The organism is Massilia frigida, assembly GCF_011682175.1.
GTDB classification, from domain to species: domain Bacteria; phylum Pseudomonadota; class Gammaproteobacteria; order Burkholderiales; family Burkholderiaceae_D; genus Telluria_A; species Telluria_A frigida.
Map to the genome: position 1 here is coordinate 1 of NZ_WHJG01000031.1, position 57,671 is coordinate 57,671.

48 protein-coding genes and 1 pseudogene (1 of these 49 running past the window's edge) are annotated in these 57,671 nt (G+C 63.8%); 33 read left to right on the forward strand and 16 right to left on the reverse strand.

The features are described from left to right. From tssJ to F2P44_RS24380, 25 genes and pseudogenes are all read left to right on the forward strand, one after another. A partial coding sequence (gene tssJ, locus F2P44_RS24260) for a type VI secretion system lipoprotein TssJ (protein WP_187363417.1) occupies positions 1-565 on the forward strand: 565 nt, incomplete at its 5' end. Next, positions 562-1,950: a type VI secretion system baseplate subunit TssK gene (gene tssK / locus F2P44_RS24265; RefSeq protein WP_167090151.1), complete on the forward strand. Its 1,389-nt coding sequence runs from the start codon at positions 562-564 to the stop codon at positions 1,948-1,950. The genes tssJ and tssK, both read left to right, overlap by 4 nt. Then, entirely contained in the window at positions 1,947-3,281 is a 1,335-nt protein-coding gene (locus tag F2P44_RS24270) for a DotU family type VI secretion system protein (protein WP_167090153.1), read from the forward strand. Before tssK ends, F2P44_RS24270 begins: the two co-directional genes overlap by 4 nt. Next, the gene (gene tssM, locus F2P44_RS24275) at positions 3,278-6,904 is read left to right on the forward strand and encodes a type VI secretion system membrane subunit TssM (protein WP_167090155.1); all 3,627 of its coding nucleotides are present in this window, start codon (positions 3,278-3,280) and stop codon (positions 6,902-6,904) included. Before F2P44_RS24270 ends, tssM begins: the two co-directional genes overlap by 4 nt. Continuing rightward, the gene (tagF, locus tag F2P44_RS24280; RefSeq protein WP_167090157.1) at positions 6,904-7,608 is read left to right on the forward strand and encodes a type VI secretion system-associated protein TagF; all 705 of its coding nucleotides are present in this window, start codon (positions 6,904-6,906) and stop codon (positions 7,606-7,608) included. The genes tssM and tagF overlap by 1 nt, the downstream gene beginning before the upstream one ends. Further along, a pseudogene (locus F2P44_RS36640) lies at positions 7,605-8,702 on the forward strand (serine/threonine-protein kinase); the annotation flags it as partial. The gene tagF and the pseudogene F2P44_RS36640, both read left to right, overlap by 4 nt. 563 nt (positions 8,703-9,265) lie before the next feature. Beyond that, entirely contained in the window at positions 9,266-10,315 is a 1,050-nt protein-coding gene (gene tssA / locus F2P44_RS24290; RefSeq protein WP_167090161.1) for a type VI secretion system protein TssA, read from the forward strand. Between the two features lie 75 nt (positions 10,316-10,390). After that, positions 10,391-10,942 carry a type VI secretion system contractile sheath small subunit gene (tssB, locus tag F2P44_RS24295; RefSeq protein WP_167090163.1) on the forward strand — a complete coding sequence of 184 codons (552 nt, stop codon included), beginning with the start codon at positions 10,391-10,393 and terminating at the stop codon, positions 10,940-10,942. Continuing rightward, complete coding sequence (gene tssC, locus F2P44_RS24300) at positions 10,935-12,443, forward strand: type VI secretion system contractile sheath large subunit (protein ID WP_167090165.1); 1,509 nt, start codon at positions 10,935-10,937, stop codon at positions 12,441-12,443. The genes tssB and tssC overlap by 8 nt, the downstream gene beginning before the upstream one ends. Before the next feature lie 45 nt (positions 12,444-12,488). After that, positions 12,489-12,965, forward strand: coding sequence for an Hcp family type VI secretion system effector (locus tag F2P44_RS24305; protein ID WP_167090167.1), 477 nt, complete (start codon positions 12,489-12,491; stop codon positions 12,963-12,965). A gap of 55 nt (positions 12,966-13,020) precedes the next feature. Next, positions 13,021-13,851, forward strand: a complete 831-nt coding sequence (locus F2P44_RS24310; protein WP_167090170.1) for a type VI secretion system accessory protein TagJ — start codon at positions 13,021-13,023, stop codon at positions 13,849-13,851. Continuing rightward, complete coding sequence (gene tssE, locus F2P44_RS24315; protein ID WP_167090172.1) at positions 13,844-14,410, forward strand: type VI secretion system baseplate subunit TssE; 567 nt, start codon at positions 13,844-13,846, stop codon at positions 14,408-14,410. The genes F2P44_RS24310 and tssE overlap by 8 nt, the downstream gene beginning before the upstream one ends. Further along, on the forward strand, positions 14,410-16,278 hold the full coding sequence (gene tssF / locus F2P44_RS24320) for a type VI secretion system baseplate subunit TssF (RefSeq protein WP_167090174.1): 1,869 nt from the start codon (positions 14,410-14,412) through the stop codon (positions 16,276-16,278). The genes tssE and tssF overlap by 1 nt, the downstream gene beginning before the upstream one ends. Then, complete coding sequence (gene tssG / locus F2P44_RS24325; RefSeq protein ID WP_167090176.1) at positions 16,275-17,399, forward strand: type VI secretion system baseplate subunit TssG; 1,125 nt, start codon at positions 16,275-16,277, stop codon at positions 17,397-17,399. Before tssF ends, tssG begins: the two co-directional genes overlap by 4 nt. Beyond that, positions 17,392-20,100, forward strand: a complete 2,709-nt coding sequence (gene tssH, locus F2P44_RS24330; RefSeq protein ID WP_167090178.1) for a type VI secretion system ATPase TssH — start codon at positions 17,392-17,394, stop codon at positions 20,098-20,100. The genes tssG and tssH overlap by 8 nt, the downstream gene beginning before the upstream one ends. 31 nt (positions 20,101-20,131) lie before the next feature. Continuing rightward, positions 20,132-20,632 carry a TssQ family T6SS-associated lipoprotein gene (locus F2P44_RS35765; protein WP_229423726.1) on the forward strand — a complete coding sequence of 167 codons (501 nt, stop codon included), beginning with the start codon at positions 20,132-20,134 and terminating at the stop codon, positions 20,630-20,632. 12 nt (positions 20,633-20,644) lie between these two features. Then, positions 20,645-22,117, forward strand: a complete 1,473-nt coding sequence (gene tagH, locus F2P44_RS24340) for a type VI secretion system-associated FHA domain protein TagH (protein ID WP_167090180.1) — start codon at positions 20,645-20,647, stop codon at positions 22,115-22,117. After that, positions 22,111-22,872, forward strand: coding sequence for a PP2C family protein-serine/threonine phosphatase (locus F2P44_RS24345; RefSeq protein WP_167090181.1), 762 nt, complete (start codon positions 22,111-22,113; stop codon positions 22,870-22,872). Before tagH ends, F2P44_RS24345 begins: the two co-directional genes overlap by 7 nt. A gap of 223 nt (positions 22,873-23,095) precedes the next feature. Beyond that, positions 23,096-25,753 carry a DUF2169 family type VI secretion system accessory protein gene (locus F2P44_RS24350; protein WP_167090183.1) on the forward strand — a complete coding sequence of 886 codons (2,658 nt, stop codon included), beginning with the start codon at positions 23,096-23,098 and terminating at the stop codon, positions 25,751-25,753. Positions 25,754-25,790: 37 nt separating this feature from the next. Beyond that, positions 25,791-26,144 (forward strand): PAAR-like domain-containing protein, encoded by a 354-nt coding sequence (locus tag F2P44_RS24355; RefSeq protein WP_054267264.1) that lies wholly within the window; start codon positions 25,791-25,793, stop codon positions 26,142-26,144. 25 nt (positions 26,145-26,169) lie between these two features. Continuing rightward, positions 26,170-26,961, forward strand: coding sequence for a dienelactone hydrolase family protein (locus F2P44_RS24360; RefSeq protein ID WP_223165097.1), 792 nt, complete (start codon positions 26,170-26,172; stop codon positions 26,959-26,961). Positions 26,962-27,010: 49 nt separating this feature from the next. Next, complete coding sequence (locus F2P44_RS24365; RefSeq protein ID WP_167090185.1) at positions 27,011-29,449, forward strand: type VI secretion system Vgr family protein; 2,439 nt, start codon at positions 27,011-27,013, stop codon at positions 29,447-29,449. Between the two features lie 8 nt (positions 29,450-29,457). Continuing rightward, positions 29,458-30,540, forward strand: coding sequence for a pentapeptide repeat-containing protein (locus F2P44_RS24370; RefSeq protein ID WP_167090187.1), 1,083 nt, complete (start codon positions 29,458-29,460; stop codon positions 30,538-30,540). Positions 30,541-30,586: 46 nt separating this feature from the next. Further along, a complete protein-coding gene (locus F2P44_RS24375) occupies positions 30,587-31,237 on the forward strand; it encodes a DUF3540 domain-containing protein (protein ID WP_167090189.1) in 651 nt (216 codons plus the stop codon). A 3-nt stretch (positions 31,238-31,240) separates the two neighbouring features. Next, the gene (locus F2P44_RS24380; RefSeq protein WP_167090191.1) at positions 31,241-31,594 is read left to right on the forward strand and encodes a hypothetical protein; all 354 of its coding nucleotides are present in this window, start codon (positions 31,241-31,243) and stop codon (positions 31,592-31,594) included. A 196-nt stretch (positions 31,595-31,790) separates the two neighbouring features. Here the strand turns inward: F2P44_RS24380 and F2P44_RS24385 are convergent, their stop codons facing one another. The 8 genes from F2P44_RS24385 to F2P44_RS24420 all read right to left on the reverse strand — a co-directional run bounded on the left by F2P44_RS24385 (position 31,791) and on the right by F2P44_RS24420 (position 41,315). Further along, complete coding sequence (locus tag F2P44_RS24385) at positions 31,791-32,948, reverse strand: ATP-grasp domain-containing protein (protein WP_167090193.1); 1,158 nt, start codon at positions 32,946-32,948, stop codon at positions 31,791-31,793. Beyond that, a complete protein-coding gene (locus tag F2P44_RS24390) occupies positions 32,941-34,284 on the reverse strand; it encodes a F390 synthetase-related protein (protein WP_167090195.1) in 1,344 nt (447 codons plus the stop codon). Before F2P44_RS24390 ends, F2P44_RS24385 begins: the two co-directional genes overlap by 8 nt. Then, a complete protein-coding gene (locus F2P44_RS24395) occupies positions 34,271-35,116 on the reverse strand; it encodes an MBL fold metallo-hydrolase (RefSeq protein WP_167090197.1) in 846 nt (281 codons plus the stop codon). The genes F2P44_RS24390 and F2P44_RS24395 overlap by 14 nt, the downstream gene beginning before the upstream one ends. Then, entirely contained in the window at positions 35,113-36,081 is a 969-nt protein-coding gene (locus F2P44_RS24400) for an NAD-dependent epimerase/dehydratase family protein (RefSeq protein ID WP_370662745.1), read from the reverse strand. The genes F2P44_RS24395 and F2P44_RS24400 overlap by 4 nt, the downstream gene beginning before the upstream one ends. Positions 36,082-36,126: 45 nt before the next feature. Continuing rightward, a complete protein-coding gene (locus F2P44_RS24405; RefSeq protein ID WP_167090199.1) occupies positions 36,127-37,122 on the reverse strand; it encodes a 3-oxoacyl-[acyl-carrier-protein] synthase III C-terminal domain-containing protein in 996 nt (331 codons plus the stop codon). A gap of 322 nt (positions 37,123-37,444) precedes the next feature. Beyond that, on the reverse strand, positions 37,445-38,494 hold the full coding sequence (locus F2P44_RS24410) for an aldose epimerase family protein (protein WP_167090201.1): 1,050 nt from the start codon (positions 38,492-38,494) through the stop codon (positions 37,445-37,447). Then, positions 38,494-39,717 (reverse strand): XylR family transcriptional regulator, encoded by a 1,224-nt coding sequence (locus F2P44_RS24415; protein WP_167090203.1) that lies wholly within the window; start codon positions 39,715-39,717, stop codon positions 38,494-38,496. Before F2P44_RS24415 ends, F2P44_RS24410 begins: the two co-directional genes overlap by 1 nt. A 371-nt stretch (positions 39,718-40,088) precedes the next feature. After that, positions 40,089-41,315, reverse strand: a complete 1,227-nt coding sequence (locus F2P44_RS24420; protein ID WP_167090205.1) for an NHL repeat-containing protein — start codon at positions 41,313-41,315, stop codon at positions 40,089-40,091. A gap of 143 nt (positions 41,316-41,458) precedes the next feature. Here F2P44_RS24420 and F2P44_RS24425 point away from each other — a divergent pair, with 143 nt between their 5' ends. Next, entirely contained in the window at positions 41,459-42,547 is a 1,089-nt protein-coding gene (locus F2P44_RS24425; RefSeq protein WP_167090207.1) for an alpha/beta hydrolase family protein, read from the forward strand. Here F2P44_RS24425 and F2P44_RS24430 read toward each other — a convergent pair. Continuing rightward, entirely contained in the window at positions 42,544-43,470 is a 927-nt protein-coding gene (locus F2P44_RS24430; protein WP_167090209.1) for a LysR family transcriptional regulator, read from the reverse strand. The genes F2P44_RS24425 and F2P44_RS24430 overlap by 4 nt on opposite strands. Before the next feature lie 126 nt (positions 43,471-43,596). Here F2P44_RS24430 and F2P44_RS24435 point away from each other — a divergent pair, with 126 nt between their 5' ends. After that, positions 43,597-44,811 (forward strand): MFS transporter, encoded by a 1,215-nt coding sequence (locus F2P44_RS24435; protein WP_229423727.1) that lies wholly within the window; start codon positions 43,597-43,599, stop codon positions 44,809-44,811. A 167-nt stretch (positions 44,812-44,978) separates the two neighbouring features. On the opposite strand, the gene F2P44_RS24440 is transcribed toward F2P44_RS24435, so the two are convergent. Next, on the reverse strand, positions 44,979-45,968 hold the full coding sequence (locus tag F2P44_RS24440) for an MBL fold metallo-hydrolase (RefSeq protein WP_167090211.1): 990 nt from the start codon (positions 45,966-45,968) through the stop codon (positions 44,979-44,981). 103 nt (positions 45,969-46,071) lie between these two features. Between F2P44_RS24440 and F2P44_RS24445 the strand changes: the two genes are divergently transcribed. The 4 genes from F2P44_RS24445 (at position 46,072) to F2P44_RS24460 (ending at position 49,237) form a co-directional block, all read left to right on the forward strand. Further along, the gene (locus F2P44_RS24445; RefSeq protein ID WP_167090213.1) at positions 46,072-46,965 is read left to right on the forward strand and encodes a LysR family transcriptional regulator; all 894 of its coding nucleotides are present in this window, start codon (positions 46,072-46,074) and stop codon (positions 46,963-46,965) included. Positions 46,966-47,117: 152 nt separating this feature from the next. Then, positions 47,118-47,531 carry a hypothetical protein gene (locus F2P44_RS24450; RefSeq protein ID WP_167090215.1) on the forward strand — a complete coding sequence of 138 codons (414 nt, stop codon included), beginning with the start codon at positions 47,118-47,120 and terminating at the stop codon, positions 47,529-47,531. Between the two features lie 278 nt (positions 47,532-47,809). After that, a complete protein-coding gene (locus F2P44_RS24455) occupies positions 47,810-48,292 on the forward strand; it encodes a hypothetical protein (RefSeq protein ID WP_229423728.1) in 483 nt (160 codons plus the stop codon). Between the two features lie 63 nt (positions 48,293-48,355). After that, a complete protein-coding gene (locus F2P44_RS24460) occupies positions 48,356-49,237 on the forward strand; it encodes a hypothetical protein (protein ID WP_167090218.1) in 882 nt (293 codons plus the stop codon). 19 nt (positions 49,238-49,256) lie between these two features. Here the strand turns inward: F2P44_RS24460 and F2P44_RS24465 are convergent, their stop codons facing one another. Then, a complete protein-coding gene (locus F2P44_RS24465; RefSeq protein ID WP_167090220.1) occupies positions 49,257-49,550 on the reverse strand; it encodes a hypothetical protein in 294 nt (97 codons plus the stop codon). Between the two features lie 201 nt (positions 49,551-49,751). On the opposite strand from F2P44_RS24465, the gene F2P44_RS24470 reads away from it, so the two are divergent. Next, positions 49,752-50,219, forward strand: a complete 468-nt coding sequence (locus F2P44_RS24470; RefSeq protein WP_167090222.1) for a hypothetical protein — start codon at positions 49,752-49,754, stop codon at positions 50,217-50,219. On the opposite strand, the gene F2P44_RS24475 is transcribed toward F2P44_RS24470, so the two are convergent. The 4 genes from F2P44_RS24475 to F2P44_RS24490 all read right to left on the reverse strand — a co-directional run bounded on the left by F2P44_RS24475 (position 50,183) and on the right by F2P44_RS24490 (position 52,870). Beyond that, the gene (locus tag F2P44_RS24475) at positions 50,183-50,767 is read right to left on the reverse strand and encodes a gluconokinase (RefSeq protein WP_229423729.1); all 585 of its coding nucleotides are present in this window, start codon (positions 50,765-50,767) and stop codon (positions 50,183-50,185) included. The genes F2P44_RS24470 and F2P44_RS24475 overlap by 37 nt on opposite strands. 503 nt (positions 50,768-51,270) lie before the next feature. After that, positions 51,271-52,086, reverse strand: a complete 816-nt coding sequence (locus F2P44_RS24480; RefSeq protein ID WP_167090224.1) for a M48 family metalloprotease — start codon at positions 52,084-52,086, stop codon at positions 51,271-51,273. 9 nt (positions 52,087-52,095) lie between these two features. Further along, positions 52,096-52,551, reverse strand: a complete 456-nt coding sequence (locus F2P44_RS24485) for a YbjQ family protein (RefSeq protein WP_167090226.1) — start codon at positions 52,549-52,551, stop codon at positions 52,096-52,098. A gap of 4 nt (positions 52,552-52,555) precedes the next feature. Next, on the reverse strand, positions 52,556-52,870 hold the full coding sequence (locus tag F2P44_RS24490; protein WP_167090228.1) for a YbjQ family protein: 315 nt from the start codon (positions 52,868-52,870) through the stop codon (positions 52,556-52,558). Positions 52,871-53,355: 485 nt separating this feature from the next. Here F2P44_RS24490 and F2P44_RS24495 point away from each other — a divergent pair, with 485 nt between their 5' ends. After that, on the forward strand, positions 53,356-56,109 hold the full coding sequence (locus tag F2P44_RS24495) for a TonB-dependent receptor (protein WP_167090230.1): 2,754 nt from the start codon (positions 53,356-53,358) through the stop codon (positions 56,107-56,109). 48 nt (positions 56,110-56,157) lie between these two features. Here the strand turns inward: F2P44_RS24495 and F2P44_RS24500 are convergent, their stop codons facing one another. Then, positions 56,158-57,671 carry the 3' portion of a TonB-dependent receptor plug domain-containing protein gene (locus F2P44_RS24500; protein ID WP_167090232.1) on the reverse strand. It continues 673 nt past the right edge of the window, so 1,514 of the gene's 2,187 nt are visible here — the last part of the coding sequence; the start codon falls outside the window, past its right edge; the stop codon is at positions 56,158-56,160.

Below are 57,671 nucleotides of genomic sequence, written 5' to 3' on the forward strand. Positions count from 1 at the left end.
TATCTGCGCATGTCCAAACTCGCTCATTTACCCGTCAATCCCTTGCAGGCCGCCGCGAAGCGGTCGGTTTCAATTAGGCGATACCGTGGCGGTCGTCAAGTTTCACCGAAAACGTCATAGAGCCGCCACGACCAAGGCCTCGCCCTATCGCATCGACTTCCAGGCGGCCCGTGACGTGAATGGCGATAGCCGCCAGCGCCCTTCCCCGGTCCAGGTCAAGGTATATGCGCTGCGTTCGCCGGCCAGCTTCCAGTCGGCCGATTTCTTTGCGCTGCAAAACCAGGCCGAAACGGTGCTGGGCAAGGATCTGGTGGAAATCGAACAGATCGTGCTGGCGCCAGGTGGAAGCCGATCAATCAAAAAACCGGGCAATCCTGAGGTCACCGCCATTGGCATCGTCGCTGAATACCGGCTATTGGAAAAGAATAAGTGGCGCGAAATAATTACCCTGCCAGATCCGAAACAATTGAATGCCTTTAAGTTCTGGCAAACCTTGCCCGATCAGTTCCTCTTGCAGGTCGGAATTAACAAGGGCGGTATCGCATTGATTCAAAAAGCCAAATGAAACCATATTCACCCAATCCGAATATCGCCAGCAGCATGCATCAACGCATAGTCTGGACCGAAGGCATGTTTCTGCGCCCGCACCACTTCCAGCAGATGGAGCGCTACCTCGAAAACTTCGTGCAATCGCGCGTGCTGCCTATGCAGGGTTTTCACTGGGGATGGTCACGCCTGGTGCTGGACCGGGACGCGCTTGCACTGGGAAAGCTGGCCATCGGCAGCGGCGCCGGGGTCATGCCTGATGGGACGCCGTTTGCATTTGAAGCGGACAATGCCCCTGCCATGCTGGACGTGCCGGCGCAGCTCAAGGATCAGGACATCGTGCTGGCCTTGCCCTTGTGGCGTGCCAACCGGCCCGATTTTTCCTGGTCCGATGAGACCCCGCCCCAGGACGGCGCCGGCAACCCCGGCTGGACCCGCCATGACATCGGCGAGTTCGAGATTGAAGACGCCAACACCGATGCCTTCGGCCCGGCCGTGCTGCAATTTGGCCGCCTGAACCTGCGCCTGATGCCCGCGTCCGCGCTCAATGCGGACTGGCAGTCGGTGGGGGTGGTGCGCGTGAACGAACGGCGCAACGATGGCCAGGTGCTGCTCGATGAAAGCTACATCCCGCCGATGCTCGCCGCCACTGCGCATCCGGTGCTGGAACGGTTTGTCTCGCAGCTGCACGGCCTGCTACAACAGCGCGGCGACGCCTTGGCCGAGCGCTTGTCGCAGCCTGGCAGCAGCGGCGTGGCTGAATTTGCCGATTTTCTGCTGCTTGAAGTGATCAACCGCTACACCGGCGTCACCTGGCATGCGGGTCAAAGCAGTCGTTTGCATCCGGAGATGCTCTACAAGGACATGCTGAAACTGGCTTGCGACCTGGCCACCTATACCTCCGACAAGCGCCGCCCGACTGTCTATCCGCCGTATCTGCACGACGACCTGCAAGCCACTTTTACGCCACTGATGCTGGAACTGCGCCGTGCGCTATCCATCGTCCTTGAGCAGCACGCCATCGCCATCCCGCTGCAAGAACGCGGCAATGGCATTCGCGTCGCGCAGATTCCTTCGCTGGAACTGATCCAGGACGCCGGGTTTGTGTTGGCAGTCAATGCCGATATGCCGTCCGACCTGCTGCGCACGCGCTTCCCGGCGCAACTGAAAATGGGCGCCGTCGAGCGCATCCGTGACCTGGTGCTCCTGCAGCTTCCCGGTATCGGCGTGCGCCTGTTGCCGGTGGCGCCGCGCTATCTGCCGTACCACGCCGGCTTCACGTATTTTGAGCTCGACAAGACCGGCGAGTTCTGGAAACAGCTGGAAAAGTCCGGCGGCCTGGCGCTGCACGTGGCCGGTGATTTCCCCGGCCTCTCCATGGAATTCTGGGCCATTCGTCAATGAACACCACCAACACCCTCGGTTTCGATCCGCTCAGCCAGCTGGGCCGGCGCGGCGAGCATTTTGTCGCCCCCAATCCTGGCGGCGCGTCCACCACGCCCGGCGCCGGAGCCAATGCCGCCGCTGCGCCGCCTCCCGGCCAACGTATCCACAGCGGCAGCAACCCGCTGGTGGCGCTGGCCAACCCGCTGCTCAATCTCATTCCACAGATTCGCACGACCGTGCATCACGCCGATCCGGCCATGCTGCGCGAGCAGTTGCTGGCCGAATTGCGCCAGTTCGAAACCCGCGCCCGGGAAGCGGGCATTGCGAACGAAACCATTATCGGCGCACGCTACTGCCTCTGCACCACGCTCGATGAAGCCGCCACGCTGACGCCTTGGGGCGGCGGTGGCGTGTGGTCGGCCAGCAGCCTGCTGGTGACGTTTCATAACGAAACCTGGGGCGGAGAGAAGTTCTTCCAGTTGCTGTCGCGCCTGGCGCCCTATCCGGCCCAGCACATTGATCTGCTTGAACTTCAATATTTCTGCCTGATGCTTGGCTTCGAAGGACGCTACCGGGTGCTCGACCAGGGCCGCTCGCAGCTTGACCTTCTCAAGCAGCGCCTGCTGCAACTGATCCGCACCCAGCGCGGCGAGCATGCCAGCGCCCTGTCGCCGCATTGGCATGATCCGGTCATGGCGGCGCGTGCGCAGCGCAGCGTGCCGCTGTGGGCAGTCGCCAGTCTGGTGGCGCTGGCCTGTATCGGCTTGTTCATTTGCCTGCAGTGGTCGCTGTCGTCGCGCTCCGATGAAGTCTATGCCGCGATCGACCAGTTGCGCGTCCCGCGCGTGCTCGCCAGCGCCGCCAAGCCCTCCCCTGCACCGCAAACGCGCCGCCTGGCGCAGTTCCTGGAAACGGAAATCGCCGAAAAGCTGGTCAGTGTGCTGGACCTGAGCGACCGCAGCACGATCATCATCCGCGGCGACAGCTTGTTTGAGTCAGGCGCCGCAACGGTCAGCAACAGCCCGGCGCACGCGGCCTTGCTGGAGCGAATCGGCAAGGCGCTCAACGCTGTCCCTGGCGCCGTGCTGGTGGTCGGTTACACGGACGATGTGCCGACCCGAGGCTTGCGCTTTGCGTCCAACTGGGAGCTGTCGGTGGCGCGCGCCGGGAGCGTCAAGAACGTGCTGCAAGCGCTGCTCGATCAAAAAGACCGCCTGCGAGCTGAAGGCCGCGGCGCTGCCGAACCGGCCGTGCCGAACGACAGCCCAGCCAACCGGGCGCGCAACCGTCGCGTCGAAATTACCTTAATGGTGCCGCCGTCGGCACCGGCCACCGGGTCCGCACCATGAATGTTGTTATGAACCTGTTCGGCAGCGTGGCCGGTGTCGTCTTCGGTCGTCAGCTGTGGATATTTTTTGGCCTGCTTGCCTTGTGCTGCATGGTCTGGCTGCTCGGGCCGATCATCGCCATCGGCCAGATGCGCCCACTGGAGAGCGAACTGGCGCGTTGGTGCGTGATCGGCCTGGTGTTTGCCATCTGGCTGCTGCGCGCGCTGTACCGCAACTGGCGCGCGGCCCGTCTGAACTCCCAGCTGCTGCGGCAAATCCGCACGCCCACCGCACGCGCCAATGCCGCGCCAGTCGCTGCCAACCCGCACCTGGATGAACTCAGCCAGCGCTTCCAGGACGCGTCCGAAAAGCTGCGCACGGCCAGGTTTGCCACCGACGCTGGCCAGGGCAAGCTGGCTTTCCTGCAGCGGTTCTCGGGCCAGTATCTGTATCAGCTACCGTGGTACGTCTTCATCGGCGCGCCCGGCTCCGGCAAGACCACGGCGCTGGTCAATGCCGGCCTGGAATTTCCGCTGGCTGAACAATTTGGCAAAGCCGCCATTCGCGGCATCGGCGGCACCCGCAACTGCGACTGGTGGTTCACCAATGAAGCGGTGCTGATCGACACGGCCGGCCGCTACACCATGCAAGAGAGTCATCGTGAACACGACCAGGGCGAATGGCAGGGGTTTGTCGACCTCCTCAAGAAATTCCGGCCGCGCCAGCCACTGAACGGCGCCATTCTCACCATCAGCATCGCCGATCTGCTCGGCAGCAGCGAGCAGGAACGCGCGCTGCATGCGCTCACCTTGCGCAAGCGCCTGCACGAACTGCGCGATCAGCTCGGCATTCAATTCCCGGTCTACGTCCTGATCACCAAGGTCGATCTGCTGGCCGGTTTTACCGAATATTTTGCGCAGCTGAGCAAGGAACAGCGCAGCCAGGTATGGGGCCTGACCTTCAAGCTGGACGCCGTGCGCGATAGCAGCTTCGATGTGCCCGGCGCTTTTTCAGCGCAGTACAAGCAACTGCTGGAACGCCTGTATGCCAGCCTGCCCGAGCAACTGCTGGCCGAGCACGACCCGCGCCAGCGCGAACTGGCCTACCTGCTGCCGCAGGAATTTGCCGGGCTGGAGGGCATCCTGAGCGAGTTCCTGGCGCACGTCTTCGTCTCGTCCAAATTCGAGTCGAATGCCTTGCTGCGCGGCGTGTACTTTACCAGCGGCACCCAGGAAGGCACCGTGTTCGACCGGGTCCTCGGCGGCATCAAGAACTTCTTGCAGATCAATACCGGCCAGCGTTCGCCGCAGATCGGCGAACCCGGCCGCAGCTTCTTTCTGCGCAGCTTATTGCAAGACATCATTTTCAAGGAAGCCGGCCTGGCTGGCATCAATGAACGCTGGCAGAAGAAGCAAACCTGGCTGCGCGCAGCCGGCTATGCCGCCACCGCCGTGCTGGCGATCGCGATCTCGCTCGCATGGCTGAATAGCTACCGCGCCAACCAGGCTTACGTCAACGATGTCGCAGCGCGCCTGCCGGCGCTTGAAAAACGCCTCGGGGCAGTAAAACTGAGCGACCGTGAACAGATCACCACCGTCATGCCGATGCTCGACGCCTTGCACGCCGTGCCCGTCAGCACTGTGCTCGACGTGGAACATCCAGCGCTGGGTTACCAGTTGGGCCTGTATCAGGGCGGCAAACTGCAAGCGGCGTCCACCCGCGCTTACGAACGGGCGCTGGACGACATGTTTCTGCCGCAACTGGCGCGCCGCCTGGAAGACAGCCTGCGCCAGGCCCCGAGCGGCGACGTGGAACTGAGCTACAACGCGCTCAAGGTATATCTGATGCTGTTCGACCAGGCGCATTACGACGCCGATTTCCTTCAAGCGTGGCTATCGCTGGACCTGGAACGTCAATTGGGCAAAGCCCTGTCAAACACCCAGCGCGACGAACTGCGCGCCCATCTGAAGCGCTTGCTTGCGCAACGGATCGTTGCGTCACCGTTTGCGATCGATGAGCCACTGGTGGCGCAAACACGTGAACGGCTGCTCACGCATACCCTGGCACAACGCGCCTACGGTTCCATGAAGCGCATGCTGCAAGGCAACAAGCAACTGCCGACGTTCAATGTTGGCACCGTGGTCGGTCCGCAGGCACCGCTGGTGTTTCGGCGCGCCAGTGGCGCCAGCCTGAATCAGGGCGTGGCCGGCTTGTACAGCTATCGCGGTTACTGGGAACTGTTCGCTCCCGGCCTGGACGCGCGCGTCGCCAAGCTGGCGGAAGAAGAGAAATGGGTCCTGGCCCAGCCAACAAGCGCGCCGGCGCGCGGCGATCACCTGGCCGCGTGGAGCGCCGAGGTACGCCGCCTGTACCTGACCGACTATATTCGCGTGTGGGAAGACTATCTGGGCGACCTGCGCCTGAAGACGGGCGGCACCCTGGCCCAGAACATCCAGGTCGCGCGCATCCTGTCGTCCACCGATTCACCGCTGGTGCGCGTCATGAACGCCGCAGCCAGGGAAACCACGCTGGTGCGCCTTGACGAGATCAACGGCGCCACCATCGTCGACAAGGCCAGAGACAAACTCGACAGCACGCGCTCGTCCCTGAGCCAGATCTTTGGCCAAAGCGAGCTGGCCAGCGGCAAGCCGGAGGCGGCCGCCGCGGAACGCGTGGAAATGCTGGTCGATACGCGCTTCGCCGCGCTGCGCGAATTTACGACAGCGCGCGCAGAAGGCAGCAAGGCCCCTATCGAAGGCATTGTCGAGACCATCGGCGAGCTGTACGCCCAGTTGACCGCCACCGAAACCGCGCTGCGCGACGGCGCCACGCCGCCACCGAATCAAGTGCTCAGCAAAATCCTGGCCGAAGCCGGCCGCCTGCCGACCCCGTTTCGCGGCATGCTGGGCGAACTGGCCAATTCGTCCGGCAACAACGTGACCCAGGTGCTGCAACAGCAGCTTGGCAAGAATGTGGCCGCCAACGTGGGCCACTACTGCCAGCAAAGCGTGGCTGGCCGCTACCCGTTCGTGCGCGGCTCCTCGCGTGACATGGCGCTTGGCGACTTTGCCCAACTCTTTGCGCCCGGCGCCCTGATGGACGAGTTTTTCCAGAAGAACCTGGCAAACCAGGTTGACACGGCAGTACGGCCATGGCGCTTCAAGGGCGAACAGAAGGCCCGTGCCGGCTACCTCGATTCCTTTGAGCAGGCAGTCGTGATCCGTGATGTGTATTTCGCTGGCGGCGCCCGTACGCCCACCATCCGGCTCGATATCAAGCCGGTCCGGATGGACGCTTCCATCGCCCAGTTTGTCATCGACATCGACGGCCAGGCAGTGCGCTACGCCCACGGTCCGCAAGTGTCGACGCCGGTTCAATGGCCGGGCCCGGCAGGCCGCAACCAGGTGCGCGTGCAGCTTACCGGCAGCAACGGCAGCAGTGCTTCCCTGATGACCGAAGGCGCCTGGGCGCTGCACCGCATGTTCGACCGCGCCAGCCTGGCGCCACAGCGCGACGCGGAAAAAATGCTGGCAACCTTCGACGTCAACGGCGCCAAAGCCGTGTTCGAAGTGACCGCCAGCAGTGCGCGCAACCCGTTCCGCCTGGCCCAGCTGGCCAGCTTTTCCTGCCCGGGAGGGGTGTGATGAACGGCCCATTCAACACGCTCGTCCACGGCACCGCAAGCGCGCCGGTCGGCTGGTTCGGCAAGATCCCGTCGGCTGGTGATTTCGTCCGGCAGCAGTTGCCTTACGCTCTGCTGGGCGATTGGGAGCACTGGCTGCAAAACGGTTTGGCGGCCTTGCAGCAAGCCGGCCCAAACATGCTGGCCACGCACTATGCCGTGGCGCCGCTGTGGAATTTCCTGCTCCCTGCGGGACTCGGCCACGACTCGGTTCAGCTCGGCGTCCTGGCACCCAGTTGCGATCGGGTTGGCCGCTACTACCCGGTCGCGGCGCTGTGGCCGGTGCCGGTAGGCGCCTTCCATAACGGCATGCTGGAGCGCAGCGATGAATTTTACGGTGCGCTCGGCCAGGCGCTGCTGGAGGCGATCCGCCACGGCCACGCCATCGACCGCTTGGGCGCTTCCCTGGCGCAGGTCAATACCGCGCCGATGAGCACCCGCGCCGCCGTGGAGCGGGACGCGTTTTGGCGCCAGGCACAGGCCGGCGCCCGTCAACACGCCAAGTCCAGTCCCGACCTGGCGCTGTATTTCGACGCCGCCAGCGCCACCAGTTTCTGGTGGACCAACCAGGGCGATGGCTCGCCCCTGAAGACCTGCACCCACACCGGACAGCTGAACAATGCCCTGTTCGCCCGCCTGTTTGGTCCCCAACAAGGATCCGTATGACCGATTTTTCCAACGCCAGCGTCCTGATCGAACCGGCAGCAGCGTCGGGTGCCGACACGCGCCCGCTGCCCAACGGCCACCGCATGGAAGAATTCGAAATCACCGGCGTGCTCGGTATCGGTGGCTTTGGCGTCGTGTACCGCGCTTTCGACCATGCGCTCGCGCGGGTGGTGGCGATCAAGGAATACATGCCGGCCATGTTGGCGGCGCGCCAGGGCGACCTGAGCATCGCGCTGCGCGGCGAGCGTTTCGCCGCCACCTTCAAAAGCGGCCAGGCAGGCTTTATCAATGAAGCGCGCCTGCTGGCCAAGTTCGACCATCCGGGCCTGATCAAGGTGCTGCGTTTCTGGGAAGCCCATGGCACCGCCTACATGGCCACGCCCTGCTACGAAGGCCTGACGCTCAAGCAGCGCCTGGCGGGCGGGCGCGCCCTCAGCGAAGCGGACATCATGCGCATGCTGGCGGCCCTGCTGGGTGCGCTTGAAACCTTGCACCGCACCCAATGCTTCCACCGTGACATCGCCCTCGACAACATCATGATGCAGCCGGACGGCACCCCGGTCCTGCTCGATTTCGGCTCGGCGCGCAAGCTGATCGGCGACCTGGTCGACGACGCCAGCATCATGCTCAAACCCGGCTATTCGCCGATCGAGCAATATACCGACGACCCGGCCTTTCCCCAGGGCCCGTGGACCGACATTTATGCGCTCGGCGCGGTCATTCACATCCTGGTGTCGGGCCAGCTGCCGCCAGCGGCGGTCGTACGCAGCATTTCAGACAACTACCAGCCGCTTGAAGGCAGCACCCAGCGCTACAGCGCCACCCTGCTGCGCGCCGCCGATGCGGCGCTGCGCCAGCGCATTGAAGAGCGGCCGCAATCGGTCGGCGCGTTTGCGGCCCTGCTGGGCCTGACGTCGGCCACGCCTGGACACTACAGCGCTGTCGATCCGGTGGCGCCGGTGGCGAGCGTTGCGGTGCCAGCGGCAACAGAAGCCGCGCTTCCAGCCAGCCCGGCACCCCCGCCAGGCGCGCCACGCGACGCACTTGTCAGGTCCGCGTCGGCCACGCCGCATAGGTCGTCCGGCGAGCGCGCCGCGCCAATACCTAAAGCGCGCTGGTGGGTGCTCGGCGCAAGCGCATTGGCAGTGGCGCTTGTTGCAGTGCTGTGGCTGGTGAACCTTGCGCCGGCCCCTGTGACGGCAAGCGCGCAGCTGCCGCAATCCACAGCAGGCATGAACGCTGCGGCACCGTCACGGATGCCCGCAACGCCAGTCGTGACGACCTTACCAGAGCCGGTAGCGCCTGCGCCCGAGGTCAACAGCAGCGAGGTATCGGTATCCCCGCCGCTGCCAGCGCGGACAAGCGAACCCGAAGCCCTTGCGCCGGCGGTGGTTGATGCCGAGCCCGCGCCCAGGCTTCCTGCCGCGCCAGTGCTCAAGCCAGTGCGGGTTGCGCTGCGTATCAGCCCATGGGGCGAAGTGTATGTGAACGGTAAAAAACGCGGCGTCAGCCCGCCCATGAAGTCACTCCAGCTGATGCCCGGTGACTACAAGATCGAAGTGCGCAACGGAGCGCTGACACCGCACCGCCTGCAACTGAAGGTGACGGCCGGCACAGCCGCGCCCGATGTTGTCCACGCTTTCAAGTCGGGCCAGCCATGAACCTGCTTGATGCTCCCTGCGCCGAGTCAGCCCTGCTCGGCACCTTGCTCGCGCCGGTCGATGAGGCATCGCCTTGCGGCCCCAACCTGGAATATGCCGCCCCCTTCCTGGCGCTGATGCACGCCGCGCAGCCGCGCGCCGAGCAGCAATACGGCGACACCATCATCGCGGCCGAGGCGCCGGACTGGCGTGAGGTCGCGCGTCAGGGTGAGCAGCTGATTTTGCAAAGCAAGGACCTGCGCATCGCTTCCCTGCTGGCGCAAGCCTGGACCAACCTGCAAGGCATGCAGGGCTACGCCCAGGGCTTGCGCCTGGTGGCAGGGCTGCTGAGCCGCTACTGGAGCGATCTTTACCCGCGCCTGAAGGACGACGGCGAGGACGACGAGGACATCGACCCATTCCCGCGCACCAATGCGCTGGCGCCGCTGTTCGAGCCACTGAGCGTGCTGCGTGACTTGCGCGCAGTGCCGCTGCTCGGTCCCGGCGCCCTCGCATTGCGCGAGATTGAATCGGTACTCAATCACAGCGCCCCGGAGCATGTGAACTACGCGGGTGGCCCTGACCGCCTGCGCATGGAACTGACGCGCGCCCGCCACGACCATCACCCTGCCCTGCTGGCCGTGGACGAAGCGCAGTGGGCGCTCGACACGATTGTCGCGCTGCTGCAGGAACACCTGGGCGCGGAATGGCTGCCGGAACACCAGCACGTCAGCAAACTGCTGCGACGCCTCACCGAAACCAGCGGCAGCGGCCACGCTGCCGTCGAGATCGCGCCTGAGCACGCAGCTGGCCAGCCTGCCGCGCCGTCAGCGCCGGGCACGCGCGCTCCAGACTGGCGCACACAGGAGCCGGGCAGCCGCGACGACGTGCGCCTGATGCTCGAAAAAATCTGCTTTTATCTGGAAAAGCACGAACCGAGTCACCCGGCGCCGCTGTTGCTGCGGCGCGCGCAACGGCTGATGCAGATGAATTTTTACGACATCATGCGCGACCTCGCGCCGGACAGCGTCAGCCAGATCGACCTGCTGATGGGCACCCAGACATGACACCGCAGCCCTCCCTTTTAGCGCATGTGCACACCGTTTTCGTCCAATTGACAGCTTTCACAAGGAGTTATTTCCATGGCTAACCCACGGGCCGCAAGCAGCGGCCAGAAATTCATCGCACGTAACCATGCACCGCGCGTGCAAATTGAATACGACGTCGAAGTGTATGGCGCCGAACGCAAGGTGCAACTGCCGTTCGTCATGGGCGTCATGGCCGACCTGGCCGGCAAGCAGCTGACCCCGCTCCCAGACCTGGCCGAGCGCAAATTCCTGGAAATCGACATCGACAATTTCGATGAACGCATGAAGTCGCTGCAACCGCGCACCGCTTTCCAGGTACCAAACACGCTGACCGGCGAAGGCATGCTGCAAGTCGACCTGACCTTCAACAGCATGGATGCCTTCTCGCCGGCCAATGTGGCGCGCAATGTGGATTCGCTGGCGCAGCTGCTTGACGCCCGCACCCAGCTGTCCAACCTGCTCTCCTACATGGACGGCAAGAGCGGCGCCGAGGAACTGATTAGCAGCGTGCTGAAGAATCCGGCACTGCTCGGCAGCCTGGCCGCCCGCCCGGCCAATGACAGTGTGGCCGGCCCCGCGGCCGTGCAGGGAGACGCGCATGAATGATTTTTCCGCCCTGCTGGAAGCGGGCGCCCCACCGGCCCACAGCACCAGCGCCGACAGCGACTTTGCGCTGCTGCTGCAAAAGCAATTCAAGCCGACGAGCGAGCACGCCAACCAGGCGGTGCAAAACGCCGTGCGCACCTTGGCCCAGCAAGCGCTGGCGCACACGGTGACGATGTCGTCGGACGCTTACAGCTCAATCCAGGCCATCATCGCCGAGATCGACCTGAAGCTGTCGGAGCAGATCAATCAGATTTTGCACCACGCCGACTTCCAGCAGCTGGAAGGCGCATGGCTCGGTCTGCATCACCTGGTCAGCAACACCGAAACCGACGAACTGCTGAAGATCCGCGTGTTGCCAATTTCGAAAAAAGAACTGGCACGCAACCTGAAACGGTACAAGGGCGTGGGCTGGGACCAGAGCCCGCTCTTCAAGAAAGTCTACGAAGAAGAGTACGGCCAGTTCGGTGGCGAGCCTTTCGGCAGCATGATCGGCGACTTCCACTTTGACCACAGCCCGCAGGACGTTGAAACGCTGGCGGAACTGGCGCGCATCTCGGCGGCCGCACACTGCCCGTTCATTTCCGCCGCCGCCCCGACCTTGCTGCAGATGGAATCCTGGCAGGAACTGGCCAACCCGCGCGACCTGACCAAGATTTTCCAGAACACGGAATACGCCGCCTGGCGCAGCCTGCGCGAATCGGAAGACGCGCGCTACATCGGCCTGACCATGCCGCGCTTCCTCGGTCGCCTGCCCTACGGCGCACGCACCAATCCGGTCGATGAATTCAGTTTTGAAGAAGACACCGACAGCGCATCGCACGAGCGTTACACCTGGGCCAATTCGGCCTACGCGATGGGCGTCAACATCAATCGCTCGTTCAAGCAATTCGGCTGGTGCACCTCGATTCGCGGTGTTGAATCCGGCGGCGCGGTCGACAACCTGCCGTGCCACACCTTCCCCACCGACGACGGCGGCGTGGACATGAAGTGCCCGACCGAAATCGCCATCAGCGACCGGCGTGAAGCGGAACTGGCCAAGAACGGCTTCATGCCGCTGGTGCACCGCAAGAACTCAGACTTTGCCGCGTTTATCGGCGCCCAATCGTTGCAGCAACCGGCCGAGTATTTCGACGCCGACGCCTCGGCCAACGCGCGCCTGTCGGCCCGCTTGCCTTACCTGTTCGCCTGCTGCCGTTTCGCGCACTACCTGAAATGCATCGTGCGCGACAAGATCGGCTCGTTCAAGGACCGCGATGAAATGACCAGCTGGCTCAACAGCTGGATCATGCACTACGTCGATGGCGATCCGGCCAACTCGTCGCAGGAAACCAAGGCGCGCAAGCCGCTGGCCGCCGCCGAAGTCCACGTGGAAGAACTGGCCGATAACCCGGGTTATTACGCCGCCAAGTTTTTCCTGCGTCCCCATTACCAGCTGGAAGGCCTGACCGTCTCCCTGCGTCTGGTATCGAAATTGCCGTCGCTGAAGAAAGTGGATGGCTAAGCAAGCACCAACCCTGCAAGTCTTTTCTCAATTTAGGAGTTTTACATGGCAGCAATGATGTTTATGAAAGTAACTGGCGTCACCGGCGAGGCAACCGATGACAAGCACAAGGAATGGAGCGACATCAAATCGTTCTCGTGGGGTGCCAGCCAGCCAGGCGGCATGGTCGTCGGCGGCGGCGCGGGCCGCGCCAGCTTCAATGACCTGCAAGTGGTCGCCTACATGGACAAGGCCACCCCGGCCTTGATCAAGAACTGCGCAAGCGGTTTGCGTCTCGGCAGCGTGATTGTCCACGTGTGCAAATCGACAGGCTCGAAAAAAGAGTTTTGCGTCGTCACGCTGGAAGATGTGCTGGTGACGTCGGCCCAGATCATCGGCGTCGATCCACAAGACACGCTTGAGCGTCTGGTCATGAACTATGGCTTCCAGGCTGCAAAAGTGCGTCAGGCTTATACCGACAAGCAAGGCAACGGCGCAAGCAGCCCAATGGGCTGGAACATCACCGACAACATCGAAATGTAATGTGCGGGGTTCATTGCGTCAAGGCGCAATGAACCCCATCTCGGCAAGGTTGAACATGAATCGAAGCGCGATCGCTGAAGTAGCAAGTCTGGATGAAGAACATGCGCAGCTCAAGGAGCGCATCCGGCGCAAACCGGAAGACCCGGACCTGCGGGCGCAGCTGTTCCAGGTGCTGGCATTGCGCGGCGACTGGCTGCGTGCGCAGGCGGCGTTGACAATGACGCTGGAACTCAATCCCAACGCCGATTCGCTGGCGGGAACGTACCTGCGGCCGCTCGCTTGCGAACTGATGCGCGCGGCGGTGTTCGCCGGCGCCCGGCGGCCCGAGGTCTGCGGAGCCGATGCGGCAGTGGAGCGCCTGGCCGACGCCTTGCAACTCGACGCAGGTGGCAGCGATGCCCAGGCTGGCGCGGTGCGTGCCGCCGCCATGGCCGAGCTGCCGGCGCGCAGCGGGCACGTGCGGCTGCACGGCAGCGATACACGCGTCCCGTTCGCCTGGCTGGCCGATGGCGACAGCCGCTTTGGCCCGGTGCTCGAACTGTTCGCAGGCGAGCGCTATCTCTGGCTGCCACTCGCGCAGGTACAGCGCATTCGCCTGGTGCCGGCGACCAGCCGCTGTGCGCTGGTCTGGTCCCATGGCGCCATCGATCTCGTGACCGGCAAGAAAATCCACGGCGCTGTGCCGGTGCGCTACCCCTTGCCTGCCGTAGCCACCGACCAAAAGATCCTGACCGCCGCTTATACCGAATGGCAGGCGCTGGCGGGAGCCGACCAGTACCTGGGAATCGGCCAGCGCATGCTGGTGACCGACCAGGGCGAATACGCCCTGCTCGATATCGCCGAAATTGTGTTCGAACTTGACGACGCGCAGGTGAGCAATGTTTAAATCAGGCAATCAGATCTCGCGCGCCCTCCACGGGCGCCACGACGACGCCGAACGCCTGCGCCTGGGTGCGCGCGACCGCCTGCGCCCGGCCCTGCTGGAACGCCTGACCGACCACGACCGGCTGCAAGCCATCGAAATGGAGCCGCCCGGCACGTCCAGTGCGGCCCTGCGCAGCGCCGTCATGCGTGACCTGGTCTGGCTGCTCAATTGCACGGCCATGGCTGCCGACGTCGATCTCGATGCTTACCCGCAGGTGCATCGCTCGGTGCTCAATTACGGCATCCTTCCGCTGTCGGGCAAGCATTTGTCCGAGCTCGATAGCCAGGAACTGGCCGGCAGCCTGCGCCGCGCGATTCTCGCATTCGAGCCGCGCCTGCTGCCGGACACGCTCCAGGTGCATTGCGTGTCCGATCCGGACAGCCTGTCACTGCACAACGAACTGGCGTTCGAGATTCGCGCCCAGTTATGGTCGCAACCATATCCGGTGGAATTCCTGGTGCGTTCCGACGTGGACATTGAAACCGGCCACACCAAACTGCACGATCTGGTGGCCGGCTGATGGATGCACGGCTGCTGGACTACTACAACCGCGAACTGGGCTACCTGCGCGAGATGGGCGCGGAATTCGCGGAACAATTTCCCAAGGTCGCTGGCCGCCTGGGCATGCACGGCATTGAAGTCGCCGATCCCTACGTTGAGCGCTTGCTGGAAGGCTTCAGCTTTTTGACGGCGCGCGTGCAGCTGAAAATGGATGCGCAGTTTCCACGCTTTACCGAGCAGCTGCTGACGTCGATCTACCCTGGCTATCTGGCCCCGAGCCCGTCGATGGCGGTGGTGCAGCTGCAGCCGGACCTGACAGTGGGCAGCTTGGCGTCGGGCTTCACCTTGCCGGCCAAGACCTCGCTGCGCGCCGGTCTGGCGCGCGGTGAGCAGACTGCCTGCGAATTTCGCACCGGCCACGCCGTCACCCTTTGGCCGCTGACTCTGGAGCAGGTGCGCTTCGGCCCTGCTCCAAGCGATGTGCCGGCACGCTTGCGCCACCGGGCCAAGGCCGCGCTGCGCATCAACCTGCAATTTGGCGGCGGTCAGCGCTGCGAAGTGTCGCCGCTCGACAAGCTGACCTTCCATGCGGCCGGTCCCGAGCAGCGCGCCTTGCGCTTGCTGGAACTGGTGGCAGGTCGCACCGTCGCCGTGCTATGCCGGCAAACCGACAGCGGCAATGGGGCCAGCCGTCCATGGGGCGAGGTGCTCGACGCCAGCGCCGTGCGCCATGAAGGCTTCGATATGGAGCAGGCCCTCCTGCCGAGCGACCAACGCCACTTCCAGGGCTACCGGATCTTGCAGGAGTATTTTGCCTACCCTGCCCGCCTGCTGTTTTTCAGTATCGCCGGCTTGCAGCGCGCCTTGCGCGGTGTGACCGGCACGCACTTTGAAATAACGATCCTGCTTGACCAGGATGACGCAACGCTGGAGCGACTGGTTGGCACGGGCGACCTGGCCATGCACTGCACGCCGGTGGTGAATTTGTTTGCGAAACGTGCGGACCGGGTCGTGGTCACGCCCAAGGTCAATGAATACCATCTGGTGGTCGACCGCAGCAAGGCACTCGACTTTGAAGTCCATAGCGTGACGTCCATGCTTGGTCACGGCAGCGGCGACGAACGCCAGTTTCGGCCATTTCATGCATCGTTCGCACGCGACCCGCGCGACCATGGCGCCTACTACTGCCTGCGGCGCGAAGCACGCCTGCTGTCGCAGCGCGCCCGCCAGCATGGGGCGCGCACCTCGTATAACGGCAGTGAAGTCTATATTTCGCTGGTCGACCAGCGCGAGGCGCCGTTTGCCGACACGCTGCGCCAACTGTCGGTCGATACGCTGTGCACCAACCGCGACCTGCCCTTGCTGCTCAGTACCGGCGGCGACAGCGACTTTACGCTCAACGTGTCCGCCCCGGTGGGTGCGATTACGACCGTGCGCGCGCCTTCGCGTCCGCGGGCGCCACTGGCCGATGGCAAGCTGGCCTGGCAGCTGATCAGCCACCTTGGCCTGAATCAGCAGGGCCTGTTCGAGCAAGACGGCGAGCAAGGCGCGGCGATCCTGCGTGAATTGCTGGGTCTGTATCTGGACGACAGCCAGGCTGGATTGCAGCGCCAGGTCGAAGGCGTGCGTTCGGTGGTGCACCAGCCGCTGTTCCGTCGCCTGCCCCAGCCTGGCCCGCCGGTGCATGGGCGCGGCGTGAAGATCGCCGTGACCATCGATGAGCAGGCCTTCTCCGGCGACAGTCCGTATTGTTTCGGCGCGGTGCTGGAACAGTTTTTCGCGCGCTACGTGTCGATCAATCTGTTCGCCGAGCTGGAGCTCCATAGCGGCAAGCGGGGCCGGGTTGCCAGCTGGCCTGCGCGCCTGGGCAACAGGCCGCTGTTATGAACGCGGCCTGGACCAGTCAGGCGCCGTGGCGGCAGCTGCGCGAGGCGCCGTACGAGCACGATCTGTTCGCGCTGCTGCGCTGGATCGATGCGCGCGCAGGTGCCGCGCAGCTGCTCGGCCGGACCGGTCACCCGACCGAGGAACCGGTGCGCCTGGCGCAAAAGGCGTCACTCGCCTTCGCGCCCGCCTCGGTCGCTGGCCTGAGCGAGCCGGAAGGCCGCGCGGCGCAACTGAGCATTTACGGCTTCGGCTTGTTTGGACCGAACGGCCCGCTGCCGCTGCACCTGACCGAATACGCGCGTGAACGCGAGCGCATGGCGGCCGATCCGACCTTGGTCGCCTTTGCCGACCTGTTTCATCATCGCCTCATAACGCTGTTTTACCGGGCCTGGGCGGATAGCCAGGTGACCGCCACGCTGGATCGTCCGGGCGAGGCGCGTTTCGATGCGCATCTGGCCAGCTTGCTGGGCATGGGACTGCCGGCGCAAAAACGCCCTGGCGCCATCGGTCTGCATGCGCGCTACTGCCAGGCCGGCCATCTGGGCCGGCAAAGCCGCAATCCGGAAGGCTTGCGGGCCATCCTGCGCAGTTATTTTGAGATCCCGGTCAACGTCATCGAGCATGTGACGCACTGGGTCCGGCTGGCCGACGCGGACCGCCTGGCGCTCGGTAACGCGGGCATGGGCTTGGGTCAAGGCAGCACGCTTGGCGTGGCCGTGCGCGACGCCCAGTCGCGCTTCCGGCTGGTGCTGGGGCCGCTGACCCTGGACGACTACCGGCGCTTTTTGCCGGGCGGAGAGCATGTCGCCGCGCTGGTGGAATGGGTGCACGAATTTGTCGGCATGGACTTGAGCTGGGATGTCCAGCTGGTGCTGGCGGACGAGCAGAAGCCCATGGCGGCCCTGAGCCAGATGCAGCCGCTCGGCCTGTCGACGTGGCTGGGGAAACGGCCTGCCAACCCGGCGCGCGCAACGGGCGCTCACCTGCCGCGCGCGACGGACGCACACCTGCCGCGCACAAAGGGCGCACACCTGATTCTCGATTACACCGCACGCGCGGCCAACAAGCGTGCCGCGCCGCGCCCCAACGCTCACCTTCAACGAGGAACACTTCATGTCTGAAATTAGCCGCCTGGCCCTGTTCGGCAAGCTCAATCCCACGCTGTACGCGGCACTCGAAAGCGGCACCGCGTTCTGTCGCCTGCGCGGCAATCCGTACGTCGAGCTGGTGCACTGGATCCATCAGCTGTGGCAGGCGCCCGACGGCGATCTGCAGCACGTCGCCAGCCACTTCAATGTGGACCAGGACCAGTTGACGCGCGACTTGCTGGCGGCGCTGGAACGATTGCCGCGTGGCGCAGGCGCGGTGAGCGACCTCTCCGGCCATATCGACGACGCCGTTGAACGCGCGTGGGTCTACGGCAGCCTGACGTTTAACGCCGAGAAGATTCGTGGCGCGCATCTGTTGCTCGGTTTGCTTAAAACCAGCAGCCTGCGCCATGTCCTGACCGGTATCTCGCGTCAGTTCGAGCGGGTCTTGCCGGACGTCCTATCCGGCAGCCTTGAGCAGATCCTGGCCGGCTCGCCGGAACAAGCCAGCGCCGCAGCCGCGAACTCAGCCGGAAGCCCGGCCGACGCCCTCGACGGCTTGCGTCCGGCCGGCAGCGGCAAGGCCCTCCAGCTCTACACGGTCGACCTGACCGCACGCGCACGTGCTGGCGAGATTGACCCTGTCACCGGGCGCGATGAGGAAATTCGCCAGATGGTGGACGTGCTGCTGCGGCGCCGCCAAAACAATCCGCTGCTGGCCGGTGAAGCCGGGGTCGGCAAGACCGCCGTGGTGGAAGGCCTCGCGCAGCGCATTGCCAACGGCGACGTACCACCGCCGCTGCGCGATGTTGACCTGCTGCTGCTTGACATCGGTCTGCTGCAAGCTGGCGCCAGCGTCAAAGGCGAATTTGAAAAGCGCCTGCGCGAATTGATCACCGAGGTGCAGGCCAGCGATCGTCCGGTCATCTTGTTCATCGATGAGATTCACACCCTGATCGGCGCTGGCGGCGCGGCAGGCACCGGCGACGCCGCCAATCTGTTAAAACCCATGCTGGCGCGCGGCGAACTGCGCACCGTTGGCGCCACCACCTGGGCCGAATACAAGAAATATATTGAAAAAGACGCCGCCCTGACCCGCCGTTTCCAGGTCGTGCAGATCGCCGAACCGGACGAGGCGCGCGCCGTCACCATGATGCGCGGCCTGGCCGACAAGCTGGCCACCCACCACCGCGTGCTGCTGCTCGATGATGCCATCGTGGCGTCGGTGGCGCTGTCGCACCGCTACATTCCGGCGCGCCAGTTACCGGACAAGGCCGTCAGCCTGCTCGACAGCGCGTGCGCCCGCGTGGCAGTAAGCCAGCACAGCCAGCCGCCCATGCTGGAAGACTGCCGGCGCCGCATCGACGCCATGCTGGTTGAGCAGGACATCGTGACAAATGAATGCAATCTCGGCGCGGGCGATGCCAGCCGGCTTGAACCGCTGGCGCGGCGCATCGCCGCCGAGCGGCATGAGTTCGACACCATCAGCGCGCGCTGGCACGCCGAGAAGCTGATGGCGGAGCAAATATTTACCTTGCGCGTAGCGTTGCAGGCGGCCGCTCCGGGCGAGCGTGCCGCGCGCCTGACCGAATTGCAGGCGGTACTGGTGCAGCTTGAACTGCACCAGGAAGAACAGGCGCTGATCCACACTGCGGTGGACGCCCATGCAGTGGCCGCAGTGGTTGCGGACTGGACCGGCATTCCGGTCGGACGAATGGTCGGCGACGCCGTCGAAGCGGTGCTGGAGCTGGCCAACACGCTGGGCCAGCGCGTGATCGGCCAGCAGCATGCGCTTGAAGCGATTGCGCGCCGCGTGCAGACCGCGCGCGCACGCCTGGACGATCCGAACAAACCGGTGGGCGTGTTCCTGCTGGCCGGCCCGTCCGGCGTCGGCAAGACCGAAACCGCGCTGGCCCTGGCCGAAACCCTGTACGGCGGCGAGCAGAATCTCATCACCATCAATATGAGTGAATTCCAGGAAGCCCATACCGTCAGCACCTTGAAAGGCGCGCCGCCAGGGTATGTTGGCTACGGCGAAGGCGGTGTGTTGACCGAGGCGGTGCGCCGGCGTCCGTACAGTGTGGTCCTGCTCGATGAAATCGAAAAAGCCCATCCGGATGTGCATGAAATTTTCTTCCAGGTGTTCGACAAAGGCTGGATGGAAGACGGCGAAGGCCGCTACATCGACTTCAAGAACACCGTCATCATCCTGACCTCGAACGTCGGCAGCGATCTGTTGATGCGCCTGTGCCAGGACCCGGACTTGATGCCGGACGTGGATGCGCTGGCCGGCGCGCTGCGCGAGCCGCTGCTGAAAGTGTTCCCGGCCGCCCTGCTCGGCCGCCTGTCGGTGGTGCCGTACTTCCCCCTGTCGGACAGCATGCTCGCGCGTATCGTCGCGCTGCAATTTGACCGCATCCGCAGCCGCCTGCTGGCCAATCACAATATGGTGTTCACCTATGAAGACGGCGCCGTGGCCCTGCTCGGTCAACGCTGCACCCAGCTCGAATCCGGCGGGCGCATGGTCGACGCGGTATTGACCCAGACGGTGCTGCCGCACATCAGCCGCGAGATCCTGCTGCGCTTGTCGGCGCCCGAAAAACTGACGGGTGTGACGATCGGTGCGCAGGGAGGCGAGTTCACGTATCGCTTCGAGCATGCGCACGCTGCGCCGGCCACCCCGAGCACGCGGGCCGACGACCTGGACGTCGAACTGTCGGCACTCCCACACTGACCTTGCCTCACCTATGACGAAAGATTATTTGATGAACCGTATCTTTAACGCTCGCCCTCCGGTATCCATGTTGACAACCGCTGCCTTCAAAGCTGGCGCATCGGTGCTGGCTATCAGCGCCCCGCTCTGGCTGAGCGCGTGCGCCAGTACTGACAGCGCGCCGGTTGCCGCTCCCGAGCCAGCGGCCAGGCCCGCCGCAGTCATATTGAATGCCATGGAACAGCGCGCGCAGGTTGTCATTGCGGAAGCTAACAAGCAATTTACGGCCGGTGACTTCAAGGCAGTCATCGTTAACCTGAGCACCAGCAAGGCCATCGATTTTTCAAGCACCGCAACCCAAGTCCAGGCGCACAAGCTGCTGGCGTTCAGCTACTGCATCACAAGGAAAACCGCGCCTTGCAACGCCGAGGCGGAGCGCGTGATGCTGCTCGATCCGGGCTTTCAGTTGTCCGAAGCCGAGCGTTCGCATCCGATGTGGGGGCCGGCGTTTGATGCCGCCCGCAAAAAAGTCACGCTTCCAGCCAAGCCATAACCAGGATCACGCATGCGATTCACCATCCTCGAACACGGCGGACAGCCGCTACGTGCGCCGGTCAGCAAGGACTTTTCCCGGCCTGGCGCAACCATTGGCCGGGGCGCGGACAACCATCTGGTGCTGGTCGATGACACCAGGCAGATTTCGCGCTTGCAGGCATCGGTGCGCATCGATGACAGCGGGACGTATCTGGCCAACCTGAGTACGGTCTGCCCGGTTGAAGTGAATGATGCGGCATTGACGGGCGACCAGCCCTGGCGCCTGCGGGATGGCGACCAGGTACGGATTGGTTTGTATCTGCTGCAGGTTGGCGAACAGCAGGCGGCAAATAGCGGCGCTAACCCGCTGCCGCCTGTGGCCGACGTGGAGATTGCGCCCGTGCGTGTCGCGCTGGCGCCGGCTCCGCCAGCGGCGACGGTGGCTCCCGACGACGCGTTCTGGGACAACCTTGTGTCCGACTTTGCGCCGGCGCCGAGCGCCAGGCTGTTTGCCGCGACCGCGCCGGTGGCAGCGCCGCTGGCGGTCGCGCAGGCGGCAGCGCCAGAGGTGCTCTTGCCGGATGACGCCCTGGCGACGCTCAGCAATCCATCGGTCGATCCGCTCGATTTCTTTGCCAATCCTGGCGCGGAATCGCACAGCAATCTGTTCGCCGACAATGCCAGCGCTCTGCCCGACACCAGCACTGCGTTGCTGGAATTGGCGCAGCAAGAACATGCGGCGAGCGCCCCCTTCGACACCAGCGCCTTGTTTGGCCGGGCGATTGGCAGCGGCGTGCAAGCAGAACCCGCGCCAGCCCGGTTCGCTGCTGACATGGCGTCGTCGCCTATCCAGACTGCGACGCGGCCCACGGCCTGCGACCCGGCGCCACCAACGCCGGACGCCGCCAACATGGTCGCAGCGTTTCTGGAGGGCGCCGGCTTCACGCCAAATGAAGGCAGCTTGACCGAGGCGCACTTTCATCAGGCCGGTCGCCTGTTGAGCAAACTGGTCGGAGGCTCCATGAACCTGTTGACCAGCCGCACGATCATCAAGCGTGAAGTCAAGGCAGAGCTGACCATGATGCTCGACAAGGAAAACAATCCGCTCAAGCTGCTGCCGGACGCCCAGACCGTACTCAAACAAATGTTCGGGCCATCGTTTTCCGGTTTCATGACGTCCGAGCGCGCCGTCGACGATACCTTCCACGACCTGCAAGCCCATCAGATGGGCATGCTGGCGGGCATGCGCGCCGCGCTCAATCAGCTGCTGCGCAATTTCAGTCCGGAAGTGGTGGACAAGCAGATGGGCGCTGACGTCTGGTACGAGCGCCTGATGCCGAAGGGGCGCGACGGGCGTGCGTGGGTGCGTTATCGCGCGCTGCACCAGGCGGCGGTGACCGCCGTGGAGGAAGACTTCCATACCGTATTTGGGCAGGTGTTTTTGTCCGCCTACGACGCCGAGGTCGAACTGTACCGCGCACAGAGGGTGCAACAGGCATGCTGACCTTGACCACGGCGCAATGCTCGCATCAAGGCAGCCGCGCCAGCAATGAAGACGCCTTGGGTTTCCGGGTGCGTGATGACGACGCCTGCTTTGTGATCAGCGACGGCGTGGGTGGCCAGGCCGGCGGCGCCATCGCATCCAGGCTGGCGGTGCACTGGAGCTTGCAGCAACTCGATGACAAGCAATCGTACGGCCTGCAAGCGATGACGCACGGCAGCGTGGATGCCGCCGACGCTGCCATCGTCGCGGAACAACGGCGCAACCCCGAGCGGGCGCGCATGGCAGCGACCGTGGTGGCGCTGTTCATCGACCGGCGCGAACGAATGGCGCAGTGGATTCATGTCGGGGACAGCCGCCTGTACCTGTTCCGGCGCGGGCATCTGCTGCGCCGCACGCAAGACCACAGCCTGGCCGCCCAACTGCAACAGGCGGGTTTGTCCTGCGGCCCGGACAAAGCGCATTTGCTCAGCCACGCGCTGGGCCAGGCCGATACCGACAACATCGAGCCAGGAGCGGCTTGCACGCTTGAAGACGGCGATGCCTATCTGCTGTGCACCGACGGCTTCTGGAACGGGCTCGACGACGCGGCGATGCAGCGCTGCCTGCAAGTGGCAGGCAATGTGGCGGATTGGGTCACCCTGCTTGCCGGGCACGTGCGTCAACACAGCGATTGCGACGGCACGCAAGACAACTACTCGGCGCTGGGCGTATGGGTCGGCGATCCGCAATTGGTAACCCGCGCACATCGCGATTGATAAGCGCCCGATTGCAATCCATACGATATTTATATTACCTGTTGATGACCTAATTAATATATTTAAAACTGTGGGGAATATTATTGACCGGGCCGCGCCAATAACGTTAGCATGGCTCGCCAATTAAAATAGTTGCAATACTTTATTATCAAATTTTGATTCATAAATATCGCGCGATCTATATCTATTCTAGTTCCAGCGTCACCGGATAAACAAGCAGCGTATGAAGATCATCAAACCGATGCGCCTGGGCGTCATGCCCCGGCCCTTTACCTGGCAGAACAAGCATTTTTTATGCGTGACGGCGTACGCGCATGTCACCTTGAGCCCCAATCCCCAACTATTGAATGAACAAGGATTGTGGCCGATGCTGGCAAGCGAGCTTGGGGGAACCAGCGTCCTCGACCTGGGCTTGCCAAAGCAATATCCGGAGTTTCTGGTATCCGGTTTTGGCTATACCCATCATCAGCAAGACAAAACCCGTTGCGCCGTCTCCGCCCAGGTTGGCGATATAGAAAAACGCCTGACTGTCTTTGGTGACCGCTATTGGATCGCCGGCGGCGCCAGTGCGCCGACGCCGTTCGATGCCATGCCGCTGGACTGGACGCATGCATTCGGCGGCGCGGCCTGCGCTGCCAATCCGCTTGGCCGGGGCATGGACGCCGAGGATATTGGCGGTCAAAAGGTGGTGCGGCTGCCAAACGTCGAGCTGGCCAGCGAACTTTACCGGGCGCCAGGCAGGCCACCATCGGCGCCGGCTGGCATGGGACCGATCGACGTGGCCTGGCAGCAGCGCCAGGCGCGCATGGGCGTGCACGACCAAAGCTGGTTCGAGAATGATTTCCCCGGCCTTGCCCGCAGCATGGACTGGCGCGCATGGAACGCCGCGCCCGACGATCAGCACTTCCCTGCCAGCTTTGAACTTGCCGGCGCGCCTTACACGCTGCGCAATATGCACCCGGAGCACCCGGTGCTGAGCGGAACCATTCCCGACTGGGTTGGCCGTTGCCTCGTGGTGAAACGGCGGAATGACAAGCATGTTACCGCCGACATCGACTTGCGCCTGACCACCGCGTGGTTCTTCCCGCACCGGCTGGAAAGCGTCCTGATTTATCACGGCGTGGTCGAAATCGACCAGGACGATGCCCACGACGTTATGCAACTGATGCCCGCGCTGGAGCATCGCCATGCGAAACGCGATCACGCCTACTTCCTGAAGGTGCTCGCACAGCGGCTCGACAGCAAGACTGGCAGTCACTACGCCTTTCGCGATGGCGACCTGTTGCCTGAAGGCGCGGCGCTGGGCCTCCTGTTTCCTGGGGAGGACACCATGTTCGACAAAGTGCCAGGCCCGCTGGAACGCAATCAGCGGCAGCGTATGCAAAACCAACGCGACAAGAGTGCGCAGATGGCGCGTGATGAAGGGCTCGACCCGGACGAGATACTTCCTCCAATGAACGCCGCCCCCGAGCTGCCGCGCCGCCTGGAAGATTTACCGCAATTTATGGAAAAGGTGGATCGGCTGCACGCCGCCGACATGGAGAAAGCCCGGGCGTCACTCGCGACGACGCGTCGGGAAATGGCAAGCAATCTGCCGCCCGAACACCAGGGCCAGCTTGCGATGCTCGATCAATTGGCGCCCCTGCTCGACGGTCATGCCGGCATGAAACACGCGCCGCCGGCACCCACCCACAGCTTCGCCGAGTTCAGCGCCAGCCACGCCGACATGGCAAGCGAGGCAGAATCATTTTCCGGTATGCCCATTCCCGAGATCATCCCGGCTGCGGAGCTGAAATCGACCATGCACAAGATGTACTTGCACGGCGCGACCAGTTTCGCGCCAGCCGCCGTGCTGGTCGGCGACGCAGCCCGGCGCGTGCGCGACCATGTGGCGGCGATCTACGCCAGCACGCGCGACTTTGCCGGCCTGGACCTGACTGGAGCGGATCTGTCAGGCATGGATCTGCGCGGTGCAAATTTCAGGGGCGCCATGCTGGAAAGCGCCGACTTGCGCGGAACAAAACTGGACGGTTGCGACTTGACGGAAGCGATTCTGGCGCGCACCTCGCTGGCCGGCGCCAGCTTTGCGCACGCCAGGTGCGATGGCGCCAGCCTGGCGCAAGCGGACGCCCGCTACGCCTCGTTTGCGCACGCCGTACTGAACAAGTGCACATGGGAAGAAGCCCGGCTCGATCATGGCGACTTCTCCCACGCGCAGATCGGTGACGTCATGCTGACAGAGATGCAGATCGCGTCGGCCAGGTTCGATCATGCGCGCTTTTTCTCGCTGACTTTCTACAAAATCGGCATGCGCAATTGCAGCTTCCGCCATGCGCATTTCGAGAAATGCGTCTTTATAGAAGGCCGGCAAGAAGATCTGTGTTTTGACCTGGCCACCTTGCAAGACAGCGCATGGGTCACGACGGATGCGGCACGGCTGAGTTTTCGCGGCAGCGTCCTGCGCACCTGCGCGGTCACCGACAAGACCGCACTGGACGAAGCCGACTTCACGGATGCCCAGCTATCGCAATGCAATTTCCGTGAAATCAGCATGCAGCGAGCAAATTTCTGCGGTGCGACAGCGGCGATCACGGATTTTTCCGAAGCCAATCTGAGCGGCGCCAACTTGCAGCGCATGAACGCCAGCGGCAGTTTTTTCACCCGCGCCATCCTGGTCGCCAGCGACCTGCGCGACGCCAATCTGATCGGCGCAAGCCTGGTGAAAGCCGACTTGCGCTCGTGCGACCTGCGCGGCGCCAACCTGTTTCGCGCCGATCTGGCGCAAACCTTGGGCGACGGCGGAACCCTGTTCGACCAGGCCTACCTGGAGCAGACCAAATTCTTGCCCCGGCGGGTACTTGACACCGCCTTGGCCGATTGAGGCCGATGTATTTCTTACACTTTCAGCAGGATAGCCCATGTTTTTGAAAACCCAGCTTGGCCTGAGCCTGGCGCCGGTCGATGCGAAGATTCCCATTACCTCACCCAATGCGGCGCCGGCACCCATGCACATCCCGAATGCCTTCAACATCTTGGTGGGCGGCACCCCGGCCCACAACCTGGCCACGTTTGCGCCGATGACCATGACCTTGCCCGGCGTTGGCGTGGCCAGCGGTACGGTCATGGGACCGTCGCGTGAAGTGACCGGCAAATACAATTTGCTGATCAAAGCGACGCCAGCGACGCGCATGACCAGCATGTCGATTCAAAATTCCACCAACGCACCGGGTATCTATCTGGTGCCAGGGCAGTTCAAGGTGCTGGCATTTTAGCCATGGCCTGCCGAAAGGGTTTTTCTTGAATTACCGCAGCGTCGTCGCCAGTCCGGCCTATTGCCCTGCACCCGGGCGGGCCAGCCGCATCCTGCATATTGCTTCGCGCGAGGCCGAGCCGGTCATGATGGTGAGCACCTTGTACCTGCCCTGCGGGCCGGGCCCTTTTCCTCTCTGGGTATTTAACCACGGCAGGAATTTCGGCAATACCGTGCATCAGGCGCGCAGCCGGCCAGACGCCCTGGCCAAGGTGCTGCTGCGCCAGGGCTATGCAGTGCTTGCGCCCAACCGCCGGGGTTTTGCCGACTCAGGCGGCCGGCATCTGAGCCACTGGGCCAACCCGCTGGCCGGCTCACTGTGCTGTGCGCGTGACATCGAGACCGTGGTGCTGGCCATGTCCGGCAAGCCTTATATCGACGCCAGCTGCATCATCGTCAGCGGGCACTCGTATGGCGCGCTGGGGACGCTGGCCTACGGCATGAAGCCGCACGCCGGCGTGCGCGCCCTGGTGAACTTTGCCGGCGGCCTGCGCGGCGAGTCGGACCAGGGCTGGCAGCAGCCGCTACGCGAAGCGTTCCGGTATTACGGCCGGCGCGCCAGGGTGCGCTCGCTGTGGCTGTACGCCGACAACGACAGCTTTTGGCCGCTGGACTATGCCAAGTCGCTGCATGACGCCTACTGCGAGCACGGCGCCAGCGCTGAATTTGTCAACCTCGGCCACTTCAAGGAGTGCGCCCACCGCTATGTGCTGGACCCGGATGGCGTCGACTTCTGGTGGCCGAGGGTGGCTGGACTATTACGTGGAATCGCAGCATGAGCGACTGTCCGCATCCGGACATTGTGTTTAAGCCTACAAGGAAATTGATATGGAACGCATTGTAAAAGCCCACACGCCACTCGGTGACGAGGTGCTGCTCTTTAGCGCCCTGCGCGGTACAGAAGCACTGTCGCAGCTGTTTGAATTTGAAGTGGACATGATTGCCGATAGTAACGCGCTGGACTTGAAAGCGCTGCTGGGCCAGCCATTGACGGTGGAAGTGCAAACGCGCGACGGTGCAGTGCGCTACCTGAACGGCATCGTCGGGCGCGGCATGCTGGTGGGCCGGGAAGGGTCGACCGCGCGCAGCTACCGCTACCGCGCCATCGTGCGCCCTTGGTTGTGGCTGCTTACGCAAACCAAGGACTGCAAGATCTTCCAGAACAAAAGCGTCGCCGAGATCTTGCAGGAAGTACTCGGCGAATATGGCTTTGCCCTGGAACTGAATCTGACCGGCAATTACCGCACATGGACCTATTGCGTGCAATACCAGGAGACCGACTTCGACTTCGTCAGCCGCCTGATGGAGCACGAAGGCATCTATTATTACTTCAAGCATGCGCTGGGCAGTCATACCCTGGTGCTGGCCGATGATATTGGCGCGCACGAGGTCTTGCCAGGCTACGCCTCGATCCCGTTCTTCAAGGCCGAGCGCGTGGCCACGCCCCAGGAAGAGTTCATCGACCGCTATCACGTGGCGCAAGAAATCGCGCCGGGCAGCTACGTGACGGACGACTTCAATTTCACCAAGCCGCGCGCCAGGTTGCAGAACCAGCGCGCCAATGCCGGTTCGCACCAGCATGGCGACATGGAAGTCTACGACTGGATGGGTGGCTACGCCGAGATGGGCGATTCCGACCATTACAGCCGGATTCGCCTTGAAGGATTGCAGTGCGAGCGTGAACGCGACCATGGCCACGCCACCGTGCGCGCCATGGCGCCCGGCTACCGCTTCAACCTGAGCAACTGCCCGCGCGACGATGCCAACCGCGAGTATTTGCTGGTGAGCGCGACGTATCGTTTTCAGGAACCTTGTTACGCCAGCGACCCGACCCCGGCGTGCTACGAATGTGATTTCGTCACGCAACCGGCCAGCCTGCCGTTTCGCCCACGCCGTGTCACGCCCAAGCCGCGCACCAGCGGGCCGCAAACGGCGACCGTGGTCGGCCCGGCAGGCGAAGAAATCTGGACCGATGAATACGGCCGCATCAAAGTGCAGTTTCGCTGGGACCGTTACGGCAACATGGACGAAAACAGTTCCTGCTGGCTGCGCGTGGCAACGAGCTGGGCTGGCTCCAATTTCGGCACCTTGTACATTCCGCGGGTGGGCCAGGAAGTCGTGGTCGACTTCATCGGTGGCGAAGCCGACCGGCCGATTGTCATTGGCAGCACCTACAACGCCGACCAGATGCCCCCGTTCGGGTTGCCGGGCGCCGCCAGCAAAAGCGGTATCGTGTCGCGCTCGACCAAGGGCGGTTCGCCCGCCAATGCCAATTCGCTGGAGTTCGAGGACGCCATTGGCGCAGAAAGGTTGGCGCTGCATGCCGAAAAGGACATGCTGATCGAAGTGGAAAACAACAAGACCAATACGGTCGGCGTCAATCAGGTAGAGACCATTGGCGCCAACCATACGGAGTCGATCGGCGCCAACGCGACCCAGGCGGTGGCGGCCAACCTGACTGAAAGTGTCGGCGCCAATAAAGCGACGGCGATTGGCGCCAATCATGTCCATGCGGTTGGCGGCACCAGTACACGCACTGTTGCGGGAGCCAGCACTGAGCAGCATCAGAGTGGCCATGCGCACAAAGTTACCGGGGACCACGAGCATATCGTCACAGGCGACTACAACGAAACCATCTATGGCAATCACAATTACGTGCTGCATGGGGACCATAATTACACGGTGCATGGACATCGCAATTACGATTTGCATGGCAACCAGGCACACAAGCTGAACGGAAACCAGGAACAGAATGTCATCGGCGATTATTTGCGCGCGGTCAGTGGGAACCAGGACCACATCGTCGATGGCAGTCACGTTCACGTTGTGCATGGCGGACATAAGGTGACCGCCAACAATGCCGATTACCATACGAGCGGCGTGCATAATATTTTTGCCGGCGACGTGTTCATCAAGGCGGGCGGCGGTGGCGGCGGGGCTGCCGGTGCAACTGGTGGCGGCACATACGACAATAAATTCGGCATTACTGCCACCTACGCGATCGACGTGGTCGGGATGGTCAAATTCTCCTACGCGACGAGTGCGGTATCGGTCATTCCAATTAATCTGAACTTCCGGATGCTGCATTCTTCTTTCAACATCAAGGCATTAAGCTTTTTTGTTTTCAAGACCGACTTCTGCGTGTTCAAGCGCGATGTCAACGGTGCAAAAGTCGAAGGCAATGTCATGTTCAACCAATCCAGCGCGGTAGAGACGGTTAACGGTGGCGTAGCTGTTCACAACAGATTCATGAACCTGATTTTTTGAGCTGCGCCATGTCTTCCACCACTTTCTCCAGTACAGCGCGCCCGATGATGTCGGCGCAAGAGCTGCAATCGAAAATCCGAAACGGCGAGGGCGTGGAAAAATGCGACCTGCGCGGTGCCGTGCTGACCGGGCTCGATCTCTCGGGTGGCCAGTTCGACCGGGTCGACCTGCGCGGTGCCCAGCTCGGTGGTGCCGATCTGAGCGAGTGCGACTTCATGCACTGCCAGTTCGAGCAGGCCGACCTGCGGGGCGCCAGGCTGGCTAAAACAACCTGGCATGACTGCAATGTGAGCCACGCCCTGCTTGAAGGCGCGGACGCCAACGGCGCCGGCATGCTCAATTGCGATCTGCGCTCTGCGCAGCTGCATTCATCGTGTTTTAGCAATGCCACGCTCCTTCGCTGCAAGCTGGACGATGCCAGCCTGGCGGGGCTCAGGGCAGAGATTTTATGTGTCACTGAATGTTCGGCACATCGCTGCGATTTCTCCGAAGCGCTGCTGGAAAAAACCGTGTTCATGGAGGTCGATTTCGCTGGCGCCCTGTGGCGCGCGGCCAGCTTGAAGAACGTTGTTTTCGCCAAAGCGAAGCTGAGCGGGAATGTATTTGCCGGACTGGCGATGCCGATGTGCCAGTTCGTTGAAAGCGATCTGGCGGAAGCCGATTTCACCGGGGCCAATATCGCGCACTGCATGTTCAAGGGTGCGCAACTGCCGGGTGCGCTGCTGCGAGACGTCCAGGCACGCTTTGCCTTGTTTGCCGAGGCCAAGCTGGACGGCGCCGATCTGTCCGGCGGTTTTTTTGAACAAACGCTGTGGCCGCGCGCAAGCCTGCGCAAGGCCAACTTGCGCGGTGCCAGGCTCGCTTACGCCAATTTCCAGGCGGCGTGCTGCGAAGGCGCGGACTTGCGCGACACCGAGCTGCGCTTCGCCGATTTTTCCTATGCCGATCTGCGCGATGCCAGCTTCAGCCACGCCGGCTTCGACCATACCCGGCTGCATCGCAGCACGCAAGATGGTGCGACATGGACCAGCCGGCGCGGTGTCATCGAACACGATGAGCCACTCCTGCAAGCCGAACTCTGGTCGCGTTGAGCCTGCCCTGGCGATTGCCTCCCCTATTTTTTAAAGGATGTTCACGATGCATACCGTACTCGAACACGCCAGCGCCCTTGACGCGGCCATTCACGCCATTGCCACGGTCGTCGCCGATCTGGGCCATGGCAATTTTTTGTTGGACCTGCATGGCGGCACCCTGACCTGCAAGCGCGCCGCCAGTTGCCTGCTCCATCCGGAAACTGGCGACAAGGTGCTGGTCTCCGGTCCGAGCCGCCAGCAAAGTTACCTGATCGCCGTGCTGGAACGCGATAGCGCGCGCACCGCCCGGATCGGCGTCGAGGGCGCCATGGCGATCGGGTACGGCGGCGCGGTGCAGGTCCTCAGCGACGACGCCATCAGCCTGGAGAGCGCAGCGCTGTCCTTGACATCGGGGCAGTTGGGCATCCGCGCCGAGAGCGCCGTCGTCGTCGCGCAGGAACTGAGCTATCAGGGACGGCAGTGGCAAGGCGCACTGGGGGTGCTGCGGCATACCGGGCAGGCGCTGGAAATGCTGTTGGACAAAGTACGCCAGGTCACGCGTGTCTGCTATCGCCAGGTCGAACAAACCGACCATCTGCGCGCAGGTCAGCTCGATTATCAGGCCAGGGACTATCTGCGGCTGCATGGCGACCACGTCATGGTGACCAGCGACAAGCTGTTGAAAATGGATTCAAAACAGATTCATCTGGGCTGAGGCATGAGCGACTTTGCCTATATTGCGATCGCAGCGGTGGTGGTCGTGCTTGTTGGCGGGCATACCGCCTGGCAGATCCGTGGCTTGTTTCGTGCACAGGCAGCCGACGCCAGGCTGCTCGCGCACGGCGCTATTTGCTTTGCAAAGGTGGTCAGTGCGCGCCAGAGCGGCACCCTGATCAATGACCAACCGCTGTGCGTGGTGCACCTGGTGGATGTGCAGGCGCCTGCAACGCAGCGCGACATCGCCCAGCCCATCGCAGCGATCCATCTTCCGGCCATACAAACCGGCTGCACGGTCGCCTTGCGGGTAGACCGTTCAAGCGGGCGGGCACTGATTGATTTTTCCCGCTCCTGAACCTGGCGTCGATCATCCGACTTGGCGAGCGTGGTCCGTTCCGTCGCTATTTCAGTGGTAGCCGCCAGGCTGCAATAATGTGTCGTTGGTCGTCAGGTTGTTCCCAACAAGCTTCGAATCGGTACTGCAATGGATAGCGCCGAAGGCCGCCACTCGACCGGCGGATGCCGCCGTCGGCAGCTTTGGCCCGACAGCGTCACAGCTGCACCAGCGCCTCGCCATCCCATTCGATATCGCGGGTGGCCACTTCGCGCAGCGTGCAACGCTGGCGTAGCGAGAGCATCAGATAGGAGCCCATGTCTGCCACGGCGCCCGCCATGGGGCGGCGGTCACCGCCAACGCCGAGCACATCGTCCGCCGCCAGGAAATCGCGGCGCCAAGTGTTGACGCGACCGTTCGCCAGCGCCTGGGCCAGGCCGACGCTCACCATGATAGGGGCGATCATCCGCGCACGCAGCATGGATGGCGTGACCAGCCTCGCCGCAGTTCCGGCCAGGGCAGCAGGCAGCAAATCCCCGGTACCGAACAGATGGACGCCGCTGATGGCCCTCGGATTACATTCGATCACCGCCGGGCTGTCGTTACCGGCGTCGATCCAGTCGAACGATATCTGCCCGGTGAAGTGGTGCCGCGCGACGAAGCGTGCGGCGAACGCCGCGATGCGTTCTGAAGCATGGTGCGCAAAATAGTAGCTCGAACTGCGCTTCAGACGGTACTTCGGCAGGTACACGGCATGGGCGAGCAGGCGCCCCTGCTCGGCGACACTGTATGAGCACAGTTCCTGCCCGTGGAGGTAGTGCTGCGCGACCCAGCGGCCCATGTTCGCCAATTCGGGGGCGTCAGCCGGAATCCCGTCGGGATAGAGTCGTACGTGGACGCCGAAGCGGGAAAATTCGGGCTTGAGCACCACCGGCGCGCCATTCGCCCAATCTTTCGCTTCACCGATGCTGCGCACCAGCGCGCTGGCCGGCGGGTTGCCACCGCATGCGGCAGACAACTGCAAAAACTCCCATTTGCTGTGCAAGGTGCGCAGTTTGTCGAAATCGTCCGTGAGAATGCGGCATGACGATGGCAGTGCGTGCCGGTAGCGCGACAGGTAAAACACTTCTTCGCAGGTGGGGATGACGAGATCGATCGCGTGCTGGCCGATGGTACGCGACAATCCGGCGATGAAGGCCGCCGGATTGAAACGCGGCGATGGCAGCTCCACTGTTGACTGTACCGCATGCGACCATCCCGAGATGCGGCAGGGGATGCTGTCGCCGATATGGACAGTCCAGCCTTGACTGGCAAAGCGCCGGGCATGATCCGCGGCGACGGGCGCGCGTCCTCCCAATATCAGTACGTTAGGCATGGTTTTCCTGGTTGGTTGCGGGGCGCCCGACACAGCGGATGCGCCTGCGTTTGACATGGGCATCGGTGTCGGCGAACGGCATGCGCTGGAAGACCGGCGGCGTCAATGCGTGGCGTGCGGCCAGGCGCTGCAGCGATGCCGTCAACGCCGCATGGGATGCCTCTGCCTCGTCCGCGACGGCGATGCGCCATGCCATGCCATGCTGTTCAATGCGGTAGTCCGGCAGGGCCGCAGGTGCCGACGTTACCGCCTGGCGCACCATGTCGGGATAGAGCGCCACCAGGGCACCGTGATGTGCGCCAGGCAACCAGAGTACATCGTCGCAACGCCCTTCGACGGCCTCGATTGCGCGGCCGGCGGCGCCACAGGCGCAAGGCGTAAGGCGCACGCGCAGCACGTCATCGAGCCGGTAGCGCACGATCAACTGCGTGGTACGCGAAAAATCGGTGACGATGGGGACGAAGCGCGTCCTCTCCTTGTCCAGCCATTCCGGCTCGATGTGCACGAATTCCTCATTCAGGTGCAGCACACCCGCCTCGCAGGTGTAACCGAGAAATCCTTCCGTGCACTGGTATAGCTGGTGGACGTTCATCCCAAATGCCTGCTCGATGCGTGCTTTGTCGTCGGCTTCCAGCACTTCGGCCACGGAGATGATGCGCTGCGGCCGGATTGGCAGCGCGCCGTTCGCCGCGTGTTGCGCAAGCCGGGCCAGGATGCTGGCGGGAGCGACCACGAGATCCGGCTGCTGTTCGATCAGCGCAGGCAGATGGCAATCCACGCCCCGCAGCAGATCGTGAAAACGGAAATCCACACGGCGGCTTTTTAAGGTGGTGTAAAGATTGCTGTTCGCCCGGAGGAAAAACGCGACTTTCACGGGTCGTGCACCGATCAGCAGCCGGCGCATCAGTGCGTTCGGCAAGGTGCGCGCCATCATGATGCCGGCCCAGCGCGCGCGTTCCTCGTGCGCCACCAGGAACACACCGCGTGTTCCCTGTGTGCCGCTCGACAGGCCGACCGTCATGCCGCGCAACTCGGGCGCGAAATCACGCGTCGTTTCGGCGGCCAGGGCGACACGCGTCGCTTCGTCCAGGCTGACGCCGGCAGTGTTCATGTCGTCGAAGCGCGCCAGCATGGTCTGCTTGTCGATGACAGGAAGCGCGGACAGCGGCTGGCCCGCGTAGTCACGATAAAACGGGCTGAGCGGCAGGTGCTTGTCGAGAAAGCGCTGCACTTGGCGCCGCTGCCAGTCGTCGAATGCGGCGCGGTTGCGAAAACGCAGCAGCCAGCGCGTGCGCGCCAGATAAGCGCCGAGGCGCAGCGTGTCAGCGAGTCTCATTGAGCCAGGCCTCCCATGTCCGTTCGCAGTGCGAGGGCACGATGGCGACCTCCGTTCTGCCTGCGGCGAGCTCGCGCAGCCTGCCGAAGGTAGCGGCGTAATCATGCCGGCTGTCGAACAAACGGCTGGCAATCCAGGTGGGAAGCCGATGCTCGTCGAGTGCGTTGCGTGTCCAGCACGCGTCTGCCACCAGGAACACGTGCCGGCCGTCGGCGCGGCAAAAGGCGAGTCCCATCTGGCCGGTCGAGTGACCAGGCAAGGCAATGCCGGCCACACTTGCGTCGCCGAACAGGTCGAAGCCGCTGTCGAACGGGTGAAATTCGCGCGGCAGCGCCATGCGTTTCGCGTCTTCAGCAAAGTCCAGGCGCGTCATGAAATCGGCCGGCAACAGGGCGGGCAAGCAACCATGAACCAGGTTGCCAAAGCGAGAGCGCTTGCGCAGTGCGTCGTAGTCGGCCCGGGTCGACCAAAAGCGCGCCTGCGGAAAATCTTTCAGGCCCGCGATATGGTCGCCGTGGTAGTGCGAAATGATGACGTGCCGGACCGCGCCGGCCTCAATACCCATGCGCGCCAGTTGGGCCACGAGCGCCTCCTCTGGCGCGAGCGTGGGGGGCGTGACCCAGCGGTAGGCGCGTTCCGGAAACGGCTGCGTCGCGTCGAAGAAGTGCGAACTATATCCGGTATCGAACAGGATCACGCCACGTTGCGGGTGCTCGATGACGCCGCACAGCGCCGGAAAGCGCAGGCTGGACCAGCGTCCGCCACGCATGGCGATGCATTCGGGATGCGAGCAGTGCCCGGCCTTGAGCAGATGGAATTTGATTGGTTTCATGTCGGGTGCTGTCCCATTGTTTCACGCCACCAGAGGCTGGTACGGCGGATGCCTTCATCGAGGCTCACGCGCGGCCGATAATCGAGCAGCGACGTTGCGCGCGACAGATCCAGCGTTTGCGAAAAAGCGATGGTACCGAGCGAATAGCGCGTGAAAGGCGGCTCCCAGCCTGGCACCAGGGGCGCGCAGGCTTCGAGCAGACGTGCGACCAGGTCGGCAACCAGATAGGGCCGCGGCGCTGTTTCGAGCGGCAAATCGAATGCTGTTGAAATGCGGGCAAACAGATCCCCGATCTCGACCGGCTCGCCGTTCGAGATATTGAAAATCGGATCCACGCCGGCCGGGTTGGCTGGCAGCGCAAGAGAGGCCTCGACTGCGTCCACGACATTGTCGACATAGGTCAGGTCGATCAGCGCCCGGCCACCACGCAGCAGCGGCACACGGCCCAGGCGGATGAGCCGAAGCAGGCGCGGCAACAAGGCATTATCCCAGGGACCGAAGATGGCGCGCGGCCGCAAAATGATCGAATGCGGCAGTCTAGCTGCGAGCACCAGTTCTTCCGCAGCGCGCTTGGTGCGGGCGTACTCGTTCACCGGCCTTGGCAAGGGGCTGTCTTCGTGCACCTGCAAACGGTCGGTGTAGTCGAAGTAGATGCTGGGGCTCGATATGTGAACGAGCCTGGCGACGCTGCGCTCACGACAGGCGGCAAGCACCTCGTCCACCGCACTGAGGTTGCTGCGCTCGAATGATCGCTTGCTTCCCCACGGCGCGGCCAGCGCCGCGCAATGCACTATGGCATCCGCCCCGCGGCAGCAAGCCGACAGCCTGGCGCGCGCCGCTTTGGCGCCATGGTCGACCTTGACGAAATCGACATCGGCACCGGCCAGCGCTTTGACCGACGCCGCTTCGTGGGTATTTCGGCCGGTGAACACGATACTGTGTCCACGCGCGGCAAGGCGCCACACGACATGCCTGCCGAGGAATCCGGTCCCCCCCCGTGACGACGATATTCATACGGTCAGTACCATCCCGCCCATCGTCAGGCCGGCTCCGGTACCGAGCAGCATAATCGTGCTTCCACGCTGGAAGCGCCCGTTCGCCAAGCCGAGGTGCAAGGCGGTGGGAAGCGATGCGGCGACCTGGTTGCCGTAATCGGCGAAGATGTCGACCAGTTGTTCGGACGAGATGTCCAGGCGACGGGAAAGATGGGTCAGCGCGAGCTGGCTGGCCTGGTGCGGGACCACGGCTGTCAGGTCCTTCATCCGTACACCGGCATCGGCGAGCAGCTTGGCCGTAAAATCCGGCAGCGCTTCGTACGCCAGCTTGAACACGGCCTTGCCCTCCATATGGAAGACGGTAAGCGGATCGAAAGGCACGTCCAGTAGGCGGCGCGGGTGGTAGCGCGAACCGCCGGCCGGAATGCGGCAATGGTGCACGCCGGCGGACAGGGTTTCGAGCTTCGACGACAGGATGCCAGATGCCTCGCCGGCGTCCGTGCGGCGCATAACGGCCGCCGCGGCACCATCCCCGAAAATGCCGCCCTCGCGCAGATCGGTCCAGTTGATGCCGAAGGTAGCGATATCGCACGACACCAGCAGGATATTTCGATAGCGGCCGGCCTCGACGAGATAGCTTATCGTGTCCAGCGCTACGAGAAAGGACAAGCAGCTTGCATTGATATCGAACGTCGTCGTACGCTGTTGCGACAGCCCCAGCTCGGCATGGATCAGGGCAGCATTGTAGGGCAGCGCCTGATCCATCGTGGCCGAAGCGGCAACGATGCAATCGATATCGCCCCAGTCCAACCCCGCGTTCGCGACTGCATCGCGGCAGGCCTTGGCGGCGAGCTGAGCTGTGGTCTCGGTCGTTGACAGGAAGCGGCGGCGTATGCCCGTCTGCTTCAAGCTCGTTCCCGGCGCCAAGCCCAGCCGATCGTCCAGTTGCTGGCTGCTTGTCGACTGCGCCGGCAACGCCATTCCTGTACCGGCAATTTGTATCCGTCTCATTTCAAGCACCCTTAGATTGTTCCTGTATTTACTATTTGTTGCTTATTGGAACGTATCATAGGGTACTGAAGCCGAAACAAAAATTCCTATGGGAAAGTTGTTGTATATTGAGCCGCCGGGTATCATTTTGTGATACTCGCCGCACATCGACGGCCAGATTCTAAGTTGGCAGACGGGCAATGCGTCGTTGATAGAACAGTCAGGCGATGCCAGACCCTCATGCAAACATGATACGAGCGAGTCGGTCCATGTCACTCACGCCATAAAAAGTCTGAGGAAGCGCCGATTGATTCGGCCCCACCCGTTTCCCGGGCCTGAAATATCACGACTGCAACGACAACCTGTACACCGTGGTCTGCCGATACACCTGCCCCGGCCGGAGAATCACCGCCGACGCGCACTGCCCGTTCAACTGATCCGGATACGCATGCGCTTCCAGGCAAAACCCGTCGTGCCGCGCGTACGGCCGTCCGGCCCTGCCCTGCACGCCGTCGAGCCAGTTGCCGCTGTAGAACTGCAACCCCGGCTCGGTGGTCGACACCTGCAAGCGCCGTCCCGACCCCGGGTCATACACGCGCGCCACCTCGCGCAGCGGCCCCGCCCTGCCCATCGCGTGCGGCTGGATGCAGTAACAGTGATCGAAGCCGCCCGCCAGGCGAATCTGCGCATCCGGCCAGCCCAAACGCGGCCCGATGGCGGCCGGCTGGCGGAAGTCGAACGGCGTGCCGCCCACCGCCGCCACCCCCACCGGAATCCCGCCCGGGTCGGTCTCCAGGTAAAAATCGGCATCGATCTGCAGCATGTGGTCGCCCACGTCGGCGCTGCCGCCATTGAGGTTGAAATACGGATGCGCAGTCAGGTTGACCGGCGTCGGCGCGTCCGACACCGCCTCGAAGTCGATGGTGAGCCGGCCTTCGTCATCAAGCCGGTAATGCACCTGTACGTCGAGCTGGCCGGGAAAGCCGCCGTCGCCGTCGGGCGAGCTAAGGCGCAGCGACACGCCGGCGCCCGATGCGCTCAGCGTCCAGCGCGCCTTGTGAAAGCCATCGTCGCCGCCGTGCAGGTGATTGCCGCGATCATTCACGGCCGCCTGCACCGGCGCACCGTCGAGCATGAAGCGGCCCTGCGCGATGCGGTTGGCCCAGCGTCCGATCACGGCGCCGAAATAGGCGCTGTTGTCCGCATAGCCGTGCGCATCGCGATAGCCGAGCAGCACGTCGGCCACCTTGCCGTAGCGGTCAGGCGCCCACCACGACACCAGCGCCGCCCCGCGCTCGCTGATCGTCAGGCGCATGTCGTTGGCGTTGCGCAGGGTGAACAGCTGGTCGGCGCCGCGCAGCGCAGGTGTGGCAAGGATTTGCTTGGTCGTCATTACGCATCTGCAGGTTGATATTGGGGAGCCGGCGCCGGCTCGGCCTGGCCTTGCAGGGCTTGATCCTGATAGGCGCGCGGGGTGCAGCCAAGCTCGCGCTTGAACACCGAATGCATGTACTGGCTCGACGTGAAGCCGCAACTGAGCGCCACATTGGCCAGGTTGCAGTCGCCGCGCCCGAGGATCGCGATCGCCGTGTCCAGGCGGAAGCGCAGGATCTCGTCGTGCACGCTGCAGCCGAGCTCCTGGCGGAAATACGATTCCAGCGACGAGCGCGAAATGCCGACGTAATCGGCCACCTGCCCGGTCTTGATGCCCTGGCAGGCGTACTGGCGGATGAAGTGGCGCGCGCGCATCACGTGCGGGTGCTTGGCCGGTTCGTGCTTGCTCGACGCCAGCACGTTGATGCCGGCCGGCGGCACCAGGATGCGCGTATCGGCCAGGCGCGCACCGTGCAGCATCTGGTCGAGCAAATGGGCGGCGGCGCGCCCCATTTCCTGCGCGCCCTGGATCACGGAACTGAGCGGAATGCGGGTCAGCATGCGCGCCAGCGGGTCGTTGTCGATGCCGATCAGGGCCACCTGCTCCGGCACTTCGATGCCGGCGATCATGCAGGCCTGCATCAGCTGACGCGCGCGCGCATCGGTCACGGCAATGATGCCGCAGGGTTTGGGCAGGCTGTGCAGCCAGTTGATCTGCTGCTGCACCGCTTCATCCCACGAGGGCGCGCTGGTGCCCTGGCCACGGAAGACCTCGGCTTCCATGCGGTCGCGCCGCATCAGGCTGCGAAAAGCGTTTTCGCGTTCCTGGGCCCAGCGGTTTTCCTGGGCTTCGGGCAGGCTGAACAGGGCGAAGTGGCGCAAGCCGGCTTCGATCAGGTGCTCGTAAGCCAGTTTGATCAGCTTGACATTGTCGGTGGCCACGTAGGGCACGCCGGCCGGATAGGCATTGACGTTTTCGTAGGAGCCGCCCACCGCGACCACGGGAATGCGGCTGCGCGCGAGCGCGGAGGCAACCGCCGGGTCGTCGAAATCGGCGATCACGCCATCGCCCTGCCAATCTTCGATGCCGGGCAGGCGCAAGCGGAAGTCTTCTTCGAGGAACAGGTCACACGAGCTGCGCGTGCTTGACAGATAGGCGGCGATTCCTTCAATAACTTCACGGTCGAAAATCTTGTTTGCGTTAAACAGCAATGCAATTCGATGCGATTTGGGCATCAACATGGTGGATGGTCTCCTTAGGCCCCGCCGGCGCCCCTCTTGATCGGGAGCGCTTCCTTTATTTATTGTATAACTAAAACTAATTGCTTTAGTATCAATGAATTGGACGGTGTAGCGGGGCTGCGGATCATTCTGCAAGCAACGGGTCGCAGTTTCAATTATGAAAATCAGCAAGCGGCGTAGCGATTCTCGGTGAAGGCCGCGCGTCGCATAGCGCGTCGCATAGCGCGTCGCATGGTTGGCGGGATGGGATGGGATGGGATGGGATGAGATGGGATGCGCAAGCGCTAGCCGCCTGCGGGGCGGGGAACTGCGCACTACAAACAACTGCGCGCAGCCTCAGTTGTCCCCATGCCGACGCTTGGCCAGGACGCCTATGGCAGTTTGGCGCGCACGACACCCTTGTCCACCGTCACATACAAACGGCCCTCCGCATCCATCGCCAAGCCCATCGGCGCTCCCAGCCCACCGGGCAACTCGCCGGTTTTGGTCTGCGCTTGCCCGGCCACGCCCAGGACCGTGGTGACCACGCCGGCGGGCGTGATCTTGCGAACGGTCGCATTGCCGCGGTCGAGCACGAACACATTGGCGGCCTTGTCCACCACTAACTGGGTCGGCTGATTGAAGCGTGCAGCCGTACCGGTGCCGTCGGCGCTGCCCGCCTGCGTCACGGCGCCGGCAAACATGCTGGCGCTTCCGGTCGGGGTGACCTTGATGATGGCATGGCGGGCCGTGTCGGCGATGTAGCCATTGCCCACGCTGTCGACGGCCAGGCCGCCATCGTTACGGCCCAGCCGTCCCGCTGTCGCGCCAAGATCGGCGGGATAGGTATAAGTAAATGGGCCACGCGGGTCGTACCCGCCGGTCCTGTGGCCCGATTCCTGCGAATACACGACCCGCCCGCTGCCGTCGGGATTGACGGTCTGCCAGCCATTGAAGCTCACGCCGAAATAGCCCACGCCGGGAGTGCTGGACGGGGCATAGTCGCCGGTCCCGTAGGCATGAAGCGCGCCGTCCGGGCCGATTGCCAGCGCGACCGGACGCTGCGCGATGGTGGTGGGCAGTTGGCTGTAATTCGCATGGGTCGGCGTATCCGCCAGGAGGATCGTGCCGACCACGCCAGCGGCACTGATCGAACGGATGACGCCATGAGAATAGGACGAGTCCATACCGGACATCTCGAGCGCATACAGGGTCTGGCTGGTGGAATTGAAAACCAACTGAACGACTTCTCCCGGAGCCACCGCGGCACCCTCGCCGATATAGGTGCTGGTTCGATTGATGAAGGGAGAAACCGTACCGGTTTGCGACATCTTCACGACTTCAATGACTGCCCCCGTGATGACCGAGGATGGCAGTTGTTCCGGCGAACCGTTGCCGACGTAAATCGTGCCCGATGCATCGACCGCAATACCACCCGGCTTGAACTGCTTGCCGACCATGCTTTCGCCCAGCAGCTTGACTGGTGGTTCGGGCGGCGGCGGCGGTGGCGGGACGGGCGCAGGTGTGCTGTCGGAAGAGCCATTGCAGGCGCTGAGCAAGAGGCCCGCAATAACCAGGCACAGGGGATGGATTCGGAAGGAACGAAGGATCGGGAACATGGCTGCCATCTGAAAGGTTTTAGGAAAATCATTATTGCATGATATATATCAATAAACCATGCGCCCGGTCCGATGATCCTCGCATTCTTCATACATCGCTCTCTGGCGGTGCCCGACAAACTGCCCGATTACCCAAGCCGCATATGCTCAAGCACGCCCCCATCCGTATTCTCGGCACAATCGCCCTCCTCGCCGGCGTCATCGCCGTGCCGCTGTACGCCAGCGACAAGCCCAAGCACCCGCAAGCGCCGTCGGCAAGCGTGCCCTACTCCCAGACCACAGTCACTTTCGCCAACCCAGGCGGCCCGGACCACCTGGCCGGCACCCTGACCGTGCCTCCCGGCACCGGTCCGTTTCCGGCCATCGTCATCGTTCCCGGCTCCGGCCAGGTCAACCGCGATGGCGAGCTGTTCGGCCACCAGTTCTACCGTGTCCTGGCCGACGACCTGACCCGGCGCGGCTTTGCCGTGCTGCGCAGCGACAAGCGCGGCGTGGGTGCATCGAACGGCAGCTTCGACACCGCAACCACCGCCGACTTCGCCTCCGACATCGAAGCGGGCGTGGCCTTCCTGCGCAGCCGCAAGGACATCAACCCGCAGCGCATCGGCCTGGTTGGCCACAGCGAAGGCGGCATCATCGCGCCGATGGTGGCCGGCAAGGACCCGCGCATTGTGTTCGTCGTGATGATGGCCGGAAACGGCATTCGCGGCGACCAGATGCTGCTCGACCGCACCCGCAAGCGGCGCATGGCCGGCAAGAGCGCCACCGAGACCGAGCGCGAACTGGCCCTGCAAAAGGCCGTCTTCGCTGCCGTGACCGCCGACGCAACGCCCGCCGAGCGCGAGAGCCGCGCCCGCCAGTTGTATCTGGACGCGCGGAAGAATTACGGCCGCGCCTGGTCGCCGGACGAGCTGGCACCCCTGCTCTCGCCGTGGATGCGCAGCTTCCTGGCATCGGACCCGGTGCCGGTGCTGCAGCGGCTGCGGTGCGCCATCCTGGCCCTGGTCGGCGAAAAAGACCAGGTGGTCATGGCCGACGAAAATATCCCTGCGCTCACCCGTGCGCTGGCCGGCAACCCGAATGCCAGCGTCAAGCGCCTGGCGGGCTTGAACCATTTCTTCCAGAGCGCCGGCAGCGGCGCGTTGTCGGAAGTGGCCGGCATCGAGGAAACCATCGCCCCAAGTGCGCTGGAGCTGATCGGGTCGTGGGCCAGCCTGCACTCCCAACCCTAGCCATCACGGCCGCCTGATGCCAGATCCGGGTCGGCGTCGAACAGCGCCGTCAGCCAGCCGGCGAACGCGGCCAGCTTGGGCGCCGCCATCCGCCCCTGCGGGTACAGCAGCGACACCGGCATGGGCGTGGGCGGCGTGTCCGCCAGCACCTGCACCAGCGATCCGTCAGCCAGGTGCTTGCGTACCTGGTAAGTGGCGACCTGGGTCAGCCCCAGCCCCTGCAACGCGCAGATGAGGTTGGCGCCGGCATCGTTGACCGCAATCGGGCCGCTGATGGCGATGCGCGTCACCGCCTCGCCCACCACGAAATCCCAGTCGAAGGGCCGCCCCGTGCGCGCCGAAAAATGCACCACGCTGCGATGCGCGTGCAGATCCGCAATGCTCTGCGGCACGCCATGGCGCGCCAGATACGATGGCGCGGCGCAGGTGACAAAGCGCATCTCGCCAATCTGGCGCCCGATCATCGAGGAATCCTGCAATTGCCCCACCCGCACCGCGCAATCGATGCCATCCCGAATCATGTCGACCAGGCGGTCGGTGATGCTGATGCCCAGTTCGACTTCGGGATACGCCTCATGAAAGGCGGCAATGTGCGGCAAGATCACGTGCCGCGCCACCGCCGACGGCAGGTCGATCCGCAGCTTGCCCTTGGGACGGGTCGAGCCGGCGCCGAAAAACGCTTGCTCGGAGGCGTCGATCGCGGCCAGGATCTCGATGCAGTGGGCGTAGTATTGCGCGCCGTCGGGCGTCAGCGAGAGCTTGCGCGTGGTTCGCTGAAGCAACTGGCGGCCGAGAAAGGCTTCCAGGTTCTGCATCGTTGCCGTCAGCGAAGCGCGCGGCAGGTGCAGGCTTTCGGCCGCCCGCGAAAAGCTGTTCGCCTCCACGATCCGCACGAAGGTTTGCATTGCTTTGACCTTGTCCAAGCGTGTTCTCCGGTCGATTGTTCACATAATGTGAAAAGTATAGGCGCATTATGCGCATATAATCGGCCGGACGGTTTTGTCTACAATGTCTTCAGTTCAACGCAAGTTGATTTTTGAGGATGCAATATGAAACCGAACACCGAACACGCAGGCGATATCTCGTCCGGCATGGTGCTGCTGCTGGCCGTCGCCGCCGGCCTGATCGTGGCCAATCTGTATTACGCGCAAACGCTGGTGGGGCCGATCAGCCGCGCCACCGGCCTGTCCGCCGGGGCCGCCGGCCTGATCGTCACCCTCACCCAGATCGGCTACACCGTCGGCCTGCTGTTCATCGTGCCGCTGGGCGACGTGCTGGAAAACCGCCGCCTGGTGATCGGCGCGCTGCTGCTCACCGCCATCGCCCTGCTCAGCGCGGCCTTCAGTACCACCGGCTGGGTGTTCCTGGCGGCGGCGCTAGCCATTGGCCTGGGTTCCGTGGCCGCGCAAATCCTGGTCCCGATCGCCGCCCACCTGTCGCGCGAAGCGACGCGCGGGAAGGTGGTGGGCAATGTGGTCAGCGGGCTGCTGCTGGGCATCATGCTGGCGCGCCCGGTCGCCAGCCTGGTGGCCGACGCCAGCAACTGGCATGTGGTGTTCGGCGGCGCCGCCGTGCTGATCCTGGTGCTGGCCGCCGTGCTGCGCGTGAAATTGCCGCAACGCATGCCGACCTCGTCGCTGCCCTACGCGCGCCTGATCGGCTCCATGTGGACCCTGTTCAAGACCACGCCGCTGCTGCGCCGCCGCGCCGCGTATCAGGCTGGCTTGTTCGGCGCGTTCAGCCTGTTCTGGACGGTGACGCCGATGATGTTGGCTGGCCCGCAATTCCAACTGTCGCAGACGGGCATCGCGATCTTTGCGCTGGTCGGCATGGCCGGCGCGATCGCCTCGCCGATCGCCGGGCGCCTGGCCGATGCCGGCAAAACCCTGCCGGCCACCGGGGTGGCATTGACGCTCGGGGTGATTGCCTTTGCCCTGCCCTTGCTCATTCCGGCTTCGCGCGACGTGGCGCTGGCGGTGCTGGTGCTCGCTTCGATCATCCTGGACATGGGCGTGGCAGCCAGCCTGGTGCTCGGCCAGCGCGCGATTTTCAGCATGGCGCCCGAGATGCGCAGCCGCCTGAACTCGGTGTATATCGCGCTGTTTTTTGCCGGCGGCGCGCTCGGATCGGCGCTCGGCGGGTGGGTGTTCGCCGCCTATGGCTGGCACGCCGTGTTGCTGGCGGGGATGGCTTTTCCAGCGCTGGGGCTGGGCTTGTGGCTGTCGGAACTGCGGCCGCTCGCGCTCGCCGAAACGGGCAAATGACCCATGGCCTACCACAAACCTTGCGCGCAGGCGAGCTAGCGCGATAGACGCAGATCGCGTCGCGTGCGCGCCAGAGGCCTACGCTGCGGGAGTACGCCGCCTTTGTTCCTGCGGCGACAGGCTAGTCCGGTGGCCTCAACACCGGGCACCAGTCCCCCTCCCCCGTATCAGTTGGCCGCCGGCGTGACGTGGTCGTTCATGTACGGCATCGGCACCCAGCGATAGCCGTTGCCATCGGCGCGCAGGTGGCCCACCCCCGGGAAGGCGATGTGGTCGCCCGCCACCCAGTATTTCTCCCTGGCCGCTTCGGCAAACGCGCGCTTGCGCTCGGCCGCTGCCGCCACCGGATCGACATCGAACACGATGGTGACCGCCGGGTCCGGCAACTGCACTTCGGCCACGTGCAGCAAATCGCCCCAGAACACCAGCTTCTCGCCGCCGCTTTCCAGTGCGTAAAAACTGTGTCCCGGCGTATGGCCGTAGCTCGGCACCGAGCGCAGGCCGGGAGCGAGCTGGGTAGCGCCGTCGAAGGCCTTGACCTTGCCGGCATCGACATACGGTTTCACCTTCATCAGCGCTTCGTCGAAGTTCTTGCGCTTGCTGTCGGGCGCCTTGGCGCGCTTGACGGCGCTCATCCAGTAGTCCAGCTCGCGCGCATCGAGGTGCAGCGTGGCGTTGGGAAACACCATGCGCTTGCCATCCATCAGCCCACCCGTGTGGTCGGTATGGATATGCGTGATCAGGATATCGGTGATCTGCCCGGGCTGGTAGCCGACCGCCTTCAGGGAGTCCACCAGTTTGTTCAGCGTCGGGCCGTACAGCTCGCCGCTGCCGGTGTCGACCAGCACCAGCCGCTTGCCGCTCTCGATCAGGTAGGCATTCACGGAAGCATGGACATGCGTGGATTGGAAGGTTGCCGCCAGGCTTGATGCGACCTGCCCGGGCGCCGCGTTGGTCAGCAGGTCGCCGGGCGGAATCGCCAGGGTGCCGTCGGACAAGGCCGTCACGTTCACGGTGCCCACCTTGAAATGGTAATAGCCGGCCTGGGCCTTCGTCATCTTGCTCACTGGTGCGCTCTGGGCCATGGCGTGCGGCGCCAGCGTGCCGAACGCAAGGAGAGCGGCGGCGATATAGGCGGTCATGGTGTTTCTGTTCATGGTGCATCCTTGAAAGTATCGAAGCGATCGATTATATTTATTTCACTTTCATTGATACATGGGCTAAAAATACAATGTCTCTCTTCGCAGCGTTGATAATCCGATGATCGACAATATCCTCGACCTCAGCATTTTCGCGCGGGTGGTGCAGACCGGCAGCATGACCGACGCCGCCGGCGAACTCGACTTGTCGCTGGCGGTGGTCAGCAAGCGCATGGCGGCGCTGGAAGACCGGCTCGGCGTGCGCCTGCTTAACCGCACCACGCGCAAGCAAGCGCTCACACAGGAAGGCGCGCGCTTCCACCAGCGCTGCATCCGCATCCTGGCCGAGGTGCAGGATGCCGAGGCCGACATGACCGACAGCCGCACCAGCATCGCCGGCCTGCTGCGGGTGGGCGCGCCGCGCGGCTTCGGGCGCCGTTACCTGAGCGGCATCGTGGCCGCCTTCCAGCGCCAGCATCCGGCCCTGTGCATCGAACTGAGCCTGGACGACGCCTTCGTCGACCTGGTCGAGTCGTCCATCGACGTGGCCCTGCGCTTCGGCAACCTGAACGATTCGAGCATGATCGCGCGGCCCATCGCCACCGGCAACCGCATCATGTGCGCCTCGCCCGGCTACATCGAACGGCACGGCGAGCCGCTCGTGCCGGACGAGCTGGTGCGGCACGCCTGCATCGTGTACCGCGCCGATTCGACCCGGCATTGGGTAGTCGAGCGCGATGGCAAGCCGGTGACGGCGGCTATCACGCCCACTTTCTTCTGCAACGATGGCGATGCCGCCCAGGCCATCGCGCGCGAAGGCGGCGGTATTTTCTACAAAGCGCTGTGGGATGTAAGCGCCGACCTGGACAACGGCTCGCTGGTGCGCGTGCTCAAGGACTACAGCGCGCCGGGCGAGCCGCTGCAAGTGGTGTACCCGCACGCGCTGCACCTGTCGCCGCGCGTGCGCCAGTTCGCCGACTTCGCCATCGAACGGCTGCGCGCGGAGCTGCCCTGAGGCGGCCTGGCGCAAGCCGGGCGGTGCTTGCGGCGCGGCCTGTGCCCGGCCATCTTGATTATTTGCCAAGCCGTGCGGGTAGAATGCATGAACGGCAAGCGCGTCGATGCGCGCCCGCGCGTCCAATCCATCTTCTTTAATGAAAGCATGCCATGCGCACTCTCCTCAGCTGTTCCCTGCTTGTCGCGGCGGCCTTGGCCGGAAGCGCCTGCGCGCGTGCCGCCGCGCCGCCCGCCGCCAACGAGCAGGCCAATCTGGAGCGCGATGCCCAAGGCAAGGTCGATACCGACGCCATGTTCGCCTTCATGCGGGCCCGCAGCGCGAGCAAGGGCCAGGCGCTGAGCGACAAGAAGGTGGCGTGTTACGGCATACCGCGCGCGCAGTTCCTGGCGGCGGTCGATGCCTCGCTCGTGACCTGCTATGCGCAGATCGCGCCGCAGCACAGGCCGCGCATCCTGCCCGAAAATGCCATTCCCGCAGTCGGCCTGTGCGCGCGCAAGGCGCTGCTGGCAGGACTGAAACTGGACCCGGACACGGCTAACGCCTGCATCGCCACGTCAGATTAAGCCGCCTCCCGGCCGACGCCAATCGGCCGGCGTGCTCAAGGAAAGCGCAAGCAATGACGATAACACGCCAGGCGGCGCTGCGGCCGGATGTTGCAAATTTGGCCTCGCCATCAACATTTGTCACAAGATTGAAACTATTGTCATGCATACTATTTGTTGCCATGAGCTTGAAATCAGAAGTCAATTTCCTGCCATCACCGCTCTCTGATCGACCAGTGCACAAATGGGTGCCGGCCCACCCGGCACCTTCCCTTGAGGTATGAAACAGGAGAAGTAAATTGACCAAATTACTCTTTGCTCTGCTTTTGTTGTCCCAGTCGCTGTGCGCATTCGCTTCCGAGCAGTCCAGCTGCACGGCGAACAAGGGGGCCTATATCACCGGCACCGTGATCAGCGCGCCCAAGTTCGCGGCCGCATCGAGCACCATCGACGGCGTGAAACTGTCGCACACCCGCCTGAACCTGCGTGCCGACCAGGATGGCAAGACCTACGATGTGGCCATGGATAATGTGTACGCCATCGACTACGTGAAAAACGCATCCACCATGCCGACCTCGCTCGCCGCCATCAAGGTCAACGACCGGCTCGGCCTGTGCGGCAAAAAATACACCAGCGGCACCGGCATCCACTGGGTGCACAGCAATTGCGGCGACGTGCCCAGCAGCTCGGCGCCGAACGGCTGGGTGAAAGTGATTGCGGCTTCCGGTTCGGTCAGCGCCAGCAAAATGCGCAGCCAGAACTATTGCTACCTCTGGGATTGAAGTACCAACCCGCTGGCGCCGTGCGGACCGTTCCGCATGGCGCCGGCATCGTCGAGTGAGCTGATGAATGCACGCCTGCCCCTGTTGATCTGTCTCGGCCTCGGCGCCGCCAGCCTCGGCGTCTGGCTGGCCACCGGCATGCCGGCTGACAACGCCGCAACGCCGGTGGCGGCCGCCCGCCCCGCAGCGACCACGCCGGCCCAGCCGCGCTGGTTTGCGGCGCTGCCCGAGGCGGGCGCTGCGCGTCCGGGACCGGGCATGCTGGCCGATAAAAAGGCCACCGTCTACGGCCGCAACGGCCGCATCGTCGACCTTGGCGGCTTGAGCATCGCCCAGTACATCGGCACGCGCATCGCGGCCGCGCGTAGCGGCGACGCCAGGGCCGCCTACGATGTGTACCAGGCCGTATCGGTATGCGCAGCCAACGACGATCCGGTGGCCGACTACAACGATCCGGCCGACCTGGCCGCCTTCCAGCGCGAGCGCAAGGAGCTCACCGCATTGTGCGCCGGCATGTCGCCGGCCCAGGTACAGGAACGGCTGGGCTTTCTGAACCTGGCGGCACGCTCGGGCAACAAGGCGGCGCAGATCGATGTGTACATGGAAGGCCCGTACGGACGCAGCGTGGACCTGACGCAAAACCCCGACGACCCCATCGTCAATCAATGGAAAGACGATGCGCTGGCTTACCTGAAACAGGCCGGCGACCAGTGCGACCATTTTGCGCTGGCCTTGCTGTCGACCGTGTACGACGCCGGCCAGATCACGGCGCGCGACTTGCGCACCTCGATGGCCTACAGCATTGCCGCCGCCATACCGCGCCAGCGGCCGGTGACCCAGGAACAATTGCGCGACCGCTTTGGCGAGGGGTTGTCGGCCGACGATTTCTCCGGCGCGCTCGCGCTCGGGGAACAGCTGGGAAAACAGGCGTGCCCGGCGCGGTAGCGCGCGTGCTGCCGCAGCGCTAGCGGCTGTCCTTGACCGAGATCTCGGCCAGCGTCTTGCCGTCGGCGCTCACCAGGCAGCGGGCCTGCAAGGTCGAGGCAATATTCATTTCGTTCTTGGCGGAGAATTTGAGCGTCACCTCCAGTTGCCCATTGGCGCCGTGCGTGACCGGGCTCGGTGCGTCGCTGACGTAGGAAATCGATTTGCTGTTGGTAGCGCGCGCCTCGATGGTGTCCATGCAGGTGCGGCGGGCGGCGGCCTCGAGCGGGTTTTCCGCTACGGCGCTCTTGCCGCAGGCCACAAGGGCCAACATGATTGGTAGCAGCTTCAGTATGTTCATCGTGTCCCCGTTAAATTGAAAAAATCATACATGACCCTGCAAGCCGCCGGCAAGTCCCCGCCTTGCCCGCCGGCCCTGTGACGTAAAGACAATCACCACATGTGACGGAAAAGCACGTAGAATTGCAATTTAATCAATCAAGATCAATTCAACAACCTTGAAAGTCCATTCTGTATGAACCACGCCCTGATCCGCCGCCTGCTCGCCATCGCACTGACCACGGTTTTTGCGAGTGCACAAGCACAACAGCCCGAGGCGACGCCGCAGGAACTCGCCGACCTTGAGAGCGCCGCGCCAAATCTGGTCGCCGCTATCGAATGCAAAAGAAAGCTGGTCTATTCGGATGCGGTAAAGGCGTTCGTCAAGGATCCGAACAGCTTCGAGAACATTATCCTGCCGGCGCCCGTGAGCATTTTCGGACTCAGGACCGTGGTGATCGGTGTGACCGAAGACGATGGTAACGGGGGCGGCGGCTACGTTGCCAAGTTCAGCAACGTGTCGCTGAAAGAAGTCGCCAAGGCGGCCAGGGTCAAGGCGCCGTCCTATAAACGCGTCGTCAAGGGTGGCGGCATGATCGAAGTGGGCAGCGAAGACAATGAAACGGTCTACATCACCTGCGTGCGCGGCGCCAGCGACGACTGATGTCGCGCCCTCAGGCGCACGCCACGCCACCCCCGCCCGAGAATGCGCGCGAGCTGCTGCGCGGGCGCGATGCCGATGTCGAGGACCACGCCGGCTTCGTCGGCCTGCAGTGGTTCGAGGTCGCGCAACTGGCTCTCGAGCAGCGATGGCGGCATGTAGTGACCGGCGCGCGCGCGCATGCGCCCGGCGATCAGTTCGCGCGCACCGTCCAGGTGGACGAAGCGCAGCGCCGGATCGCCCTGGCGCAACAGGTCGCGGTAGCGCCGCTTGAGCGCCGAGCACGACACGACCAGGCCGGCACCGCGTGCGCGGGCCTCGCCAATCTGCTCTTGCAGCGTTCCCAGCCAGCCGGCCCGGTCGTGATCGTCGAGCGCGATGCCGGCGGACATCTTGGCAACATTCGCGGCCGGATGAAACTGGTCGCCCTCCACAAACGGCACACCGAGCGCATGCGCCAGGGCTTGCCCGAGCGTGCTCTTGCCGCAACCGCTCACCCCCATCACCACCCAGCGCATCGCCTTGCCGTGCTTGCCGTCCGCATTGATCATTTTGCTGCCCAGGTAACAGTTAGCGCTAACATAGCACTCAAAGTCTAGCGAAACGGGGGAATTTGTAAAGCGCTTTTGCTCCCGAACGCAATTGCCGCCCTCCTTGTCCAGGCCAAACGCTGTCGCGATCTCCCTAGTTGTAAACAAATTCTGTGGATAAGTGTGTTAACAAGCGCCGCGTGAGCGCGCCAAGCCATTGCTTTTAAAGGGAAAACTACCCATTGCGTGCTTTTTTGGCAGTGTGGGCAGGCGAGCCATCACGGCAAGTTGCAAACAGAATCTGTGGATAAGTTTGTTAACAAGCTCGCCCGCCCTGCCCTAAGTCCTTGTTTATGAACGAAAGAATGCCGCTGCGCGCTTTTCAGGCAGGGTGGGAAGAAGATGTTTCGAGTACAACTTGCAAACAGAAACTGTGGATAAGTTTGTTAACAAGCCGGGCGCACGCGCGCTAAGTCCTTGCTTTCAAACACAAATATGCGCGTGCGTGCTTTTCGGGCAGCGCTTCAGTTTGCCAACTGCAAGGGCAACACCGGACCGACTGTCATCCCGCCTGCCTTGATGGCGGCGTTGAGCGTATCGATGCGGTCCTGCATGGCCGGATGCGAGGCCGCGTGATGGGACAAGCCGGCGAAGGCTTGGTCCTCGTCCTTGAGGGCGGCAAACAGCTCGGTGGCGCCGCCGGCGTGGCCGTAGCGGCAGTTCAGGATGCGCAGGGCCGCGGCATCGGCGGCGGCTTCGCGCGTGCGCGAATAGCGCGCCTGCCCCAGCTGATTGACGGGCGCCAGCAGGTCGCTCAGGCCCGAGTCGCTCCCCGTCAACAGCGTCGATATTCCGAACAGCACGATGCCGCGTCCCATCGCCCGCAAATGGTCGCGCTGGGTGATGTGCGCCAGTTCGTGCGCCAGCACGAAGGCCAGCCCGTTCTCCGAGCGTACCTGCCCCAGCAAGGCGCTGAAGACGATGATATTGCCGCCCGGGACCACCGCCGCGTTGGGCGTGTCCGACTTGGCCAGGCTGACCTTGGCCGGCAGGCGCAGGCCGGCGCAGCTGCGCATGCTGTCGACCAGGGCCTGCAGCTGCACCTGCTGCGCCTGTTCGGCGGGGGCGGTGTCCATCACCTGCGCCGGCAGCAGCGCATACAGGCGCGCCTCGCTTTCGTGGCTGAGCCGGTCGACCACGGCGTCGACCGCCAGCCCGAGCAGCCAGAACAGCAGCACCGTGCCCGCCAGCAGCCAGCCCGCGATGACGGCGAAGTCCTTCAAGGGGTGCTCGGTCGACACATTGTCGTTATGTTCGGGCAGCGAGGGCTGGTATCTCATGGCGTGCTCTTACTTGGCAAAATAGATGGCGGTGCCGTAGGCCAGCATTTCCACCGAGGCGACGCTGCCCGGCGTCTTGCCGGAAATCGCCATCGCTTCCAGGCGCAGGTTGACGATCTCGTGCGCGTCGGGACAGCTTTCCTTGAGGCGCAGCACCGCTTCGCGGCGGGCGCGGTCGACCAGCGTTTCGTGCGACGTGACCGCACCGCCGATGAACGAGCGCAAGCCCAGCACCGCTTGCTTGAAGTAATCGATCGACACGACCACGTTGCCATATACCAGCTCGCTGCGCTCGACCGGACGGGCCGGGTCGAGCAGGGTCTTGAGCGAGGTCGATGGCAGATGCAGCCAGGCTTTTTCGCGGCTGAGGATGGAGCGGTAGTGCTTGGCCTCGGCGGCACGGCCGAAGATATAGCCGATCACAACCAGCCCCAGCCAAAATCCGATGGCGACTAATTCACCCATCGTGTCAGCCCACGGTGACGGCGGTGCCGTACACATAGATTTCCGCAGCGCCGGCAGCAACGGACGAGGTCGAAAAGCGCACGTTGACGATGGCATTCGCGCCCATCTGGGTAGCCTGTGCCTGCATGCGTTCGATCGCACTGTCGCGCGATTCGTTGAGCAGTTCGGTGTAGCCCTTGAGCTCGCCGCCGACGATGTTTTTCAGGCCGGCCATGATGTCGCGCCCGACGTGCTTGGCCCGCACCGTGCTGCCCGATACCACGCCGTGGCAGGTAAGGATGGACTTGCCCGGGATGGTTTCGATATTCGTCATTAACATAAATTAACTTTCTAGCTACTTTGAGTGGACGCCAATTATAGTTGCAAACTTGCTAATTTGAAAGCTTTTCGGCATCGCCCCCTACCCAAGGCGCATGCGCGCTGGGCAAAAATGCAACAGCTCCGATGCGCCACCCAGCGCCGTCCGCCGTTCGGGCGCAGCAGCTTATGCGCACCACATGCACCGGCGTTGCTGGCCTGGCGCCTTGCGCCCCTGCCGCCACGGGGGCGCCGCAGCGCCCTGCGCCCGGGAAGTCGCGCCGCCAGCTGGCACAGGAAACTATTGAGCTTTCGCCACGTTGTGCGTACAGTGGAAAACTTGTTAAATACTCACATGCGTCAGACAGGGAAAACAACATCCATTATTTACCCGGACGACCTGCCAGCCTGCCCTGCCCTGGCGCCCCGCGCCGGGCGCCAGGCGCCTGTCCACCCGCCTGCACCGCAATCCCCCGTCATCCCCTTATCCCCCACGGAGCCTCCAGCATGCGCAAGCCCTATCGCCAGTACTGTCATCCCCTTCCCGTTGCGCGCCTGACGCGCGCCGTCCGGCTGGCGCTCCATGCGGGCGCCGCCGCCGGCCTGCTGGCCCATGGCGCCGCGTCGGCCCAGGCGCCCGACGCCCCGATGCAGAAGGTGGAAATTACCGGTTCGGCGATCAAGCGCATTGAAACCGACACCCCGCTGCCGGTGCAGATCGTCACGCGCGAAGAAATCGACAAGGCCGGCGTCACCACCGCCGCCGAACTGATGGCGCGCATCTCGTCCAACGTGGGCGGCCTGACCGATGGCGCCAGCATCAACGTCGGTGGCGACCAGCGCGGCTTTAACAGCGCCAACCTGCGCGGCATCGGCACCTCGTCCACCCTGGTGCTGCTCAACGGCCGCCGCATGGCCAACTTCGCCTCGCCCGGCGACGATGCCGGCGTCGACCTGAACAACATCCCGGCCGCCGCGATCCAACGCGTCGAAGTGCTGCTCGACGGCGCCTCGGCCCTGTACGGCACCGATGCGGTCGGCGGCGTGATCAACTTCATCACGCGCAAGGATTTCCGTGGCGCCGAGATGAACGCCTACGCGCTCGGCACCAGGGAAGGCGGCGCCGGCAAGCGCGCCGCCACCCTCAGCCTGGGCTCGGGCGAACTGGAAAAAGACGGCTACAACGTGTTCGCCGTGCTCGACGTGCAAGGTACCGAACGCCTCAACACCTCGCAGCGCAAGTTCGTCAGCGAGCTGCAGATCCCGCAGCGGCTCGGCCATCTGCTGTCGAGCTTTACCAGCCCGGCGAATATCCGCCTGACCCCGGCCCAGCGCGACCACCTGCAGGAAACCGGCTTCCTGCTCAACGGCCGCCCGATCACCAACCGCCAGATCAACCTGTCGATCCCGAGCTGCGCGCCGCAAGCCAATCTGTACCTGCCGGCCGGCAGCGGCGGCGTCGATGCCTGCACCTACGACTACATGGGCGACACCGAGCTGTATCCCAAGTCGACCAAGCAGAACCTGCTCAGCCGTGGCGTGATCAAGCTCGGCGCCGACACCCAGGCCTACGCCGAAGTGGCGCTGAGCCGCTCGCGCACCAACTACGTCGGCTCGTCGGCGCGCGTGATCGGCTACATCGATTACCGCAAGATCCCGGCCCTGGCCAATAGCGGCCTGGACCAGCTCGATGACGACATCCCGGGCGAAATCCAGCTGCGCATGCGCCTGAACGAAGCCGGCATGCGCACCAGCGAACTGACCAGCGAAAGCCAGCGCTACGTGCTCGGCGTGTCCGGCAGCGCGGCCGGCTGGGATTACGACGCCGGCTACAACCACAGCGTGAGCACGGTCAAGGACAAGGATACCCACGGCTATGTGCTGTACGACCAGCTGCTGGCCGGCATCGCCGACGGCAGGATCAATCCCTTCGGCCCGTCCAGCGCCGAAGGCGTGGCCCTGCTCAACAATATCCAGGTCAACGATGTGGTGCGGCGCGCGCGCGGCACCATGGATTCGTTCGACGTCAAGGCCTCGCGTTCGCTCATGACCCTGGCCGGCGGCGACCTGGGCGTGGCGGTGGGCGCCGAAGCGCGCCGCGAGCGCACCGATTTCCGTCCATCGGCCTTGCTGATGAGCGACAACATCAACAACGATGCCGCGCCCGAAGGCGGCAAGGCCACTAGCGACCGGCGCAAGGTGGTTGCCGTGTTCGGCGAAGTGCTGGCGCCGTTCAGCAAACAGTGGCAGGGCCAGCTCTCGGCCCGCTACGACCGCTACCAGCAGATCGGCGGCGCCCTGAGCCCGAAAATCGGCCTGGCCTATACCCCGAACAAGGCGCTCACGCTGCGCGCCTCGGCCGGCAAGGGCTTCCGCGCGCCATCGATGTCCGACCTGTACCGCCCGACCGTGTACGGCTATACCGCCATCCTGCCCGACCCGGTCGTCTGCGCCACGGTCGAGAACAATTACGCCGACTGTGCCGACGCCTGGGATACGCGCCGCTACAGCAATGTGAACCTGAAACCGGAACGCAGCCGCCAGTTCTCGGCCGGCCTGGTGATCGAGCCGAGCAAGCACTGGAACGCCAGCCTGGATTACTGGAAAATCAAGCGCACCGATCTGATCAGCGAGATCGGCGACGATATCATCCTGGGCAAGCTGGGCAAATACGGTAACCTGGTGCACCGCGACGAAGACGGCGACATCGATTACATCGAGATGCACAAGGAAAACCGCGGCGCCCAGCTCGCCAGCGGCCTGGACCTGGTGGTCAACCTGCGCGGCGCAAATACCGGCCTGGGCCGCTTCGGCGGGCGCCTGAACGGCACCTACGTGCTCAACTCGAAGATCCAGACCAGCCCGGGCGACCCGTACATCAGCAACCTGGGCAAGTTCGTCACCGACAGCGTGGTGCAGCGCTGGCGCCACACGGTCAGCATGGACTGGGAACAGGGGCCGCTGTCGGCAACGGTGTCGAACACCTTTTCGGCATCCTACGACGACCAGAACTCGGCCATCAACATCGACGACGGCAGCGTGGTGGCCGCCAACCGCGTGAAAGCGTACTCGCTGTGGGACATGTCGCTGGCCTATGAATGGGGCAAGAACCTGAAACTGCGCGCCGGCGTGCAGAACATGTTCGACAAGGCACCGCCTTACTCGAACCAGGCCAACTTCTTCATTTCCGGCTACGACCCGAGCTACACCGACCCGCGCGGACGGCGCATTTATGCGAGCGTGAACTACGCGTTCCGCTAGCACGTTGCGGCGCACGCGGTAGCGCCCCCCGCCGCCGGGCGGCGCTACTCAGAATGTCAGTTCCAGGATGGCCCGCAGCACCGTGTAGCTGGGGGACGTCACCGTCTTGGTTTGCCACAGAGTATCGCCAACGTAGCCCGTGCGCTTGACATCGTCTTCATGCAGAAGGTTCGATCCGCTCAGGCGCAGTTGCGTCTTGGGCTGGAGTTTCCACAGCAGATAGCCTTCGAGCACGCGCTTGTTGGACTCGGCGGACGTCTCGAAGCGCGACAGGCGCACGCTGCCGTTGCGGATAAAGCCGAGCGTGGCGCCGGCCGACACGGGAACCGACTTGAAGGCGTAATCGGCGCCGACATTGACCGACAACGGCGCCTGGCTGCCGAGCCGGTTGTCCGGCCCCGGCACCGCGTCGACCGACGACCAGGTGCGCGAGAGCGCGCCGCGCAGCTCCACCGCGGGCGCCCCGCCGGCCAGCTGCGGCAGCTTGAACCTGGTTTCGAGCGTGATGCCGCGCGCCAGCGCCTGCCCGCTGTTGGTGGGACGGGCTACCCAGCGCCCCTCCTCGCGCACGGTCCGGGTCAGGGTCACGTCATCGATCCGGCGCGCGAACAAGCCCAGGCTGACCAGGCCATCCTGGCTCAGGTAGTGTTCGTAGGCCAGGTCCAGTCCCAGCGCCCGTTCCGGCCGCAGGTAGGGGTTGCCGCTGGTGTCGGGCCGGGTCACCGTATTGATCACCGCCAGGGTGCGTCCGGCGATCAGGCTGTCGGCCTGGGGCATGCGCCAGGTACGCGCCAGCCCCAGGCGCAGCTGGTCGGACTTGGTATCGGGCAAGCGCCAGACTGTCTGCAATACCGGGCTCAGCATCGCCTTGGCGTAACCGGCTTCCCGCCCCAGGTTGTTGGCGCTGTGCAGCGACACCCGCTCCCAGCGCAAGCCGAGGTAAAGGGCCACGCGCGGCGCGATGTCCCATTCATCCTGGGCGTACAGGGCATGGCGCCGGCTATTGACCCGGAAATTGTTGCCGGTCTGGTCCAGCCGCGAGACGGCATCGATCAGGTCGCTGCGGTCGACCTGGTCGCGCTCATGCTGGACCTCGATACCGCTGACGAAGGCATGCTTGTCTGTGTAGGCGTTGCGCAGCTTGGCCGAGGCGCTCAGGCTGCGGTTGCGGTTATCGCGCGCGAGATCCTGGCGGTTCAGCACGCGGCCTTGTCCATCCACAAAATCGACCGCGCTCGATCCGTCCGAGCGGACCAGGGTCGCGCCCGCTTTTACTTCCAGCTTGCTGGTGGCGCTCAAGGTGCTCAGCCAGCTCAGGTTGTTGCGCACCGTCAGCGAGGAACCTTTGCTGGTGTAGTCTTCGTTGGCCAGCGCCGTCGGCGGCCCCTGCAAAAAGGCGGTGCGCCCGTAGCCGGCGCTGTCGTAGACCAGGCCCGACACATAGCCTTGCCAGGTCAGCGCGTCCTCGCCGCCGAGCTTTTTGGTGACGCGCGGCGCGACGCTCCAGTTCCAGCCGCGGTCTTCGTTGTACTGCTCCAGCCGGCGCAGGATGGGGCCATCCT

Bases quoted from the DNA above. Each gene is read 5' to 3' on its own strand.
- tssG (WP_167090176.1), top strand. From the start codon at position 16,275: ATGAACGCGGCCTGGACCAGTCAGGCGCCGTGGCGGCAGCTGCGCGAG.
- F2P44_RS24485 (WP_167090226.1), bottom strand. From the start codon at position 52,551: ATGGGTGAATTAGTCGCCATCGGATTTTGGCTGGGGCTGGTTGTGATC.
- tssK (WP_167090151.1), top strand. From the start codon at position 562: ATGAAACCATATTCACCCAATCCGAATATCGCCAGCAGCATGCATCAA.
- F2P44_RS24380 (WP_167090191.1), top strand. From the start codon at position 31,241: ATGAGCGACTTTGCCTATATTGCGATCGCAGCGGTGGTGGTCGTGCTT.
- F2P44_RS24425 (WP_167090207.1), top strand. From the start codon at position 41,459: ATGCTCAAGCACGCCCCCATCCGTATTCTCGGCACAATCGCCCTCCTC.
- F2P44_RS24410 (WP_167090201.1), bottom strand. From the start codon at position 38,494: ATGACGACCAAGCAAATCCTTGCCACACCTGCGCTGCGCGGCGCCGAC.
- tssE (WP_167090172.1), top strand. From the start codon at position 13,844: ATGTTTAAATCAGGCAATCAGATCTCGCGCGCCCTCCACGGGCGCCAC.
- F2P44_RS24470 (WP_167090222.1), top strand. From the start codon at position 49,752: ATGAACCACGCCCTGATCCGCCGCCTGCTCGCCATCGCACTGACCACG.
- F2P44_RS24370 (WP_167090187.1), top strand. From the start codon at position 29,458: ATGTCTTCCACCACTTTCTCCAGTACAGCGCGCCCGATGATGTCGGCG.
- F2P44_RS24350 (WP_167090183.1), top strand. From the start codon at position 23,096: ATGAAGATCATCAAACCGATGCGCCTGGGCGTCATGCCCCGGCCCTTT.
- F2P44_RS24440 (WP_167090211.1), bottom strand. From the start codon at position 45,968: ATGAACAGAAACACCATGACCGCCTATATCGCCGCCGCTCTCCTTGCG.
- tssA (WP_167090161.1), top strand. From the start codon at position 9,266: ATGAACCTGCTTGATGCTCCCTGCGCCGAGTCAGCCCTGCTCGGCACC.
- tssC (WP_167090165.1), top strand. From the start codon at position 10,935: ATGAATGATTTTTCCGCCCTGCTGGAAGCGGGCGCCCCACCGGCCCAC.
- F2P44_RS35765 (WP_229423726.1), top strand. From the start codon at position 20,132: ATGAACCGTATCTTTAACGCTCGCCCTCCGGTATCCATGTTGACAACC.
- F2P44_RS24460 (WP_167090218.1), top strand. From the start codon at position 48,356: ATGAATGCACGCCTGCCCCTGTTGATCTGTCTCGGCCTCGGCGCCGCC.
- F2P44_RS24365 (WP_167090185.1), top strand. From the start codon at position 27,011: ATGGAACGCATTGTAAAAGCCCACACGCCACTCGGTGACGAGGTGCTG.
- tssM (WP_167090155.1), top strand. From the start codon at position 3,278: ATGAATGTTGTTATGAACCTGTTCGGCAGCGTGGCCGGTGTCGTCTTC.
- F2P44_RS24345 (WP_167090181.1), top strand. From the start codon at position 22,111: ATGCTGACCTTGACCACGGCGCAATGCTCGCATCAAGGCAGCCGCGCC.
- F2P44_RS24490 (WP_167090228.1), bottom strand. From the start codon at position 52,870: ATGTTAATGACGAATATCGAAACCATCCCGGGCAAGTCCATCCTTACC.
- tagF (WP_167090157.1), top strand. From the start codon at position 6,904: ATGAACGGCCCATTCAACACGCTCGTCCACGGCACCGCAAGCGCGCCG.
- F2P44_RS24445 (WP_167090213.1), top strand. From the start codon at position 46,072: ATGATCGACAATATCCTCGACCTCAGCATTTTCGCGCGGGTGGTGCAG.
- F2P44_RS24405 (WP_167090199.1), bottom strand. From the start codon at position 37,122: ATGAGACGGATACAAATTGCCGGTACAGGAATGGCGTTGCCGGCGCAG.
- F2P44_RS24355 (WP_054267264.1), top strand. From the start codon at position 25,791: ATGTTTTTGAAAACCCAGCTTGGCCTGAGCCTGGCGCCGGTCGATGCG.
- F2P44_RS24310 (WP_167090170.1), top strand. From the start codon at position 13,021: ATGAATCGAAGCGCGATCGCTGAAGTAGCAAGTCTGGATGAAGAACAT.
- F2P44_RS24475 (WP_229423729.1), bottom strand. From the start codon at position 50,767: ATGATCAATGCGGACGGCAAGCACGGCAAGGCGATGCGCTGGGTGGTG.
- F2P44_RS24385 (WP_167090193.1), bottom strand. From the start codon at position 32,948: ATGCCTAACGTACTGATATTGGGAGGACGCGCGCCCGTCGCCGCGGAT.
- F2P44_RS24465 (WP_167090220.1), bottom strand. From the start codon at position 49,550: ATGTTGGCCCTTGTGGCCTGCGGCAAGAGCGCCGTAGCGGAAAACCCG.
- F2P44_RS24495 (WP_167090230.1), top strand. From the start codon at position 53,356: ATGCGCAAGCCCTATCGCCAGTACTGTCATCCCCTTCCCGTTGCGCGC.
- F2P44_RS24435 (WP_229423727.1), top strand. From the start codon at position 43,597: ATGAAACCGAACACCGAACACGCAGGCGATATCTCGTCCGGCATGGTG.
- F2P44_RS24375 (WP_167090189.1), top strand. From the start codon at position 30,587: ATGCATACCGTACTCGAACACGCCAGCGCCCTTGACGCGGCCATTCAC.
- tssH (WP_167090178.1), top strand. From the start codon at position 17,392: ATGTCTGAAATTAGCCGCCTGGCCCTGTTCGGCAAGCTCAATCCCACG.
- tagH (WP_167090180.1), top strand. From the start codon at position 20,645: ATGCGATTCACCATCCTCGAACACGGCGGACAGCCGCTACGTGCGCCG.
- F2P44_RS24450 (WP_167090215.1), top strand. From the start codon at position 47,118: ATGCGCACTCTCCTCAGCTGTTCCCTGCTTGTCGCGGCGGCCTTGGCC.
- tssF (WP_167090174.1), top strand. From the start codon at position 14,410: ATGGATGCACGGCTGCTGGACTACTACAACCGCGAACTGGGCTACCTG.
- tssB (WP_167090163.1), top strand. From the start codon at position 10,391: ATGGCTAACCCACGGGCCGCAAGCAGCGGCCAGAAATTCATCGCACGT.
- F2P44_RS24420 (WP_167090205.1), bottom strand. From the start codon at position 41,315: ATGTTCCCGATCCTTCGTTCCTTCCGAATCCATCCCCTGTGCCTGGTT.
- F2P44_RS24270 (WP_167090153.1), top strand. From the start codon at position 1,947: ATGAACACCACCAACACCCTCGGTTTCGATCCGCTCAGCCAGCTGGGC.
- F2P44_RS24480 (WP_167090224.1), bottom strand. From the start codon at position 52,086: ATGAGATACCAGCCCTCGCTGCCCGAACATAACGACAATGTGTCGACC.
- F2P44_RS24415 (WP_167090203.1), bottom strand. From the start codon at position 39,717: ATGTTGATGCCCAAATCGCATCGAATTGCATTGCTGTTTAACGCAAAC.
- F2P44_RS24390 (WP_167090195.1), bottom strand. From the start codon at position 34,284: ATGAGACTCGCTGACACGCTGCGCCTCGGCGCTTATCTGGCGCGCACG.
- F2P44_RS24395 (WP_167090197.1), bottom strand. From the start codon at position 35,116: ATGAAACCAATCAAATTCCATCTGCTCAAGGCCGGGCACTGCTCGCAT.
- F2P44_RS24305 (WP_167090167.1), top strand. From the start codon at position 12,489: ATGGCAGCAATGATGTTTATGAAAGTAACTGGCGTCACCGGCGAGGCA.